Source organism: Thermotoga maritima MSB8 (assembly GCF_000008545.1).
Classification (GTDB): Bacteria; Thermotogota; Thermotogae; order Thermotogales; family Thermotogaceae; genus Thermotoga; species Thermotoga maritima.
Map to the genome: position 1 here is coordinate 922746 of NC_000853.1, position 57671 is coordinate 980416.

At 45.1% G+C, this 57671-nt stretch carries 60 protein-coding genes (2 of these 60 cut by a window edge); 24 read left to right on the top strand and 36 right to left on the bottom strand.

Annotation, left to right across the window (positions count from 1 at the left end; all coding sequences use genetic code 11):
• The 13 genes in view from cheC to TM_RS04685 are tightly spaced (at most 6 nt apart) and all read right to left on the bottom strand, a layout consistent with a single transcriptional unit that may run on beyond the window.
• Positions 1-429, bottom strand: the 5' portion of a protein-coding gene (cheC, locus tag TM_RS04625; protein ID WP_004080665.1) for a CheY-P phosphatase CheC. Its footprint begins 189 nt before the window's first position; the window shows 429 of its 618 coding nt (coding positions 1-429); its start codon is at positions 427-429; its stop codon lies off the left edge, out of view.
• Complete coding sequence (locus TM_RS04630; protein WP_004080664.1) at positions 426-1115, bottom strand: flagellar brake protein; 690 nt, start codon at positions 1113-1115, stop codon at positions 426-428. Before TM_RS04630 ends, cheC begins: the two co-directional genes overlap by 4 nt.
• A gap of 6 nt (positions 1116-1121) precedes the next feature.
• The gene (locus tag TM_RS04635; protein ID WP_004080662.1) at positions 1122-1949 is read right to left on the bottom strand and encodes a MinD/ParA family protein; all 828 of its coding nucleotides are present in this window, start codon (positions 1947-1949) and stop codon (positions 1122-1124) included.
• Positions 1915-3051, bottom strand: coding sequence for a flagellar biosynthesis protein FlhF (gene flhF, locus TM_RS04640; RefSeq protein ID WP_004080660.1), 1137 nt, complete (start codon positions 3049-3051; stop codon positions 1915-1917). The genes TM_RS04635 and flhF overlap by 35 nt, the downstream gene beginning before the upstream one ends.
• Positions 3048-5084, bottom strand: coding sequence for a flagellar biosynthesis protein FlhA (gene flhA, locus TM_RS04645; protein ID WP_004080658.1), 2037 nt, complete (start codon positions 5082-5084; stop codon positions 3048-3050). The genes flhF and flhA overlap by 4 nt, the downstream gene beginning before the upstream one ends.
• Complete coding sequence (gene flhB / locus TM_RS04650) at positions 5081-6205, bottom strand: flagellar biosynthesis protein FlhB (RefSeq protein ID WP_008193133.1); 1125 nt, start codon at positions 6203-6205, stop codon at positions 5081-5083. Before flhB ends, flhA begins: the two co-directional genes overlap by 4 nt.
• Positions 6136-6912: a flagellar biosynthetic protein FliR gene (fliR, locus tag TM_RS04655; protein ID WP_010865219.1), complete on the bottom strand. Its 777-nt coding sequence runs from the start codon at positions 6910-6912 to the stop codon at positions 6136-6138. The genes flhB and fliR overlap by 70 nt, the downstream gene beginning before the upstream one ends.
• Entirely contained in the window at positions 6909-7940 is a 1032-nt protein-coding gene (gene mtnA, locus TM_RS04660) for an S-methyl-5-thioribose-1-phosphate isomerase (protein ID WP_004080652.1), read from the bottom strand. The genes fliR and mtnA overlap by 4 nt, the downstream gene beginning before the upstream one ends.
• Entirely contained in the window at positions 7937-8926 is a 990-nt protein-coding gene (locus TM_RS04665; protein WP_004080650.1) for a peptidyl-prolyl cis-trans isomerase, read from the bottom strand. Before TM_RS04665 ends, mtnA begins: the two co-directional genes overlap by 4 nt.
• Positions 8923-9690 carry a nucleoside triphosphate pyrophosphohydrolase gene (gene mazG, locus TM_RS04670; RefSeq protein ID WP_004080649.1) on the bottom strand — a complete coding sequence of 256 codons (768 nt, stop codon included), beginning with the start codon at positions 9688-9690 and terminating at the stop codon, positions 8923-8925. Before mazG ends, TM_RS04665 begins: the two co-directional genes overlap by 4 nt.
• Position 9691: 1 nt before the next feature.
• Positions 9692-10333, bottom strand: a complete 642-nt coding sequence (locus tag TM_RS04675; RefSeq protein WP_004080648.1) for a TIGR00153 family protein — start codon at positions 10331-10333, stop codon at positions 9692-9694.
• The gene (locus TM_RS04680; protein WP_004080647.1) at positions 10284-11000 is read right to left on the bottom strand and encodes a ribonuclease HII; all 717 of its coding nucleotides are present in this window, start codon (positions 10998-11000) and stop codon (positions 10284-10286) included. Before TM_RS04680 ends, TM_RS04675 begins: the two co-directional genes overlap by 50 nt.
• On the bottom strand, positions 10987-11841 hold the full coding sequence (locus tag TM_RS04685) for an SDH family Clp fold serine proteinase (protein WP_004080646.1): 855 nt from the start codon (positions 11839-11841) through the stop codon (positions 10987-10989). The genes TM_RS04680 and TM_RS04685 overlap by 14 nt, the downstream gene beginning before the upstream one ends.
• Positions 11842-12181: 340 nt before the next feature.
• On the opposite strand from TM_RS04685, the gene TM_RS04690 reads away from it, so the two are divergent.
• Genes TM_RS04690 through trmB form a run of 9 tightly spaced genes read left to right on the top strand, consistent with a single transcriptional unit; the run spans position 12182 to position 21528 of the window.
• Positions 12182-13111, top strand: a complete 930-nt coding sequence (locus TM_RS04690) for an inorganic phosphate transporter (protein ID WP_004080645.1) — start codon at positions 12182-12184, stop codon at positions 13109-13111.
• 34 nt (positions 13112-13145) lie between these two features.
• Positions 13146-15131 carry a methyl-accepting chemotaxis protein gene (locus TM_RS04695; protein WP_004080644.1) on the top strand — a complete coding sequence of 662 codons (1986 nt, stop codon included), beginning with the start codon at positions 13146-13148 and terminating at the stop codon, positions 15129-15131.
• A 9-nt stretch (positions 15132-15140) separates the two neighbouring features.
• The gene (locus TM_RS04700) at positions 15141-15557 is read left to right on the top strand and encodes an OsmC family protein (RefSeq protein WP_004080643.1); all 417 of its coding nucleotides are present in this window, start codon (positions 15141-15143) and stop codon (positions 15555-15557) included.
• Positions 15558-15567: 10 nt separating this feature from the next.
• On the top strand, positions 15568-16647 hold the full coding sequence (locus tag TM_RS04705; protein ID WP_004080642.1) for an iron-containing alcohol dehydrogenase family protein: 1080 nt from the start codon (positions 15568-15570) through the stop codon (positions 16645-16647).
• Complete coding sequence (locus TM_RS04710; RefSeq protein ID WP_004080641.1) at positions 16644-17108, top strand: lytic transglycosylase domain-containing protein; 465 nt, start codon at positions 16644-16646, stop codon at positions 17106-17108. Before TM_RS04705 ends, TM_RS04710 begins: the two co-directional genes overlap by 4 nt.
• Positions 17109-17112: 4 nt before the next feature.
• Entirely contained in the window at positions 17113-18609 is a 1497-nt protein-coding gene (locus TM_RS04715; RefSeq protein ID WP_015646132.1) for an NAD(P)H-hydrate dehydratase, read from the top strand.
• Positions 18606-19739, top strand: a complete 1134-nt coding sequence (locus TM_RS04720; protein ID WP_004080639.1) for a tetratricopeptide repeat protein — start codon at positions 18606-18608, stop codon at positions 19737-19739. The genes TM_RS04715 and TM_RS04720 overlap by 4 nt, the downstream gene beginning before the upstream one ends.
• Positions 19736-20596 (top strand): radical SAM protein, encoded by an 861-nt coding sequence (locus TM_RS04725; RefSeq protein WP_004080638.1) that lies wholly within the window; start codon positions 19736-19738, stop codon positions 20594-20596. Before TM_RS04720 ends, TM_RS04725 begins: the two co-directional genes overlap by 4 nt.
• Entirely contained in the window at positions 20587-21528 is a 942-nt protein-coding gene (gene trmB / locus TM_RS04730) for a tRNA (guanosine(46)-N7)-methyltransferase TrmB (RefSeq protein WP_004080637.1), read from the top strand. The genes TM_RS04725 and trmB overlap by 10 nt, the downstream gene beginning before the upstream one ends.
• Here the strand turns inward: trmB and dnaA are convergent.
• From dnaA to TM_RS04755, 5 genes are all read right to left on the bottom strand, one after another.
• Complete coding sequence (gene dnaA / locus TM_RS04735; protein ID WP_004080636.1) at positions 21505-22827, bottom strand: chromosomal replication initiator protein DnaA; 1323 nt, start codon at positions 22825-22827, stop codon at positions 21505-21507. The genes trmB and dnaA overlap by 24 nt on opposite strands.
• 125 nt (positions 22828-22952) lie before the next feature.
• Positions 22953-23135, bottom strand: coding sequence for a ferredoxin (locus tag TM_RS04740; protein WP_004080635.1), 183 nt, complete (start codon positions 23133-23135; stop codon positions 22953-22955).
• 38 nt (positions 23136-23173) lie between these two features.
• Positions 23174-23914, bottom strand: a complete 741-nt coding sequence (locus TM_RS04745; RefSeq protein ID WP_004080634.1) for a DUF4895 domain-containing protein — start codon at positions 23912-23914, stop codon at positions 23174-23176.
• Positions 23911-25104: a vWA domain-containing protein gene (locus TM_RS04750; protein ID WP_004080633.1), complete on the bottom strand. Its 1194-nt coding sequence runs from the start codon at positions 25102-25104 to the stop codon at positions 23911-23913. Before TM_RS04750 ends, TM_RS04745 begins: the two co-directional genes overlap by 4 nt.
• Positions 25101-26156 carry an AAA family ATPase gene (locus TM_RS04755; protein WP_004080632.1) on the bottom strand — a complete coding sequence of 352 codons (1056 nt, stop codon included), beginning with the start codon at positions 26154-26156 and terminating at the stop codon, positions 25101-25103. Before TM_RS04755 ends, TM_RS04750 begins: the two co-directional genes overlap by 4 nt.
• 67 nt (positions 26157-26223) lie before the next feature.
• Here TM_RS04755 and TM_RS04760 point away from each other — a divergent pair, with 67 nt between their 5' ends.
• Complete coding sequence (locus TM_RS04760; protein ID WP_004080631.1) at positions 26224-26631, top strand: hypothetical protein; 408 nt, start codon at positions 26224-26226, stop codon at positions 26629-26631.
• Positions 26597-27055: a restriction endonuclease gene (locus TM_RS04765; RefSeq protein ID WP_004080630.1), complete on the top strand. Its 459-nt coding sequence runs from the start codon at positions 26597-26599 to the stop codon at positions 27053-27055. The genes TM_RS04760 and TM_RS04765 overlap by 35 nt, the downstream gene beginning before the upstream one ends.
• Here the strand turns inward: TM_RS04765 and TM_RS04770 are convergent.
• Complete coding sequence (locus TM_RS04770) at positions 27036-28205, bottom strand: TolB family protein (RefSeq protein ID WP_004080629.1); 1170 nt, start codon at positions 28203-28205, stop codon at positions 27036-27038. The genes TM_RS04765 and TM_RS04770 overlap by 20 nt on opposite strands.
• A gap of 27 nt (positions 28206-28232) precedes the next feature.
• On the opposite strand from TM_RS04770, the gene TM_RS04775 reads away from it, so the two are divergent.
• The 3 genes from TM_RS04775 to mtaD are packed head-to-tail and all read left to right on the top strand — an operon-like array spanning position 28233 to position 31174.
• Positions 28233-29510 (top strand): ArsB/NhaD family transporter, encoded by a 1278-nt coding sequence (locus tag TM_RS04775; protein WP_004080628.1) that lies wholly within the window; start codon positions 28233-28235, stop codon positions 29508-29510.
• Between the two features lie 9 nt (positions 29511-29519).
• Positions 29520-29957: a CBS domain-containing protein gene (locus tag TM_RS04780; protein WP_004080627.1), complete on the top strand. Its 438-nt coding sequence runs from the start codon at positions 29520-29522 to the stop codon at positions 29955-29957.
• Positions 29954-31174: a 5-methylthioadenosine/S-adenosylhomocysteine deaminase gene (mtaD, locus tag TM_RS04785; RefSeq protein ID WP_004080626.1), complete on the top strand. Its 1221-nt coding sequence runs from the start codon at positions 29954-29956 to the stop codon at positions 31172-31174. Before TM_RS04780 ends, mtaD begins: the two co-directional genes overlap by 4 nt.
• Here mtaD and TM_RS04790 read toward each other — a convergent pair.
• Positions 31162-31518, bottom strand: a complete 357-nt coding sequence (locus TM_RS04790; protein ID WP_004080625.1) for a PadR family transcriptional regulator — start codon at positions 31516-31518, stop codon at positions 31162-31164. The two genes, mtaD and TM_RS04790, sit on opposite strands and share 13 nt — an antisense overlap.
• Positions 31515-32279, bottom strand: coding sequence for a class I SAM-dependent methyltransferase (locus tag TM_RS04795; protein WP_010865221.1), 765 nt, complete (start codon positions 32277-32279; stop codon positions 31515-31517). The genes TM_RS04790 and TM_RS04795 overlap by 4 nt, the downstream gene beginning before the upstream one ends.
• A gap of 65 nt (positions 32280-32344) precedes the next feature.
• Between TM_RS04795 and panD the strand changes: the two genes are divergently transcribed.
• From panD to TM_RS04825, 6 genes are all read left to right on the top strand, one after another.
• Positions 32345-32689 carry an aspartate 1-decarboxylase gene (gene panD, locus TM_RS04800; protein WP_004080623.1) on the top strand — a complete coding sequence of 115 codons (345 nt, stop codon included), beginning with the start codon at positions 32345-32347 and terminating at the stop codon, positions 32687-32689.
• Between the two features lie 5 nt (positions 32690-32694).
• Positions 32695-33609 (top strand): RluA family pseudouridine synthase, encoded by a 915-nt coding sequence (locus TM_RS04805; RefSeq protein WP_004080622.1) that lies wholly within the window; start codon positions 32695-32697, stop codon positions 33607-33609.
• A complete protein-coding gene (locus TM_RS04810; protein ID WP_004080621.1) occupies positions 33585-34817 on the top strand; it encodes a hypothetical protein in 1233 nt (410 codons plus the stop codon). The genes TM_RS04805 and TM_RS04810 overlap by 25 nt, the downstream gene beginning before the upstream one ends.
• The gene (locus tag TM_RS04815) at positions 34789-36060 is read left to right on the top strand and encodes a DUF5693 family protein (RefSeq protein WP_004080620.1); all 1272 of its coding nucleotides are present in this window, start codon (positions 34789-34791) and stop codon (positions 36058-36060) included. Before TM_RS04810 ends, TM_RS04815 begins: the two co-directional genes overlap by 29 nt.
• A 183-nt stretch (positions 36061-36243) precedes the next feature.
• A complete protein-coding gene (glnA, locus tag TM_RS04820; protein ID WP_004080619.1) occupies positions 36244-37563 on the top strand; it encodes a type I glutamate--ammonia ligase in 1320 nt (439 codons plus the stop codon).
• Complete coding sequence (locus TM_RS04825; protein ID WP_004080618.1) at positions 37503-38531, top strand: hypothetical protein; 1029 nt, start codon at positions 37503-37505, stop codon at positions 38529-38531. Before glnA ends, TM_RS04825 begins: the two co-directional genes overlap by 61 nt.
• Before the next feature lie 55 nt (positions 38532-38586).
• Here the strand turns inward: TM_RS04825 and TM_RS04830 are convergent, their stop codons facing one another.
• Positions 38587-39855, bottom strand: coding sequence for a PhoPQ-activated pathogenicity-related family protein (locus tag TM_RS04830; RefSeq protein ID WP_004080617.1), 1269 nt, complete (start codon positions 39853-39855; stop codon positions 38587-38589).
• An 88-nt stretch (positions 39856-39943) separates the two neighbouring features.
• Here TM_RS04830 and TM_RS04835 point away from each other — a divergent pair, with 88 nt between their 5' ends.
• A complete protein-coding gene (locus tag TM_RS04835; protein WP_004080616.1) occupies positions 39944-40894 on the top strand; it encodes an LVIVD repeat-containing protein in 951 nt (316 codons plus the stop codon).
• On the opposite strand, the gene TM_RS04840 is transcribed toward TM_RS04835, so the two are convergent.
• Positions 40851-41504: a DUF429 domain-containing protein gene (locus TM_RS04840; protein WP_004080615.1), complete on the bottom strand. Its 654-nt coding sequence runs from the start codon at positions 41502-41504 to the stop codon at positions 40851-40853. The two genes, TM_RS04835 and TM_RS04840, sit on opposite strands and share 44 nt — an antisense overlap.
• 69 nt (positions 41505-41573) lie before the next feature.
• Here TM_RS04840 and TM_RS04845 point away from each other — a divergent pair, with 69 nt between their 5' ends.
• Positions 41574-42227, top strand: coding sequence for a radical SAM protein (locus tag TM_RS04845; RefSeq protein WP_004080614.1), 654 nt, complete (start codon positions 41574-41576; stop codon positions 42225-42227).
• A gap of 5 nt (positions 42228-42232) precedes the next feature.
• On the opposite strand, the gene TM_RS04850 is transcribed toward TM_RS04845, so the two are convergent.
• The 12 genes from TM_RS04850 to rbsK form a co-directional block, all read right to left on the bottom strand.
• A complete protein-coding gene (locus TM_RS04850) occupies positions 42233-43231 on the bottom strand; it encodes a LacI family DNA-binding transcriptional regulator (protein ID WP_004080613.1) in 999 nt (332 codons plus the stop codon).
• A 216-nt stretch (positions 43232-43447) separates the two neighbouring features.
• On the bottom strand, positions 43448-44968 hold the full coding sequence (locus TM_RS04855; protein WP_004080612.1) for a DUF5605 domain-containing protein: 1521 nt from the start codon (positions 44966-44968) through the stop codon (positions 43448-43450).
• 47 nt (positions 44969-45015) lie between these two features.
• Complete coding sequence (locus tag TM_RS04860; RefSeq protein WP_228378893.1) at positions 45016-46329, bottom strand: L-fucose/L-arabinose isomerase family protein; 1314 nt, start codon at positions 46327-46329, stop codon at positions 45016-45018.
• A gap of 117 nt (positions 46330-46446) precedes the next feature.
• Positions 46447-47925 (bottom strand): glycerol kinase GlpK, encoded by a 1479-nt coding sequence (gene glpK / locus TM_RS04865; RefSeq protein ID WP_004080610.1) that lies wholly within the window; start codon positions 47923-47925, stop codon positions 46447-46449.
• Position 47926: 1 nt separating this feature from the next.
• A complete protein-coding gene (locus TM_RS04870) occupies positions 47927-48862 on the bottom strand; it encodes a transketolase family protein (RefSeq protein WP_004080609.1) in 936 nt (311 codons plus the stop codon).
• On the bottom strand, positions 48859-49719 hold the full coding sequence (locus TM_RS04875) for a transketolase (protein ID WP_004080608.1): 861 nt from the start codon (positions 49717-49719) through the stop codon (positions 48859-48861). The genes TM_RS04870 and TM_RS04875 overlap by 4 nt, the downstream gene beginning before the upstream one ends.
• A 7-nt stretch (positions 49720-49726) precedes the next feature.
• Entirely contained in the window at positions 49727-50722 is a 996-nt protein-coding gene (locus TM_RS04880; RefSeq protein WP_004080607.1) for an ABC transporter permease, read from the bottom strand.
• 7 nt (positions 50723-50729) lie between these two features.
• Positions 50730-52301: a sugar ABC transporter ATP-binding protein gene (locus TM_RS04885; RefSeq protein WP_004080606.1), complete on the bottom strand. Its 1572-nt coding sequence runs from the start codon at positions 52299-52301 to the stop codon at positions 50730-50732.
• Between the two features lies 1 nt (position 52302).
• Positions 52303-52956, bottom strand: a complete 654-nt coding sequence (locus TM_RS04890; protein ID WP_004080605.1) for a DUF2291 domain-containing protein — start codon at positions 52954-52956, stop codon at positions 52303-52305.
• 73 nt (positions 52957-53029) lie between these two features.
• On the bottom strand, positions 53030-54001 hold the full coding sequence (locus TM_RS04895) for a D-ribose ABC transporter substrate-binding protein (RefSeq protein ID WP_004080604.1): 972 nt from the start codon (positions 53999-54001) through the stop codon (positions 53030-53032).
• A 57-nt stretch (positions 54002-54058) separates the two neighbouring features.
• Positions 54059-54466, bottom strand: a complete 408-nt coding sequence (rbsD, locus tag TM_RS04900) for a D-ribose pyranase (protein ID WP_004080603.1) — start codon at positions 54464-54466, stop codon at positions 54059-54061.
• A gap of 12 nt (positions 54467-54478) precedes the next feature.
• Entirely contained in the window at positions 54479-55369 is an 891-nt protein-coding gene (gene rbsK / locus TM_RS04905; protein WP_004080602.1) for a ribokinase, read from the bottom strand.
• 234 nt (positions 55370-55603) lie between these two features.
• Between rbsK and TM_RS04910 the strand changes: the two genes are divergently transcribed.
• Positions 55604-56167: a LemA family protein gene (locus tag TM_RS04910; RefSeq protein WP_004080601.1), complete on the top strand. Its 564-nt coding sequence runs from the start codon at positions 55604-55606 to the stop codon at positions 56165-56167.
• Positions 56167-56883, top strand: coding sequence for a TPM domain-containing protein (locus tag TM_RS04915; RefSeq protein WP_004080600.1), 717 nt, complete (start codon positions 56167-56169; stop codon positions 56881-56883). Before TM_RS04910 ends, TM_RS04915 begins: the two co-directional genes overlap by 1 nt.
• A 23-nt stretch (positions 56884-56906) precedes the next feature.
• On the opposite strand, the gene TM_RS04920 is transcribed toward TM_RS04915, so the two are convergent.
• Positions 56907-57671 carry the 3' end of a M3 family oligoendopeptidase gene (locus tag TM_RS04920; protein WP_004080599.1) on the bottom strand. It continues 879 nt past the right edge of the window, so only the last 765 of its 1644 coding nucleotides appear in the window; its start codon lies beyond the right edge, outside the window; the stop codon is at positions 56907-56909.

A 57671-nucleotide genomic window follows, 5' to 3' on the forward strand; every position in this document is an offset into this window, starting at 1 on the left:
GTCGATGACAAGCTGTGGGGGAAGTGTGTCGATCTTGAAACCAAGAAAATCCGCGAGAGCTGAAACGTAAGTACCGCACATTATGTTCCCTATCTCCCGAAGCGCCGAAGCGGAAAACTCATCGAGATTCAACAGATTGTCGGGAGCCCGACCTGTCAGAATTTCGAGTATTTTCTTCACAACAGTAGTTCCCATTATGAGAAGGACACTTCCTTCTATATCTCCCGTTACGGGCATTTTCACACCAACGACTATCTCTTCGGGATCCTTCGCTATGAATATGACTTTACTGATAGGTACGATTTCCACGTTTGGAACGGAGATTTCGACCTTTTTATTTATCATGTAAGAAATCGCCGTGGCAGCGTTTCCGGCTCCTATGTTTCCTATTTCTTTTAAAAGATCTTTTTGCCTTTCTGAGATCTTCATTCGCTTTCACTCCTTTCCTTGTTTCTCATTTCTATTTCTTTCTTGAAAACAAAGCTCACCAGTTTCCTTTCCAAAGCAGGGGGAACATTCAGAAATTCCACACCGTACATTCTCTCTCCCGTTTCGAGAGCGCCTGCTTCTCTCACGACTCTCGCCGGGTGATCCTTGAGCTTTAGATCTTCGTCCAGATCAAGCGTAACGTATATGATCTGTTCTGGTGTCAGGATATCTTCAACTACCATAAGCATACCCCCGGCACTGAAATCCCTTGTCACAAATCTTTTCGGTGGTTCATCTCTCGAAGCGACCCTGTACGTTCCTTCGAGGAATATCTTTATTCTCTTGAATCTTCTTCTCTGAATCTTCCTCAATCTTCCGGGAAACGGTACTTTTGTCACCGGAAAGCCGTCTTCGTCTCTACCACTTTCAAGCACACTCGTCCTGAAAACGTAGATCGCAGAGCTGTCCAGTATCATCACAGTACACCTGGTTCCGCGAGGAAGTGGGACCAATCTTCCTCGAAAACTCGGCATCGAAAGAGTGAGAACTCTCTTTTCAAAGTCCACGTCGTGCACACTGCTTTTGTACTGACCTTCCAGATCCTCCGGCGCAGAAACTTCTACGATCACATTTTGACCTGGTCTTATCACGTCCTTTGCATTTACGAGCTCCGTGTAGTACTCCATTATTTCTCACCCTATTCCCAGCATTTGTCTTATTTTGTTCAAAAAACCTTTCTTTTGAACAGGTTCTTTCAAAATCTTTTCCCTCAGGCCGTAAATGGCAAGGGATGGTTGAGATCGACTGTGAGATCGTACGAATGGTTCCTGCAAAAATACACTCCTCTGTACAACCTGATCCTCTTTTATCACAAAGTAGTTCTTTATCGTAAAGCCAACGAATCTTTCGACCACCCTTTTCAATCTGTCGGCTGCCAACCTTCCTTCTTTCATGTTTCTTACCATGTTCATCACCAGAAATATCTCTTCGGGTGTGATCCCTTTCACCGAAAGGAGTTTTATCAGAGTGTAGGTATTTATGATCGAAGTTGGTTCTGGACTGGTAACGAGAATGAGGAAGTCTGATTGGATGTAAAACTGATCCAGGTTTTCGTTGTACCCCGGTGGAAAATCTATCACGAGATAATCGTATTTCCTGAGAAGTCTGGCAAACTCGTCGAAGAAACGGCGACGGTCGCCCAGATTGAAAAGAATGAGATCCTCCATATCTATTCCCGAACTGAGAACGTCCACACCGTATTTTGTTTCAAAAACGATGTCTTCTATCCTCACATTTGACTTGAAGAAATCTTTCAGGGTCTTGGGTGCCATGAATCCAAGAAGGATCTCGACGCTTCCAAATCCCACGTCGGCATCGAGCAGAAGAACTCTCAGCCCTTTCTCTTTAAGAGCAAGGGAAAGATTGACAGCTATAACAGATTTTCCCACACCACCCTTACCGCTGAGAACACTTATTATATTCGGTTCATTCTTTCTCAGATGTTCCGCTTGATCTGGCATGATTCAACACCTCACCGGCAACAATCCTGGCAAGTTCCACGGGATTCGCTTCGAATATATCGTCAGGGACTCTCTGCCCGTTTGTCACGAATGCAATTGGAAGTCCCGTGATTTCCGATATGTTCACGAACGTTCCGTATACCGATGTTTCATCCATCTTGGTGAGAATGATGTGAGTTGGTTTCACAGCAGAGAACCTTTCAACGATTCTTTTCATGTCATCGAGTTTGTAGTTCATGGAAAGTACCAGAAAAGTGATGTTTGGTTTTACAGCTTCCGAAAGTGCTCTGAGTTCGCTCATCTGAAGATCGTTTTGATGGCTTCTCCCGGCTGTGTCCACAAGAACGATGTCGTAATCTTTCAGAGCCATCATTTCGTATTCCGCTTCTTTTGGAGTATAGGCGATCTTCATGGGAATATCCATGATATCCGCATATATCTTCAACTGCTCTGCCGCTGCTATCCGGTACGTGTCAAGCGTCAGTATAGCGACGCGTTTTTTCTCGTCTATCTTGAAACGGGCCGCGAGTTTGGCGAGTGAAGTTGTTTTTCCCACACCAGTTGTTCCCACAAAGAGTACTTTCGCGTTTTTGAAGTCTGGTGCATTTGTCTTCACAAGGTTTACGAATTGCTCCGACAGAATCTTGAAAGTCTCGTTCGAATTCGGGTCCAGATCTCCAAATTTCATCTTCAGAAAATCTATTAGTTTGTATCTAATTTCCGGGAGAATTTCCTGTTTCTCCATACCGTAAAGGATTTTTGAAAGCCCTTCTGGTAGAGTCTGTCTTTTTTCTGTCACGAGCATCTGCTTTATCTCGTTTATCGTTCGTTTTATCTCATCGAACTCTCCCTTGATATTATCGTTCGAACTCTGACGATTCTTTACAAGTATTTCTTGGAGTCTGTAGCTCGTGTTTTCCTCTTTTTTTCTTTCTTCCTCAACTGCAGCTGTCACTTCAAAGTACGTTTTTCCACCTATTCCAAAGAAACCCCCTTTTTTTATTCTTCGAGAACTCAAAATGACGGCGTTTTCTCCCAGTTCTCTTCTTATCATGATCATCGCTTCTCTGATGCTCTCAGCAACGTACTTTTTTATCTTCATAATTTCACCACGCCTTCAATTTGAAGGGTGTAGTCATCGGGTATTTCATCGTAGGAGATCACATAAACACCCGGGATCGTTCGCATTACGTATCTGGAGAAGTAAGGTCTGATCCTTGATGAACACACAATTACAGGTTGATAGCCTTTTTTCATCAGATTTCCCAGTTCGTTTGAAATCTTGTTCATCAGTTCTCTTGAGACTTCGGGGTTGAGAAGCAGTTCTCTTTCTTCTCCTATTTCTTTCAGCGACTCCAGGAGTTTCTGTTCGAGATCTCTCTCCAGAACGATTGCGTGTATCTTCCCGTCTTCAGAGCGGACCATCGAAGCTATTTGACGTTTCAGTGCCTTTCTCACACTTTCCACAAGGTAATCTATATCCTTACTTTTCTCAGCACTCTCAAGGAGAGTTTCAAAAATCGTTGGAAGGTTTCGAATGGATACCCCTTCCTTCAGAAGTCTCTGAAGCACTTTCTTGATTTCAGCGGGTTTCAAAACATCCGGTATGAGATCTTCCACCAGCTTCGGGAACTTCTCCTTCAGACCTTCTATGAGAAGTTCGAGCTCTTTGAAGCCGAGGAGCTCATCGGCGTGTCTTCTCAGTACTTCAGAGAGGTGTGTGGCAAACACAGTTGGTGGATCCACGACCGTGTAACCTTTTTGCTGGGCTTCTTCCTTTCTCCACTCTTCTATCCAGTATGCTTCCAGATTGAACGCTGGTTCTCTGGTTGGAATACCGGGAATCTTTTCCTTAGCAGTCCCTGGATTTATGGCGAGGAGCCTGTTGGGTACGAGCTCGTACCTCGCAACTTCACTTCCACGGATCTTTATGGAATATTCGTTTGGTTTCAAAAGAACACTATCCCTCACCCTGATGGGAGAGACGACAAGCCCCAGCTCGAACGCGAGCTGTTTTCTGATGGAGGTGATTCTATCGAGGAGGTCTCCTCCCTGTGATGGATCGGCAAGCGGTATCAGTCCGTAGCCGATCTCCACCTCAACGGTATCGCTCTGTATGATCTCAGAAACCTCTTCAGGTGTAGAAAGAACAGGCCCACCAGGTCTTTCCGCAGGAGCAGGCCCCGCCAGTTCTTCCTGAGGAACGGCTCTGGAGGTGTACACCGCAAGAAAGATCAGGGCTCCGCCAAGAATAGCGCTGAAGAACGGTATGGGAGTGAAGATTCCCAGAAAAATCAGCACTCCACCGGTGAGGAGAAGTACTTTCGTTTCTCTCGAAAGTTCCGTGACGAGATCTTTCCCGAGATTTTCCTTGGAAGCGGCTCTGGAGACAATTATGCCGGTGGCGGTTGAAACAAGAAGGGCCGGGATCTGTGCCGCAAGGCCATCTCCCACAGTGAGGATCACGTACTCCTGAGCAGCCTCTGCAAGGCTCATTCCATGTCGGAGCATGCCTATCAGAAGTCCGCCGATTATGTTTATAAAAACGATGATGATGCTTGCTATGGCATCTCCTCTTACGAATTTACTTGCACCATCCATAGCTCCATAGAAATCCGCTTCTCTTCTGATGTCTTCTCTCCTTTTCCTCGCTTCTTCTTCGGTTATCAATCCGCTGTTCAGATCGGCATCTACACTCATCTGTTTTCCGGGCATGGCGTCGAGAGTGAACCTTGCGGCCACTTCCGCTATTCTCTCCGCACCCCTGGTGATAACAATGAACTGGATGATGACGAGGATGAAAAAGACGATGAGACCAACGACGTAATCTCCTTTCACAACGAAATCTCCGAAGGTTCTTATAACCCGTCCCTGGAATTTTGGACCCTCGAGGAGTATGAGCCTTGTTGAGGCTACGTTGAGACCGAGTCTGAACAGGGTCACCACAAGAAGCAGTGTTGGAAATGAAGAGAGTTCAAGGGCGTTTCTTATGTACATGGTGGAAAACAGTATGATCATGGAAAGGGTTATATTCAGGATCTGGAAGAAATCCAGCATCCTGTCGGGTACGGGAAGAACCATCAAAAGAACGATAGCAACTATCATTAAAGAAACGATTATATCCACATTCTTCAAATTCTCACGCCCTTTTTCGCGTAAACGTAAACGAGTACCTCCGCCACTATCCTGTAAAATTCTACCGGAATTTCTTCACCTATCTCCGTCTTATAGTATAGAGCCCTCGCAAGAGACGGATTTCTCAAAACGGGTACATCGTTCTCTTTTGCGATTTCTATTATTTTAAATGCCAGATGATCCACACCTTTTGCTACCACAACCGGTGCGTTCATCGTATCTGGATCGTACTTCAAGGCAACAGCGAAGTGAGTGGGGTTGGTGATCACGACATCCGCCTTTGGGACCTCTTCCAGCATTCTTCTCCGTAGGATATCATACATCATCTGTCTCTGTCTTCGCTTTATCTCGGGATTTCCTTCCACTTCCTTCAGTTCGTCCTTCACTTCCTGCTTCGTCATGCGGATGCTCTTTTCGAATTCCCATCTCTGGTAGAAGTAGTCGAAAACAGCGAGAGCGAGAAGGATCATTCCGCTTTTCAACGTGATCTCAGATGTGATGTCCCAGAAATTAGCAAAGGCGTCGTTCACACTCATTTCTGTTAAGAGAATCATTTCGTCCCATCTGTTTTTCAAGACCTGGTAGACCACGATCCCCACAATGGCGACTTTAAGGACAGACTTCAAAAGTTCCACGAGTGATCTGAGTGAGAACAATCTCTTAAAACCTTCTATCGGGTTGATTCTGTTGAGGTCCGGTTTCAACGCTTTCGGAGCAAACAGAAATCTCGTTTGAAGGGCCCCAATCATAACACCTGCGACCATGGAGAAAACCACAAAGGCTCCTACGATCAAAAGCACATCTTTGAAAATGTTTACGGCATTCATGAGTAGATCTTCTGTTTCTTCAAACGAAAGAAAGACCTGAACGTCTTCTGTGATCCTCTCTACACCCTGATATCCAAAGATCTTCAGCGCTAAGGCGAACACGAGAAAGGTAACAGCCATGTTGAGCTCCCTGGATACGGGAGCTCTACCTTCTTCTCTTACTCTCCTTCTTTTTCTGGGAGTGGCGCGCTCTGTTCTCTCTGCTTCGGCAAAGAGCAGGAGCTCTATTTCCCAAGAAGTTCCTGAATAGCGTTCCAACTGAGTGCTGAGATTTTCTGAGCCATGTCCGCCCATATCGGTAACATCCCCAGAATCAATATAACCCCAATGATCACTTTCAGGGGCAATCCAACCATGAAAACGTTCATCTGTGGGATGAGCCTCGAAACGATACCGAGAACGATGCTTATGATGAGCATGAAAGCGATAACTGGAGCTCCTATCTTCAGGATCAACACGAAGAAGTCGCTCGATCTTCCCACGATGTAAGAGAAGAACCCGTCCGTAACACCTGTGAGATTCACGGGGAAGACATCGATTGAATCTTTCAAGCCTTCGAACAGGAGAACAGGTCCCTTTATCAGCACAAAAACAGTAAGGGCTATGAAATAAACCAGTTCTCCTGTGGGGTTTGTTTCTTCTTCACCGAAAGCCAGCACTTCTTCCATTCCGAACCCAATTTGAAAACCAAAGATGTATCCCGCCCCGTTGAACGCCTGAAGGAACAAATAGACAATAAAACCGATTCCGAACCCAACGAGAAAGTTGAAAAACAGATTCAAAGTGAAACTCAAAACAGGTGTGTTCAAGGGTATGGATACATCAACTGTGAAAAGCATCAACCAGCTCGTGAACAGTCCCAGAAGCACCCTCACCACAACAGGAAACGCTCTCTCGGAAAAGAAAGGAGCGATCAAAAAAAATCCCGTAAACCTCGTGAAAATACACATCCACGCAAGGAATTTTTCTTCGAGAAAACTGAATATGGTCTCCAAAATCACACCTCGAGGATCTTCTTTATGTTCTCTTCGAAAGGAGGTCTGATCACACCTTTTTCCGTGATTATTGCCGTTATGAGGGTATTTTCTGTGACATCGAAAGCGGGATTCAGAACTTTTACTCCCTCCGGAGCTATTCTGTTCCCACCACAGTGAGTTACCTCCTCCGGTCTTCTTTCCTCTATGGGTATTTCTTCCCCACTCCTTATGGTTGGGTCTATCGTCGAGACAGGAGCTGCAACATAGAACGGTATGTTGTTTCTCTTAGCAAGAACGGCCAGAGAATAAGTTCCTATCTTGTTCGCTGTGTCACCGTTCAGAGCGATTCTGTCCGCTCCAACCACAACGGCATCGATCAACCCTCTCTTCATCAGCCATCCGGCCATGTTGTCGGTGATGACATAGACTTCTATACCGTCCTTCATGAGTTCCCAAGCGGTGAGTCGTGCTCCCTGAAGGTACGGTCTTGTCTCATCTGCGAAAACTCTGATTCGTTTTCCTGATTCCACTGCTGCTCTTATCACTCCGAGGGCAGTACCGTAATCTACAGTTGCGAGAGCTCCCGCGTTGCAGTGAGTGAGGATGGTCGATCCATCTTTTATGAGCTGAGCGCCGTTCTTTCCGATCGCTTTGTTGACTTCTATATCTTCATACGCCATCTTCAACGCTTCGTTTTCTAAGATTTCGAAGAGATTCTCTCTATCAGCGTTCTCGAAAAACACCTTTTCCATTCTGTTCAGGGCCCAGAACAGGTTTACAGCCGTGGGTCTTGTTCTGGCCAGAGTCTCTTTCACCTGTTTCATCCAGTCTGTCAAACTTCCCGTTTTGTAATCTCTGAGTCCCAGAACGTATCCGAACGCTGCGGCGACTCCTATGGCAGGAGCTCCTCTGACGATCATCTCCTTTATGGCGTGTGCAACCTCTTCGTGTGTTTTGCACTCCACGTATTCTTCAATGAATGGAAGCTTTCTCTGATCGAGGAGTTTTAGAGAGTTTCCCGACCACTCCATCGTTTTCGTCTTGAGTTTCATCCCTGACTCCCTCCAAGTTTTATCTCTATGTGGCTGTTCTTCTTGAATTCCTCGAACACCTTGTTGAACCAGTCGTTCCACAGCTGATTCCTCTTATCCGCGAGCAGTTTGTCCATGATCTCCTGTTTAACCTCTTCGAACTTTTTGTAGGAAGAAGATCTCTTCTCTACGACTTTGTAGAGCACGAATTTGCCTTCAGACTCGAAGGGCCCAAGGATGGCTCCTTCTGGAGCGTCAAAGATCACACTCTCGATGTCTTTTTCCAACTTTCCTTCTTCAATCCAGCCGAGATCACCACCGGTTGCCACCTGCGTTGCAACTTCGAGGAAGTCTTCTCCTTTTCTGATCTTTGAAAGCACTTCATCCATTTTACTCTTGTCCTCAGTGGTAATTCTGTAGAGGTGAACAGCGGCAGGTATCCTGTAGGTCTCCTTGTTTTGGTTGTAATAGTTCTGAGCTTCTTCGAGTGTGACGGTTGCGTTCTGAGTAATTTTCTCCTGGAGTCGCTGGAGTGAAAGCTGTGTTTTCACATGCCAGTGCAATCTCTTTTTGAAGGTTTCGAGATCACCGTATCCGGCGCTCTGAAGGAACTTGTCAAGGTCTTCCAGAGTTATTCCCATGGATTCAACTGTTTCTTTAAGCCTTGCCTCGACTTCTTTCTTTACCTCCTCGTCACTTACTCCGACCCCTTCTTTTTCCGCGAGCTGCTGAATGAGAAGATCGTCTATTAGGGAGTTTAGAACTTCTTGCTTGTATTTCAACAGCAATTTCAGGCCTTCTTCGGTGCCTGTAAGAACGTTGAAAAATCTCATATCAATCTGTGCAATGCTTCTCAGAATTCCGTCTATATCCGCTTCGAGTTCGAGCAAGTCGGAGGTGATGGGTTCCCCGTTGACGATGGCTACAACTGTGCTGGATGTGGTTGTTGCCTGCCCGAAGAGGCTGATTCCCAGTACTGCCAGAATCACGAAGATCAACTTTCTCATGTTTCATCTCCTCCCTTCGCCTTTTCCCAGTACTCATCTAACTTTTCAATAGGAAGCTCTTCAAGAACCAGACCGTCCTTCTCTATTAATTCCTCCATCTTCTTGAATCTTTCAACAAATTTTCTTGTGGCCTTTCTCAGAGCCGATTCAGGGTCAACGTTCAAAAACCTCGAAAGGTTGACTATCGAAAACAGTAGATCACCGAATTCTTCTTCCAGTTCTCTGGGATCCTTTGCCTCTTTCAGCTCTTTCAACTCTTCCTCTATCTTCTCATAGACTCCTTCTGGATCTTTCCAGTCAAACCCCACCTGTGAGGCGTTCTCCTGGATTCTTCTTGCCATCGAGAGAGCAGGAACAAGCGGGTTTATCTCACCGATCCTCGAGGATTTCTTTTTCCCTTTTTCCTGAGCTTTTATATCTTCCCATTGTTTGTACGAGTACCCCGGACTGTCTCCGAAAACGTGTGGATGTCGTCTGATCAATTTTTCGTTGAGAGTTCGTATCACATCCTCAATGGTGAAAGCGCCTCTTTCGCGGGCTATCTGTGCGTGGAAAACCACCTGGAGCAGCACGTCACCGAGTTCTTCTTTCATCATATCGTCGTTTTTTTCGTCTATCGCTTCGATCAACTCGTAACATTCTTCGATAAGATATGGTTTCAAGCTCTCGTGAGTTTGCTTTCTGTCCCATTCACATCCTTCAGGAGACCGAAGTTTTTCCATTATAGATACGAGTTCTTCGAAGAGGATTCCTGCCTCTTTCACTTCAGAACCTCCTTTTCAGAAGAATGATTTCTGCTCTATCAGATACGTCCTCCGTTCTATCGGCTATGTCCCCTATGCTCCTTATCAACTCTTTCACCTCGAGTTTTACACTCCTTTCGATGTCCATCTCGAAAAGTTTCCTGAGAGCCGTTCGCTCCACAGCATCTTCGTCGTGTTCGTATTTCTCCACGGCAAGAACAAACTCTTCGACTCTTTCGAGATCCTCGAACAAAAATTTGAGAGCACTTTTCAGGGATTCGTAGGCCTTCAGAGAGTATTCCATCTGCGACAGAATGAGATCTTTCAGTTCGTGAGGAACTTCTGGTTTTTGAAGAACAATCAAGTCCGCCACGTACTCGGCTTTGTTCGCCACTTTGTCTACGGATTCAATCAACCCAAGAAGATCTCCTCTAAAATTCGGCAGGAACGCTCCACTGTACATTTCCATCTCTGTTTTTCGGCGTAATCGATCGGCTTCGCTTTCAAGCCTTTGTGTTCGGAGATAAAGAGACTCGATATCGTCAGTATCTTCGAGATACTTTTTTATTAGATCGAAGACACATTTCAGAGTTTCCTCAACTTTGTCGATGTGTTTAAAAAAGAGGGAGATTATGGTTTGTTCTTTCTTTCCGGAAAACCACACTTTTTCTCGCCCCCAGAAGATTCAATATTCGTTCGAATCGATTTTCGGAGATGAGGCCTTTTTCGAAGAACTCCCTCAACAAATCATCGGTCAGAAGTTCTAAAACAGGTTCAAAACTCAGCCGGTGGATTGGTAAAACTCCGTTCTTTCTGATTTCGTTCAGATGTTCTTTTGTGGCGTAACCTTTGTGTTTGTGGAAGGAAAACTGTGGATACATCCTGTGAAACTCGCTCATCAATCTATCTCTGAAGACCTTCGCAACAATGGAAGCTGCTCCTATCAATTTGCTTTTCTGGTCTCCCTTCACTAAGCATGTACCGGGAACGCTCAACTCGATTCCTTTCCCGTCAACGAGTACAAATGATGGTTTCACAGACAGGTTCTCCAGTGCTCGATTCATAGCAAGTTTTGTGGCATTGAATATGTTGTAGAGATCTATTTCCTCTGGAGACGCAATTCCTATCCCAACTGCTGCCTTCTCCATTATTTCATCTAAAAGTCTTTCCCTCTTCGCAGGGGAAAGCTGTTTTGAATCGTTTATTCCTTCTATTTCTTTTTCCAGAACGACAGCGGCCGCCACAACGGGACCTGCGAGGCACCCTCTTCCCGCTTCATCCACACCTGCTACGATTCCAAACTCTTTTTTGTAAAGCTCATCTATTCCCATTACCCGTCTCCTTTCTGTTGTAGTAGGGAGCAGGAATGTAGTTCACCGACGGCCTCTTGGGTTCAGCCTGTTTGTAAAGATCCATGAGATCGTATATTTCCTGAGGCATGTCCGTTTTCACCTGTATGCCCATCTCTCTCAATTTTTCGTAGTTCAGCGGATAATCGTGTGTCCAGTATCCACTGCAGAGTTTATCGGCAATTTTTTCAGCTTTTTCCTTTGACACTTTGTCTGAAAGAATTTCCACCACAAATTCTTTCACCTGTCTGATCGCTTTTTCCGCTATGTCTGCCAGTATAAGTGTCTGGTCGTCCACTTCGTTCACATCTTTCTTTTTCACGGCGGCGAGAATGGAGGGAGCGGGCATGTTTCCTATCTGGGGATCGAGGGGCCCCAGAACAGCATTCTCATCCATGATGATCTCGTCGGCGGCGAGGGCTATCAATGTTCCACCGGACATGGCATAGTGCGGAACAAAAACCGTTACCTTTCCCTTGTGCATTTTCAGAGCTCTGGCAATCTGCTCCGCCGCTAAAACGAGTCCGCCTGGTGTGTGTAGTATGAGATCTATGGGCATATCGGAAGGGGTTAGCTTAATCGCTCTCAGAATTTCCTCGGAATCTTCGATGTCTATGTATCTGCGCACTGGAAAGCCGAGGAAACTGATGGATTCCGTCCTGTGAATCAGTGTGATCACACGGCTGTTTCTCTTTTTTTCAATTTCTCTTATCAAAGCTTCTCTGGCTGATTTGAGGGCAGAATTCTTGAGAAAAGGCGTAATGAGTGAAAAAATGAAGATCATCCAGAAAATTTGAAAGATCAAGGTGCCAATATCTACCATGAGTATCCCTCCTTAATATGATATTTGCTGTGTAAATTCTATCACATCGGGCCACATTTGGCGGGGTTTTTATACAAAAAAATGCGGGCTCTTTCGAGCCCGCCAAGGCCGTGGGGGGTGTATCTCAAGGGGGATAGGGGGGTCAACTTTCATGCTCCATGGTACATTTTAAATGTAACAGGTTAAGAGAAGATTCTAATTTCTTTCCTAAATGGGTACCTTATTTTTAAGATTATATGAAGTTCTGTTGGGTTTTCCTAGTCTTCATTGTTTGAGACAGATGTATCATGAAAAGGGTTCAAAGTGATACAATAGAAAACACACCACAGGAGGGGTCGTAGTGTTTGTACTCCTTTTGCCTTCTCTCTTTCTGGGCTGGTCGCTGGGCGCCAACGATGCGGCGAACGTTTTCGGTCCTTTCGTGGGATCTGGGCTCATTCCTTACAGAAAAGCCACCATAGTGGCGAGCATTTTCGTGATTCTGGGTTCTGTTCTTGGAGGAGCGAGGGGACTTCAGAATATCAGTTCTCTGAGCACTTCCGATTTACTTCTCTCCAGTATCGCTGTTCTTTCGGGTGCCCTCACAGTCACGATCATGACAAAACTTGGAATACCCGTTTCCACATCTCAAGCTGTGGTCGGAGGTATAATAGGAGCCAATGTCACGGTAATGGGCATTGGTGGAATTGATTTTTCTGCACTCACGAAAATACTTACTGTGTGGTTTTTAACACCAGTTGGAGCGTTTTTCTTGAGCCTCATCTTCTATCCAGTTCTTTCGTTCCTCTTCAGGAAAATTCCCAGTATTCAAATTCAAGACAGAGTGATAAAAATTTCCGCGTGGATCATAGGTGCTTACGGTGCGTTTTCTTTGGGAGCGAACAACGTTGCGAACGTAACGGGAGTGTTCGCCGGAAAGATCCTGACGATCGAGCAAGCAGCCTTTCTGGGAGGAATCAGTATAGCCATTGGAATTCTCACCTACAGTAAAAACGTGATGTTGACGGTGGGGAAAAATCTAATAGAATTAGATCATTTTACTTCTCTTATAGCAGTTTTATCACAGGCAATGGTTGTGTGGATTTTCAGCTTGATAGGAATTCACGTCTCTTCATCTCAGGCCATTGTGGGAGCCGTTCTGGGAGCTGGTTACTCAAAGGGTATGAATCTGGGAAATAAGAAAGTTTTAATAAAGATTTTGAGTGGATGGTTTTTAACCCCCGCTGTTTCCGGTACCCTTTCTTTTTTGTTGACATCTCTGATAAAATAAAGGTTGATAACACCGAAACCGGGAGGGTGAAGCCATGACACTTCGTGCGAAGGTTTTCCTTGTTATACTGGTTGTTCTGGCAGGACTCCTTGTTAGTTTTTATCTCATTTATCAGAGCGTTTCCGGCGCGGTTGTTGAAACTGTCAAAAAGAACGCAACAGTTCAAATTCAGGTTCTTTCGAATTATTTCGCTGAAAAATTGAACAAGTATGTAGAAAGAGCAGTTGCTCTGACCCAGTCCATGGAAGCACAGCTCCTCGATACCTATTCCATGGCATCCAACATGGTCAAACTGGTGAAAGAAGCTTCCAATACACTCATTGCTGGAATTACGATAGAAGAAATGACGGGTTCTGGCTACATTGCTAAAGCTGATGGATTGGAGCAGATTGATTCTTCTTCGACCATCTATCAAAAATATATGGATCTTGTTAAGAATTCGCAAAATCCATATTTAGTTACCTCGGATGTCTTTGAAGGTAAACCCGCCCTCGTTGTTTTAGCTCCGCTAGGTGCGTTCGGTGCGGGTACGCTCGGCGCAGTAGGTTATGTGATAGATCTTTCTCAAAACAAGAATTTCTGGCGTACGGTGGCAGAAGGAGGAAAACTGGGAGAGAGCGGCTATGGGCTTCTTGTCACAAGCGACGGAAAGGTACTGATCCACAAAGACATGGGAAACTTCATGAAAGACGTGAAGGAGTTAGGCGGCTTTGAGAAAGCATTCGAGGAAGCAAAGAAAGGTGGAGAGAAATACGTAGAGTACGAATACAACGGAGAGAAGAAATACACCGTGTGGGAAAAAGTGCCCGGGTACGACTTCTACATCTTCTCAACAGGGTACCTGGATGAACTTCTTGCAGAAGGAAGAAAAGCGACCCTTGGGACGATAGTGACGTATGTAGTGTTCGGCGGAGTGATCTTTGCGGTGCTGTTTGTCTCGATGATGCCGGTAGTGAAGAGAATGAGGCAGCAGGTAGAGAAAGTGAAGAGATTCGGAGAAGGGGACCTGACAGTAGAGTTCGAAGCGAAAGGGGAAGATGAACTGACCCAGATAGAAGAGAGCCTGAAAGAAGCGGTACTATCACTCAAAGAGATGATAGTGAGCATCATAGAAGCTGCGAAAGAGCTTAGCGGAGCATCAGAAGAGATAAAAGTTCTCTCAGAAGAGAGCCACAAGATGTCAGAGAACCTGCACGAAGAAGCCAAAAAGATACTGGACGAGGCGAACAACATGAGCAGTGCGCTGACAGAAGTGACGAGCGGCGTAGAAGAAGTAGCAGCGAGCGCGCAGAACATCTCAAAGATCACCCAGGATCTGACAGAAAGGTCAGAAGCGGTGACGAAAGCGGCAAGAGAAGGGACAGAGAGAGTAGAAGCGGTGGGAGGAGTCATAAACAAACTCAAAGGGTCAGCAGAAAGACAGAGGGACTACCTGAGAGAACTAGTTGACTCGGCCAAGACGATAGGAGAGATAGTGGACACGATCAGCTCGATAGCAGAGCAGACGAACCTGCTCGCGTTGAACGCAGCGATAGAAGCGGCTCGAGCTGGAGAAGCGGGAAGAGGCTTTGCGGTGGTGGCAGACGAGATAAGGAAACTCGCAGAAGAGAGCCAGAGGGCGACAGAAGACATAGCGAAGATGCTGAGCAGTTTGAGGACAACGATAGAACACGTAGAAAACGGCTCGAAAGAGATGTTCGAAGGAGTGGACGAGATAGCGGTGATGGGAGAAGAAGTCACAAAGAGATTCAGAGAGATCCTTGGAAGGATAGAAGAGATCAACAGCATGATAGAGAACACAGCTGCCACTGCGCAGGAGCAGGGAGCGGCCGCAGAAGAAATGGCAAGCGCTATGGACAACGTCACAAAGATAGTCGAAGGAGTTGTGGAAAGTCTAAACAGAATGGAGTCTCTCATAGAAGATCAGACCACTTCTGCTGCAAAAGTCTCTCAGGCTGCTGAAAGACTGTCTGAGCTTTCTGAACAGCTCTCAACGCTCGTTCAAAAATTCAAGGTGTGAGGTGAAAAAATGCAGGCACGCTGGATAGGAAACATGATGTTTCATGTAAGAACTGACTCAAATCATGACGTTCTCATGGATACAAAAGAAGAGGTCGGGGGAAAAGACGCTGCTCCCCGACCTCTTGAGCTCGTCCTCACTGGGCTCATGGGATGTACAGGAATGGATGTGGTCTCAATTTTGAGAAAAATGAAAGTGATTGATCAGATGAAAGACTTCAGGATAGAGATCGAGTACGAACGCACGGAAGAACATCCCCGCATATTCACTAAAGTTCATCTGAAGTACATCTTCAAGTTCGATGGGGAGCCTCCGAAGGACAAGGTTGAAAAAGCCGTTCAGCTTTCTCAGGAAAAATATTGCAGTGTCTCTGCCATTTTGAAGTGCTCTTCGAAGGTGACTTACGAGATTGTTTACGAGAATTGAGGTGGAATTCGTGTGGGAATTCTACATGCCCACGGATGTCTTTTTTGGAGAAAAAATCCTCGAGAAGAGAGGAAACATAATAGATCTTCTTGGAAAAAGAGCTTTGGTAGTAACCGGCAAATCTTCTTCGAAAAAGAACGGATCTCTCGATGATCTGAAAAAGCTTCTCGACGAAACAGAAATATCCTACGAGATCTTCGATGAAGTCGAGGAGAATCCGTCTTTCGACAACGTTATGAAGGCTGTTGAGAGATACAGAAACGATTCTTTCGATTTCGTCGTGGGACTCGGTGGAGGAAGCCCTATGGATTTCGCCAAGGCGGTGGCCGTACTTTTGAAAGAGAAAGATCTTTCCGTCGAAGATCTTTACGATAGAGAAAAAGTGAAGCACTGGCTTCCAGTCGTGGAGATACCAACCACCGCTGGAACGGGTAGTGAAGTCACTCCGTATTCCATACTCACCGATCCAGAGGGAAACAAAAGAGGTTGTACACTCATGTTTCCGGTGTACGCGTTTCTCGATCCCAGATACACCTACTCCATGTCAGATGAACTGACCTTATCGACTGGAGTCGATGCGCTTTCTCATGCGGTCGAAGGATACCTTTCTAGAAAGAGTACGCCGCCTTCCGATGCCCTCGCGATCGAAGCCATGAAGATAATTCACAGGAATTTACCGAAGGCCATTGAAGGAAACAGAGAAGCCAGAAAGAAGATGTTCGTGGCCTCCTGCCTTGCCGGGATGGTGATTGCGCAAACTGGGACCACACTGGCGCACGCTCTGGGTTATCCTCTAACAACGGAGAAGGGAATAAAACACGGGAAAGCGACAGGTATGGTACTACCATTTGTAATGGAGGTAATGAAAGAAGAAATTCCAGAAAAGGTGGATACTGTGAATCACATATTCGGCGGCAGTCTTTTGAAATTTCTGAAAGAACTCGGACTTTACGAAAAAGTGGCAGTTTCCTCTGAAGAACTGGAGAAGTGGGTCGAAAAGGGTTCCAGAGCGAAACATCTCAAAAACACGCCGGGTACCTTCACTCCCGAAAAGATCAGAAACATATACAGGGAGGCACTCGGGGTGTGAGGAGTTTTTTTCTGTGTTTTCTGCTTGTTCTTGTGTTTATAGCGAATCTCTACAGATTGTTCCCAGATGATTATTACGATTTCATATCCAAAAATTCCGATGATCTCGATCCTCTTCTCATTCAAAGTATCATATGGGTGGAGAGCAGTTTTGACAGAAACGCGGTTTCTTCGCTGGGAGCCTTTGGTCTCATGCAGATCATGCCTTCAACGGCTGTCTGGTTGAAAAAGAAGTTTTCTCTGGAAGAGGATTTCAAGAATCCAGAAGGAAACATAATCTACGGGATCGTTTATCTGAAATTTTTGAAAGATCTGTACGGTGATCTCGACAAAGCCATCATGGCTTACAACGTAGGACCGGCTGCTTTGAGCGAAGGAAGAAATCTGGACAGTGCGAAAAGATACTTGAAAAAAGTGAAGAGGACCTATCTCATATACCGTTTCCTCTACAGTGAGAGGTGAGAAGGTGAGAGTGGCAACCGCCCAGGAGATGAAAGAGATCGATGAATTAACAATAAAAGAATACGGTGTGGACTCGAGAATCCTCATGGAGCGAGCCGGAATTTCCGTTGTTCTCGCAATGGAGGAGGAACTTGGAAATCTTTCTGATTACAGATTCTTGGTTCTCTGCGGGGGAGGAAACAACGGAGGAGACGGCTTTGTCGTGGCCAGAAATCTCCTCGGTGTGGTAAAAGATGTCTTGGTTGTCTTTCTTGGAAAGAAAAAAACTCCCGATTGTGAGTATAACTACGGTCTTTACAAAAAATTCGGAGGAAAAGTGGTGGAACAATTCGAACCCTCTATTCTGAACGAATTCGATGTGGTGGTTGACGCCATTTTTGGAACGGGCCTGAGAGGAGAAATCACGGGAGAGTACGCTGAGATAATAAATCTTGTGAATAAATCGGGGAAAGTAGTTGTTTCCGTTGACGTTCCATCGGGAATAGATTCGAACACGGGGAAGGTTCTTAGAACAGCGGTGAAAGCGGATCTCACGGTTACCTTTGGAGTTCCCAAGATAGGTCACATCCTCTTTCCAGGAAGAGATCTCACAGGAAAGCTCAAAGTGGCCAACATAGGCCATCCTGTTCATCTGATCAATTCGATCAATCGATACGTGATAACACGGGAAATGGTTCGTTCCCTTCTGCCGGAAAGACCCAGAGATTCCCACAAGGGAACCTACGGAAAAGTGCTGATAATAGCGGGGTCCAGACTGTACTCCGGAGCTCCCGTTCTCTCTGGAATGGGATCCTTGAAAGTGGGAACGGGTCTTGTGAAGCTCGCAGTTCCTTTTCCACAGAATCTGATCGCTACTTCGAGATTTCCGGAACTCATTTCCGTTCCCATAGATACAGAAAAAGGCTTCTTCAGCCTGCAGAATCTTCAGGAATGTCTGGAGCTATCAAAAGACGTGGATGTGGTAGCCATCGGGCCGGGTCTTGGAAACAATGAACACGTGAGGGAGTTTGTCAACGAGTTTTTGAAAACACTCGAAAAACCGGCTGTCATAGACGCCGATGCCATTAACGTTCTGGATACCTCAGTTCTGAAGGAGAGAAAATCCCCTGCGGTACTAACCCCACATCCTGGGGAGATGGCAAGACTCGTGAAAAAAACTGTTGGGGACGTCAAGTACAACTACGAACTGGCAGAGGAGTTTGCAAAAGAAAACGACTGCGTGCTGGTTTTGAAATCTGCCACCACCATTGTAACAGATGGCGAGAAAACCCTGTTCAATATAACGGGAAACACAGGACTTTCAAAGGGAGGAAGTGGAGACGTTCTGACAGGAATGATAGCCGGCTTTATAGCACAGGGACTTTCCCCTCTCGAAGCTTCCACGGTTTCTGTGTATCTACACGGTTTTGCCGCGGAGCTTTTCGAACAGGATGAGAGAGGGCTCACCGCTTCCGAGTTACTGCGCCTCATACCTGAGGCTATAAGGAGGTTGAAAGAATGAATATTCTGGAAAAAATCGTGAGGGATCTCATCAGCGAGAAAAGAATCACCGAGGCGAGAAATCTGCTCTCTCTCTTTCCAGAAGAGTTTCCTCATCTTGAACTGGAAGTGGAATACGCCGCCAGGAACTGGAAGGCTGTGAAAAGGCTCTATGAAAACTTGCCGGATGAACTCAAGGAGAAATACAGAGAATACTACGAATACGCGGCAAACCAGCTGAATATAGACTACTCGAAAGAAACGGAAGAAGCCCTCAAAGAGATAGAACGAAAGAATTTTCAGGGAGCTGCCTCCATACTCGAATCGATTGTCAAGGATTACCCCGAACTCGTGGAAGTAGTAGCTCTGAGATATAAACTCGCCCTTCAGAGAAACGAGAAGAGAGCGATTGAAAAGTATCGAAAGCTTCTTTTAAGCCTTGACAGAACCCACCCTGCTCTGATCGAAACCAGAGCTTCCTCTCGTAGGATAGGTGTTTTCGAAGTGTTCACACTTTCTCTTTTGGTTGCACTTCTTGTCACAACAATACTCGCTTTTTACACCCTTCCCTCCCGCATCGAGGTAAACGTGCCATCTTCTGAAAACACGATAAATATTAAACCAGTCGAACAGCGTGTTGAAGATGTTTTGGCGAACATCGTTATCCTCACAGAAAATCTGGGAAAGATAAACGATTCCCTTGAGAAGAATTTCAGTGCCTTGCAGGAGAATATGAGCCCCATTTCTGAGAATATTGAATCTCTTAAAGAGGCTCTAACGAACCTGGAATCCAGACTCTCCAAGATCGAATCCGCTATAGCAAGAACATCGAACAAAGAACCTTCAGTATCTGTTGTTTACGTTCCCGCACGGGAAGATCGAATAGAGAGGGCAAAGAGCCTGTGGTTTCTGGGTTACATGTTCTACCTGAGAAGGGACTACGATGAAGCCATAAACAGGTTTGAAATCGCTATAAAGGAAATTGGAGAAGACAACGTCTATTTCAAAGATGACGTTTACTATTACAGGGCTTTGTGTTACTACTACAAAGGCGATACATCGACTGCTCGTTCGCTTTTCGAGGAGTTCATAAAGCTCTTCCCAGATAGTGAGTATGCGGACGACGCCGAGTACTTTTTGAAGAGGCTGTGAAGAGTGAACTTTTCTACAGAAAGCTTGAAAAGTGTGATCTCTGCCCCAGAAATTGTGGAGTGAACAGACTCATGGGAGAGAAAGGTGCTTGCGGGGTAGCAAACTCTCCCGTTGTTTCTTCCTGGGGGCCTCACTTTGGAGAGGAAAGAATACTCGTTGGCCGCGGTGGAAGCGGAACCGTCTTTTTCACCTATTGCAATCTCAAATGTGTCTACTGTCAGAACTATGAAATCAGTCAGCTTGGTATAGGAAAAGAAATCACTGTTGAAGATCTTCTGAGGATATTCACGGAACTTCAGGACATGGGTGTGGAAAATCTCAACCTGGTGACTCCCACTCACCAGATACCTTTCATTGTCGATGCCTTCGAGAGAATGGAGAAAGAAATTCCTGTTGTTTACAACTGTGGAGGATACGAATCTGTCGATACCATAATTTCTCTTGAAGGGTTTGTCGATATCTATATGCCAGACTTCAAGTACAGCGATCCCGAACTTGGAGAAAAGCTCTCTGGTGTGAAAGATTATCCAAGATTCGCCCTGGAAGCTCTGAAGGTTATGATCGATCAGATGGGAGAACCGGTGATAAGAAATGGTGTTATGAAAAAAGGAGTTCTTGTGAGACACCTCGTTCTTCCCGGTTTCCTTGAAGACAGTTTCGGTGTGATCGATCTGCTTTCAACGCTGGAGCCGAAACCACTTGTGAACATCATGGCGCAGTTCTACCCAGCGTACAGAGCGAAAGAATATGGACTCGATAGATTCATCACCAGAGACGAATATCTAAAAGTTGTGGAATACGCGAAGAAGAAAAAACTGAATCTCATAGAAGTGGAGAGGTGGCTGAGGTGGTTGTAACAGAATACGAACTGAAGCCTCAAAACTTTCCCAGATTTCCTCTCGACTGGTCTGAGATATTCGGCAGAAAGGCAAAGATAGTGGTTGAGATTGGTTTTGGAAACGGGGAATTTCTGGCAGAACTTGCAAGAAGACATCCGGAGAAAGACTTCGTTGGTTTTGAGGTGTCCATCACGTCCTTCGTGAAAGCACAGAAAAAGTTCAAAAGGTACAACTTGAAAAATGTTCGACTCGTGAAGGTAGATGCCAGATTCGGTCTGAGGGAGTTGTTCCCCGACAACAGCGTAGAAAAGGTTTACATCAACTTTCCATGTCCATGGCCGAAAAAGAGACACGAAAGCAGAAGAATCACCAGCTACGACTTTCTCCAAACGCTCTCCGCCGTCCTGGAGATGGATGGTACGGTGGAGTTTGCAACCGATGAAGAGTGGTACGCACGGGAAGTTTTGGATACTTTCGAAAGCTCAGAGTATTTTGTCGTAGATGTGTTCGAAGAGAACTTCAAAAGAGATGTAGAAACTCGCTACGAAAGAAAGTGGAAATCTCAAGGAAAAAAGACCTTTTTGATCGTTGCAAGAAAAGTAAAAAATGGAACTGTAAAAAGATTGATGGAGGGTGAAAACACCATGGCTCACAGTGTGTTCGAAGGCAATGTCACCTGGGAAAAACTTAAAGAGCTGGAAGGAAAGGTGTTCAAAGATAAAAACAAGATTTTCGTCGTGAAGAAGGTGTACAGGGATGGTGATTATCTTCTGAAGGTGATCTCCACGGACGAAGGCGGTTTCCAGCAAGTATACTATCTCAACCTTTCCGGAAGAGACGGCAAGTGGGTTTTGAAGCTGGACGAGGGTTCTGATCCCTACAGAACACCCGCTCTGAAATGGTCCCTCAGGAGAATTCCCGAGGAGTTAACCGCTCAGGGCTCTCCTTGAGATTTCTCCTATCACTTCATCGATCAAGGCCTTCAGTTGTTTGTTCCCTTTGAGGAGGGAATCTTTGACTTTTTTGACACTGTCCACAACGACGGGGTGCGACCTGTTGAATTTCTCCGCTATCGTTCTCAGAGAACTCTTCAGATAGTTCTTGGCCACGTACATGCCGATTCGTCTGGCAGTGAGGGCTTTAACGTTTCTACTGTTGGAAAGGATCTCTTCACGTGGAACACCTGTTACCTTCGCGACGATCTCTATGAGTTCATCTATTGGATCCATGGCCTTTACCCTGTTTGGCTTTATGAAATCCTTCAGAAGCAGGATGGCTTCCTTCAGATCGACCTCTTTTCCCGTTGTCTCTTTGTAAACCAGAAGTTTTATGATGGCTCCTCTGAGTCTTCGCAGGTTGTCGTCCACATTCTCTGCGACAAAATTCAGAACTTCCTCAGGAAGTTCACCGTGTTCAATTTCAAGCATCTTTCTTGCTATGCTTTTCCTCGTTTCTTCATCGGGGGGTTCTAACTTTGCCACGAGTCCCATTTGAAATCTGGAAACCAGCCTATCCTGGAATTCACTCAATTTTTGCGGTTCTCTGTCCGAACAGATAACGATCTGTTTTCCAGAGTCATGCAGTTCGTTGAATGTGTGAAACAGTTCCGTCTGAACACCTGTCTTTCCTATGAGAAACTGAACATCGTCTATGAGAAGAATATCAACCTTTTTTCTGTATTTCTCCCTGAACTCGTTCAATTTTCCTTCTTTCATGCTGTCAACAAGATCGTTCAGGAATTTCTCGCTGGTGATGTACATCACCCTCAGGTCCGGTTCGTTCTGAACGACGTAGTTTCCTATCGATTGAAGAAGATGCGTCTTTCCAAGTCCCACACCGCCGTATATGAAGAGCGGATTGTACCTGCCCGGGTGTTTTGCCACCTCGAGAGCGGCATGATAAGCGAACGAATTTCCCGGACCAACGACGAAGTTTTCGAAGGTGTAATCGGGATTCAGCGGTGTGAGAAGCACCGCTCTTTTCTTCACGAGCGGTTCACTGTAGGAGGAGTGAGGTTCGAAGGCTTCGTAGGTGATTTCAAAAGTGGCATCGTTCCCGAGCACAACCTTCACAGCTTTTGATAGTACAGAATAATACTTCTTCTCCAGCCATTCTTTTATGAAAAGATTACCGACCGAGAAGACGACTTTGTTACCCTCTATCGACTTCACATCAAAAGAACTGAACCAGAGCTCCCAGCTTTTTCTATTTACTCTGGTCTTTATCTCCTGGAGTATTCTCTCTTTCATAATGGAGGACCCCCAAACGAGGAGTGACTGGATTAATTATCCAACAGATACACTCAAAAAATCAACGGAGAAAAAGAAACAGATCTGAAAAATTTCTAAAGGGGTGGAAAACCCCACCCCTTACCTCACTCTTCTACGCTGATAGCTCCGGTTGGACAGCTGTCAGCGGCGTCCTTCGCACAGGGAAGATCCGTTTCGGGCTGGAGGACCTTTGCCTTTCCATCGTCACCGAGCTGGAAAACGTCAGGACAGAGATTCTCACAAACTCCACATCCAATGCAGGCATCTGCGTCAACTCTTACCTTCATGTTTCGTCCCTCCTTGAAAGGTTTTTGCACGGTATTTATTATAACATTGAAACGAGTACCTCATACATTCTTTTCAATTTTTCCATAAAATCTTTCGCAAAATATTCCATGTCAAAGTCTTCTTCGAAGAACTGATCGTATCCTACTCTGAGTGTGAGAAAGGCCTGTTCCATAGGATTCTGCGCAGGTTGAATGCCCTTTTTCTTTCTCAAAACAACACCCATTTCGTGGAGCAGCGAGATGTGTTCTTTATCTACCCACTCTGGAGTTTCAAGGAACACATCGATTCCCTCGTTTCTCAGAACGATCTTCAGTCGCGATTTTAAAAGTTTCATCATCTTTTCCAGATTCTCATCAGATACCCTGTTTTGGAAGAGAAAGAACTCCATGTTTTTCACTTTTTCTTGAAGGAATATTTTTTGAAGCCAGCTTTCATTTCCGGCGGACCTTAAAACCTTCACCTTCAACGGCATCCTGAATATTCCCGCGGAGACCGAATCCACCTTTTCGAACAGCTTCGTGTAGAAGGAGACCATGGATTCCGGAACATCTGCTTCTACCCTGTATATACACGGTTCCCTATCGAAGGGATCTTCAACGGAGAGATTCAGCAGTCTTCTGTCGGATGTGTCAATCATGAGAAACAGGGATGGGAAACGATGTCTCTTTATTCTGAGTACAAACGTGTGAAGATGCACGTTATCAAGCTTACTCTCGTAGTCTTTAAGAGGATTGTGTACCGATGTTTCCTTCAGAAGAAGTTCCAATTCCCTCTTCATGAAAGGACCACCACCGCATCTCTTCCATACATCTTTCTCGCTTCCTTGAGAAATTCTTCGTTGTGATACCTTGAGAGCACGAAAAGGATTCTTCTCCTTGCGATCGGAACGTCGGTGTGACCATCCGTGAAGACAACTGTTCCCTCTGACCTGAGGACCCTTTCTGAGTAATCGATCGCTGGCTGAAGATCTGTGCTTCCTCCTCCCACAATCTCCAGATCCTTCCACTTTCCAGATCTGTACTTCATAGCCGATGTAACACTCTTGTCAACCTGAACGAGCCAGAGTTCTTCCCCTGCTATGTTCGAGATCTTCTCGAGTTCGGAAATAAACTGGTTCAGCTCCTTCTCCACAATACTTCCGCTGGTGTCCACCACAGCGGCTATTCTGGGAAGGTACTCGTTCCTCCAGCCAGGGAGGTGATCGTACCTTCTGTTTGGCCTCAACGGAGTTGTGTAGCGATCCGCTTTTATCGAAACACCGAAAAACCTCCTGAGGAGTGTTTTCCAGTCCAGTTCGGGATTTTCGAGCGAGAGCGAAACTTCCCTTCTTACTCCAGAGGGAAGAGTATTTCCAAAGAGGTTGAAAGCTTTCTTGGTCCTGTCTTTTGTGAGGTCGAGGATCATCTCAACTGGGACGTCTTCCTCGAACAGTCCCGAGTGGTCGTCGACGTTATCCCGAAACTCTGCCACCACTTCCACATCGTACCTTCCGAGTCTTTCCATCTCCTCTAAAATCCATTTATGATACATTTCAGCGTTTTCGAACATCATCCACTCAGGTGGCAGTACGAAGAGCGTGTCGTTGTCCGTTGTGTGACCTTCCTTCACGAGTACGTCGAGCGGTACCCCAAAGGCTGCAAGTTCCGGGATGTACTGGTTTATAGCGGCATCCATGGCAAGATCCCATATTTTTCTGTCTCTTTCATCCTTAGGCTTTATTCGAAAGTGCTGGAGAACGATGTGCATGACCTCGTGTATCAGAAGAGCCTGAACCATTCTCAGAGGCTTTTTTCCTATCGCTTCTGGATTGTACAACAACATCACATCTCCGGTTGTGGAGAAAGAGAGTTTCAGATTCCTCGTATTCTTCGATGGTACCAGCTTGACACCGAGAAGAACGTAATAATAGAACGGTGATTCCTTTCCTATGTTCAGCAAAGCCTTTTTGAGAGTTTCCTCACCTTTCATAGCTCGTTCACCATTTTCCTCATGTCTTCTCTTTCCAGCATCTTCTCGAGTATTTTATCGAAGATCCAGGACTTTTCTCCTTCCTTTTGAGCTTCATCGACCAGAAACCTTAAAACACCGTAGAAAGATTCCTTAGGCATGATTTCGGAAAGTCGGACCAGGTTCTTCGATACGTCGTCCAGGTGTCTTTCAAGTGTTCTCACGTCCACTTTACTCAGAAAATCTACTATCCTGAGAACAAGAGTGTTCGCAGCGTGTATGTCTTCCAAATTTTCTATCTTTCCATCAAAGAGCACACTTTCCACAGAAGGGATCTTTACTCTCTGAAAGAACGAATCATAAAAGGCCTTTGCAGCCTCTGGCCCCACGATTCCTGCCGCGATGACGTAGCCGTACTTTTCTTTTTCATCATCCGTCAGAGTTTTCAGCACATTTGAGAGCTTGTACCAGCTTCTCGGGGAAGGTTTCAGGGATGTTCTCAGAGAGAGACTTCTTTCGGAGAAAAGGAACTCAGGGTAGTCCCTTATGAAGTCTCTCACTTCTTTCGATACATTGTTCTTCTCAGCCCACTCCAGCCACTCGGAAACGTCTGGGTTCACTTCCAGAATGAAGAATCGAGATATGAACGCAGGATCTGTAATGAGATCGGCCTGATCGTACTCTTCCTCCGGGGGGTTCATGGCTGCCATGATCCACGTTCCTTCCGGCAAGATATGGTTGTGAATTCTTCTATCCACAAGGAGCTGCATGATCGCGTTTCTGACGGAACGATGGGCTCTGTTTATCTCATCGAGAAAAAGAATCGTATCGCCGCTTTCGGGCCACCAGTCCGGTTTTAAAAAGACGGTTTTCTCTTCTGTGCGGGCGGGAAGTCCTATCAAATCACCCGGTTCCATCTGAGAAAGAACCAGGATGATCAGTTTTCTTTCGGTTTCTCTGGCTATGTCCCTGGCGATATCCGTTTTTCCCACACCGAAATGCCCTACCAGAAGCGGTATCTCACCGGCCATCATGATCTTTTTTGCGAGGTACTTTGCCTCTTCTACGCGCACCTTTTCACCTTCCCTTCTCCATCTTCAAATGATATCATGTATTTCTGGGTGGGGTGGTAAGGTGAAAATGCTCGGGATCGTTCTCACAGCAGTCGTTATTTTCATCGTTTTCATCCTGAGCCTGATCGAGAAAAGGAAAAAAGTCGATGTTGAAACTGTTTGCCGAACTGTAAAAAGGTACTACGAAGGCAGAAGATACCAGATCTCTCATAAAACAGTGAGCGGTTGTGAAGTGTTTCTGATCAAAAAAGGTCTCAGAAAGATCATCATCTGTGTGGGCAGCGTGAACTTCGATGTGGTGAAAGAAATCCTCTACATGGCATACACGAACAGAACACGTGACATCAGGGTAGCTTATTCTTCCATCACGAAGGAATCTCTGGAAGCGTTTGAAAGAATGAGAAGAAATTCGAAAATACACAAAACGAAGGTGAAAGTGCATGATTTATATCATTTTGAGTCTGTTGTCTTTTAGCCTTCTTGTTCTCTTTCTGCAATGGGGGAAGAAAAGGAGAAAACAAGACCTCAGAAACCTTCTCGAGGCGGGTCTCAAGAATCCATATCGGTTCGAGGAATTCGCCAGAGAATATCTGAAAGAACACGGTTTTAGATCGGTGAGAACAACGCGAAAGAGTAAGGATTTTGGGGCAGATATCGTTGCGAAAAGACGAGGAAGCACAGTGGTTTTCCAGGTGAAGAGAAGAAACTCTACGGTGGAGAAAGAGGTCGTGAAGGAACTCGTTGCGGCGGCCTATATTTATGGTGCCACGGAAGTTGGAATTTTCACGAACGGCGAGCTTTCCACCGGCTTGAAAAAAGAGCTCGAGGAACTGAAAAGATCGGGTGGTTTCATAAAGAGGGTCCATGTCGTAAAGAACATCAATCCTGAGGAACTCTGAAGCGCACGATCCAGATGTCTGGCTCACTACCCTTTTCGTACACAGAGAAAGCCACCAACTTTCCGTCCTCAGAGAACGCAGGATAGAACGCATCGTAAGGGATCTTTTCCGTCAGGCACCAGACTTTCCCACTTTCCAAATCCTTTGCGTATATCCTGAAAACACCGTCCCTGTTCGAGGAGAAAATCAGGTAATTTCCAAACACATCCGGATCGAACTCGTTGTAAGGACTGTTTTCCAGAACCGTCACCGTTCCATCCGGAAGGAGTTCGTATATCCCAAAGTTTGACTCTTTGAGTCCCACGAACACGATACCCTGATTTCCCTTGGCCGGTGTGAAAACCCAGTCGAACGGAAGATCGTACGTCTTTTCCCTCATCGTTACGAGATCTTTCACAACGAGATGATTCGAGGTGGCATCTTCCTGAACGTACACCATCGTGTTTTCGTCGAGCCAATTGGGATTGTACGCCGCAAATCTACCCCGTGAGATGAGTTTTATCTTCGAGGAATAATCTTTTGAGATCGGCATGTAGTATATGCCCCAGTTTCCATGGAGTGAACCCTGAAAGAGCAGGTACTTTTGATCCAGGGATATCCTCGGAAAGTACTCGCTGCTACCGTACACAGGCAGGGAAAGAAGATCTCCATTTTTTCTGTCGATCAGAAACAGATTCCTGTTTCCAGAAAGCCTTTCTGAGGAGAAAACGAAATACTCACTGGAGAAATCGCTGTACTCATCGAGTGCGGGATGATAGGTGAGCCGGAATGCATCTGGAAACTCATTTTTGGAAAAGAGATAGAAAGAGACCTTCTCCAGGGGAAAAGAGGCACACTCCATCACGAAGTCTCTGTAATATTTGTAGCCCCTGGGATTGTACTCGTACCTTGCAACTTCATTTCCGTGTTTCCATTCTCCCACATAGAGGTTGTCCGTTGCGTTGTAGGAGAGGAAAAACGTCATCGAAAACGTCGCCGTCGAAGAGTTTGTGATCGTCGCTTCTTTCGGTAGAAATTCCAGAATTTTCTCCTGAACATCCGCAAGAACAGAAGAAGCCTCTTCGGTACTGAACATACTTAAATCGAGGGTTACAACAGAGAAAGAAACCAGGGGTATAATAGCAAAGATAAACAGAAACATCTTCTTCATCGATCTCTTACCTCCGGGGGAGATATTTTGTTCGAAGATGCCGTTGTTTCACTTCTGATCTTTATAATAGTATACCTCTTCATCATTCTGGAAAAACACCACAGAGCGGTCATCACCATGCTCGGAGGGAGCGCCGCCCTCTTTCTTGTGTTCAAAGATCCCATCGAAGCACTGGTAAGGTATGTGGATTTCAACACGATATTTCTCTTGATAGGAATGATGATCTTCGTGTCCGTTACAAAAAGAAGCGGTTTATTTCACTTCCTTGGGCTTTACTCGGTGAAACTTTCAGGTGGAAATGTATTTCTCTTTTTCATCGCAATTAACACTCTTGTGGCTCTTTTATCCTCTTTTTTGGACAACGTAACAACGATACTGGTGTTCGTTCCTGTAACTCTGGTAGTTTGCGACACGGTTGATCTGGATCCCGTTCCCTTTGTGATATCGGAGATCATATCTTCGAACATAGGTGGTACCGCAACGATGATAGGAGATCCTCCAAACATCATGATTGCTTCCGCGGCGAAACTTCATTTCCTCGATTTTGTGGTCAACGTTGCACCCGCTGCCGTTCTGACCCTCATCGTTACCCTGATCTTTCTCTCCGCTGTTTACAGAAGGGTCATATTCAGAAAAATACCGGTGGAAGTGGTCAAAGACTTCGATCCCCGTAGGGCCATCGTTGACAAAAAGCTGTTTTATCTTTCCATAATACTGACTCTGGTCGTTCTTGTTCTCTTTTCTCTTCAGAAACCACTTGGACTTGAAAGTTTCGAGGTTGCCCTTCTTGCTGGCTTCCTCTCGCTTGCTTTCTTAAAGAAAAAAGATATAGAGGATGTGTTCAAAGAGATCGAATGGGGCGTCATCTTTTTCTTCATAGGTCTTTTCCTTGTTGTTGGTGCCCTTGAAGAGGCCGGAGTTCTCGAAAGAATATCAGAACTCGTCATCAGGCTTTCAAAGGGAAAAATGGAAAGCACTCTGATATCTGTTCTGGGAATATCTGGATTGAGTTCCGCTTTCGTTGACAACATACCGTTCACTGCCACCATGATTCCAGTGATAAAGAAACTCGCGGTTCTGGCTCCGGAGACGTTTTCTGATCTGAGACCCCTCTGGTGGGCTCTTTCTCTGGGAGCGTGCTTTGGAGGAAATGGAACTCTAATCGGTGCATCCGCGAACGTGGTAGGAACCTCTCTCATAGCAGACAGAAAGCATATAACCTTCTGGGAGTATTTCAAGATAGGTTTTCCCGTGCTCATACTCAGTCTTCTGGTGTCAGGAGTCTATTTGTTGATCAGATATTGAGGTGAGATCATGAAAGTGAAAGACGTCTGCAAATTGATTTCTCTGAAGCCCACAGTTGTAGAGGAAGACACTCCTATAGAAGAAATCGTCGACAGGATACTGGAGGATCCCGTCACAAGAACCGTTTATGTTGCGAGAGACAACAAACTCGTTGGAATGATCCCTGTCATGCACCTTTTGAAGGTTTCTGGTTTTCACTTTTTCGGGTTCATTCCAAAGGAAGAGCTCATTCGCTCCTCGATGAAAAGATTGATAGCAAAGAACGCATCTGAGATAATGTTGGATCCTGTATACGTTCACATGGATACACCATTGGAAGAAGCCTTGAAGCTGATGATCGACAACAATATACAGGAGATGCCGGTTGTCGATGAAAAGGGAGAGATAGTGGGAGATCTCAACTCTCTCGAAATTCTTCTCGCTTTGTGGAAAGGGCGGGAGAAATGATCATAGGAAATTGCCTGATACTGAAAGATTTCTCTTCTGAACCTTTCTGGGGAGCCGTAGAGATCGAAAACGGCACGATAAAACGAGTGTTACAGGGAGAAGTGAAGGTCGATCTGGATCTCTCCGGCAAACTCGTCATGCCGGCTCTTTTCAACACGCACACTCACGCGCCGATGACTCTTCTGAGAGGAGTCGCGGAAGATCTCAGTTTCGAAGAGTGGCTCTTCTCTAAGGTGCTTCCCATAGAAGACAGATTGACAGAGAAGATGGCCTACTACGGTACGATCCTTGCCCAGATGGAAATGGCAAGACATGGTATCGCCGGCTTTGTCGATATGTACTTTCATGAGGAGTGGATTGCAAAGGCAGTCAGAGATTTTGGAATGAGAGCCCTCTTGACACGGGGACTTGTGGACAGTAATGGGGACGATGGAGGACGACTCGAGGAGAATTTGAAACTCTACAACGAGTGGAACGGTTTTGAGGGGAGGATTTTCGTTGGATTCGGTCCTCACTCACCTTACCTTTGTTCTGAAGAATACCTGAAGAGAGTCTTCGACACTGCGAAGTCTCTGAACGCTCCAGTGACGATTCATCTCTATGAAACCTCCAAAGAAGAGTATGATCTGGAGGACATTTTGAACATCGGGTTGAAAGAAGTGAAGACCATCGCAGCTCATTGTGTTCATCTTCCCGAGAGATATTTCGGTGTTCTGAAAGATATTCCGTTTTTCGTTTCTCACAATCCTGCGAGCAATTTGAAACTCGGAAACGGAATAGCACCTGTTCAGAGAATGATAGAGCATGGGATGAAGGTCACCCTCGGCACGGATGGAGCGGCGAGCAACAACTCTCTGAATCTGTTCTTCGAAATGAGGCTCGCGAGTCTTCTTCAGAAAGCACAGAATCCGCGCAATCTGGATGTGAACACATGCTTGAAAATGGTGACGTACGATGGAGCCCAAGCGATGGGGTTCAAAAGCGGAAAGATTGAAGAAGGCTGGAACGCCGATCTTGTGGTAATAGACCTCGATCTCCCTGAAATGTTTCCAGTCCAGAACATAAAGAACCACCTCGTTCACGCTTTCAGCGGTGAAGTTTTCGCCACGATGGTTGCTGGAAAGTGGATCTACTTCGATGGAGAGTACCCGACCATAGATTCAGAAGAAGTGAAAAGAGAGCTGGCCCGTATAGAAAAAGAACTCTACTCTTCCTGAAGCACTCTCTTTATTCTTTCTTCGAGTGTCTCTATTCTTCTCTTCATGTCCTCCAGAGACCTCAATATCTCTCTGAGATAGAGTTTTCCCTGTGGGGTGATCCTGTAAATCTTTCTTGGGGGGCTGACCGTTGTATCCCATTCGGTGCTGAGAAACCCGCTCTCTTCGAGATCGGCGAGTACACGGTAAATGTTGCCCATGTGACCGATTCCAGGTATCTCAATACCAAACTCTGCGAGCCTCTCTGCGAGCTCGTATCCATGAGAAGGTTTCTCCGCTACGAGTAAAAGGATGGTACTGGCAAGCCACCAACCTCGGAATCCTCTCCCGCCTCTGTGTCTCATCCTGCGCTCACCTTCCTCGCAGCGCACCACAGTCTTCTACTGTAGCTGGTCAGAGGTGACTTGCTGAGGAGATCTTCATAAAAAGAAAACACAAAGCCCGTTTCACTCAGTGCAGACGCGATTTCTTTCACTCTGTAGCCTCTTTCTCTGTGTATCTCATCGAATCTCTCCCACAGCTCCTCTTCTTTTCTTTCGAAAACGGTCACATAGAAGGTGGCGACGGATTCCTCCAGATCGAACTCTATAGTTTGAACTTCGAAGATATCCTTTCCATCCTGCTGAATGTACACGGGGCCTTCCTGATTGGCCATCAGAAGTCCATAAACGGTGTTCATATCGAAAAGAAACGCTCCACCTGTTTTCAAAGCTTCATGAACTTTCTCAAAAGTTTTCTTCAAATCTTTGTAATCCAGCAGATAGTTGAGACTGTCAAACCAGCAGGTGACGATATCAAATTCTTCGTGAAAATCGAGTTCTCTCATGTCTTTTTTCAAAAAAACCACAGAGATGCTTTCTTCCTTTGCTCTTTTTCTGGCAAACTTCAGCATCTCGGATGAAAGATCAACTCCCACCACTTTGAAGCCCTGCTTGGCGATTTCCACAGCGAATGTTCCTTCTCCACAGGCCACATCCAGCACTTTTTTTCCTCGAATATGAAAGTTTTCCAGAATCTTGGCGAAATTTTTCGCTATTCTTCTCGAGAACGATGTGTACGGCCCCTCGTGAAAAACTCGTGCGAATCGCTTGTAAATATTTCCCACCTCCAGTGTTTCTGTAAAATCATAACATATCTTTGCATGATAAAATCTTTCGGGAGGGTGAAACGATGCTGAACATATATCTGAAGTCCAAAATTCACATGGCTACGATCACGAGAAAAGAAGTTTACTACGAAGGAAGCATAGAAATAGACGAAGAGCTGATGGGAAAAGCGGGCATCAGCGAGGGAGAACTCGTACTGGTGGTGAACGTCAACAACGCCGAAAGATTCGTAACGTATGTCATAAAGGGAAAGAGGGGAAGCCGTGAGATAAACCTCTACGGTGCAGCCGCAAGACTCGGTGAAGAAGGTGACAGAGTGATCATCATGGCTTTCACCTTCAGTGACAAACCTGTGAAAGCGAAAACGATCGTTCTCAACGAGAAAAACGAAATCGTTCAGGAGAAATAAAAGTCATGAGAATGGAAGTCACCAGGGAGAATTTCTACAGAAGGCTGGACAAATTTCTGAGGAACCAGCTGAAAGACGTACCCCTTTCGGTGATATACAAACTCATCAGAAAGGGAAAGGTGTATGTCAACAGAAAACGCGTGAAGGATCCTTCTTTCGATCTGGAAGAAGGAGACGTGGTAGAGCTCCGGTATGTGAATCTGGAAAATCTTCCGAAGAGATCTGAGAAGAAAGACCTCACACCAGTTCCCATGAAACTCGACGTGCTCTACGAAGACGATCACTACCTTGTGCTGAACAAGCCACCGAACATAGCCATACATCCAGGAAAAGGTGTTCATGTTGCGACGTTGATAGAAGGACTCCTTTATTACGGTCAGGAAAAGGGGTTTTCACCGTTTCTCGTTCACAGACTCGACAAAGAAACCTCTGGGCTTCTCGTTGTTGCCAAAAACAGAGAGGCCGCGAGAATTCTCACGGAACTGTTCAAGGGCAGAAACATAGAGAAAGAATACGTCACGCTCGTAAGAGGAGTTCCAGAGAACAACATGAAAATCACCATTCCTCTCGATGGGCAGGAAGCGGTTTCTGAGATCGTTTCGGTGAAACCTCTGAAAGATGTTTCGCTTCTCCGCGTGAAGATACACACGGGTAGAAAGCATCAGATAAGAAGACACCTTTCGCAGATAGGTTTTCCCGTTGTGGGAGACGACACCTACGGTGACAGACATTTCAACAGAGAGTTTCGAAAGAGATACGGTTTAAAAAGACAGTTCCTCCACAGCTATAGAATGAAGTTCATCGATCCGTGGACTGAGGAGGAAAAGGACTTCAGGGCACCCCTTCCAGATGATCTTCTCAGCGTTCTGAACCTTTTAGAAGAGAGGAGTGATGAATGGTTAGAAGAATTTCTTTCCTGATTCTCATTCTCTCGTCTCTTCTTTTGTTTTCTAAGGAAGTGCTCTTCAACACTTACAACAACACCGGCATCGTTTCGTTAACGAACAGAACTTTCCCTTTTGAAACTTCACGCGACCTGGAACCCTTCAAAGCCTCTCTTGAGACAATTTACACTCCTCCGAAGGTTCGGGGTATCACCATTGATCTTCCAGACAGCACGACCCTTGTCCTGAGCAACGGTGTGACGATCGGAGTCGATGTGGGGGATATCCGAATTCCCGAGGATGTTTTCGCCGAGCTTCTTGAAAGCACAGATCTCACGTTCGTTTACGACGCATTTCCCGTTGAAGTCTTTTCACGCGACAGGGTCGTTGTAAAGGGATCTATTACAAAAGAGAAGCTCGAGTACTATCTTTCCTTCTTCTTCAAAAAAATTGAGGTTCCAAGGAGAATAGAAGGCACCATAGACGTCACTCCAAAGCCTCCTGAGGTGAGATATTCAAAGGTGTGGCATCCTCTTATCGGAACGGTGGTCTTTCTGAATGTGACTGACGATTCTACCTTCGTCACACTCTGGAATGGAAGGGAAGGCAAATTGTGGTACCAAACCACGGAAGCCACAAAGCTCGAAGTAGAAGTGGTGGATTCTCTGGGACAATCCACCAGTCTCTCATTCGAAGCTCTTCCTGTTTCTTTCGCGGAAAGATCGTACCAATCTTCTGTTGAGTTCGGCCAGAGCCTCATTCTACCACCTCTTGTGAACTGGTTTCTTCCATCAACTGGAGAAAAGATCACTGTGTTTTCTCCAGAATTTCCTGGTGTCTATCACCTTATCGGTTGCGATGAATCCGGAAACTTTTTGAGAATGGAGATCGATGTGAGAGACACCACTCCTCCACTCGTTCTCTCTCCGGAGAAGATAGAAGACGCTTCTTCTTTTCGAGTTGAATACATCTGCGATGGAAGAGAAGCCCAGAAGATACCAGATGGGCATCATGTTGTCTTTGTGAAGGCTACGGATACTTTCGGTAACACGAGTACCGCTTTCTTTGTGGTGAACAGACCACACAGAGTGATTGTGAGAGAAAGGCCCGTTCCCGTGTATCTGGGACCAAAAAGGAAAATCCAGATCGGCGGACTCTCCCTGAAAGGGAGTTTGATCTACGGCTGGACTAGGGAAGAAGTCGAGGTGATGGTGGGTGAAGAAGTTTACAAACTTGAGAAATAGTCTTTTTCTCATTTTTCTGGTGAGTTCTGTTGTTCTCATCGTGTTCTTTCTTCCAGAAAGGGTGGCTTATGACAGGAAAGGGATGGAATTTTCCTTTCTGTTCGACGACATGATCGATGGAAAGCGAGTGGTTCTCTTTGACCTTTCGAGCAGAAAAGATTTGCCACCGGAAGCCGAGATCGTGATTCTCAAAGGTGAACCTCTCTTCTGGGAGCCTCAAGAATTGGCAGAGAAATTGAAAGGAAAATGGCTTGGGATCGTTGAGTTCGATCCATCTTACGATTTCGCAAGAAAAGTCGCACTTTTGAAGAAAGACGGCCTCTTCTTTCGTGTTCACACGGTGAAACCCGAAGAGATAGAAAAGCTGAATCTGGACGAAGAAGCGCTGTTTCACAGGTACAAAAGAGCCGTTCTTGAACGAAGTGTGGAGGTTCTCTGGATAAGGGACATAGACGAAAAAGAGCTCCTCGTTCAGAGGCTTTCCAGTTATTTCAAAGGAAAAGTTGTACCGTTTCCGGCTCCTCCAGAATCTGAACCGCCTTTCCCGAAGTGGATCTTCTTGATACCTCCCATTCTTATGATAACCTCTCTGAATCCTCTGCTTCTCTCTGTAGTCTTCGTTTTGCCTTTTTCAAGGGAATGGTTCGTGTCTCTCCTTTTTGTTTCCGGTACACTGGCGGCGTATTTTGTGCCGAAAAAGAAATGGTTGAAAGTGTTGAGTTTTCTCCTTCTGTCGATCTCTCTGTCTCTGAGTCTCAGCGATCTGTACCACCTCAACGGTATCCTGGACTTCCGCGGAGTGAAACTTTCACTCGTACTTCTTCCCGGGCTTCTCTTTCTTTCAGGACTTTGGAAGAACAGAAGAAACTGGAAAAAGTACCTGCCGCTCCTTTTCCTTGCCATTCCTGTGGGTTTCTATTATCTTATGCGTTCGGGAAATTCGGGATGGGTGCTGGAAGTTGAAAGAAAGTTCAGAGACTGGCTGGAGAGTGTTTTGATGGTTCGGCCCCGTTTCAAGGAAATTGTGTGCTACCCGTTTTTCTGGTTGGAAGGATTCAGAGAATACGATTTTCTCAGAGAGAGTTTTGGCAGCGTTGCGCTCGTTTCGATGTTCAACACGTTCTGTCATGTTAAAACGCCTCTGGTGGTTTCTATCTACAGAAGCGCTCTTGGCCTTGCTATAGGATATGCTGTGTTCTTATTTCTGAAGGTATTTCTAAACCGCTTTTTAACTTCCAAATAATTTGCAATTCACAAACGGCTGTTATATTCTACGCATAAAGATGCAAAAAGAAAAAACCCCTCTGTCCCCGGGGACAGAAAAGGTTGTTGTTTTTGATTTTTACTGGCCCAAACAACTTCATTTCATGTCTTGGGATATTGATTATACCACAATGATTTTTTATGTTCAAGAGGAGGTGTTGTTATGACAATTGAGACCATCAAAAGAATCATCGAAGAGGAGAATGTTCGATTCATCAGGCTGCAATTCACCGACATCAACGGGACCTTGAAGAATTTAGAGATAACGCCGGATGTTTTTCTCGAATCCTGGGAGGACGGAATCATGTTCGACGGTTCATCCATCGAGGGTTTTGTGAGAATCGAAGAGTCTGATATGTACCTCAAGCCCGTCCTCGACACCTTCGCCGTTCTTCCGTGGACGGTCGATGGTGCAAAGAGTGCAAGAGTCATCTGTGACGTTTACACTCCAGATGGTAAACCCTTTGAGGGAGATCCCCGTTACAGACTAAGAAGAATGATGGAAAAAGCAGAACAGCTGGGTTACACACCGTATGCGGGTCCCGAGATGGAATTTTTCATCCTTCCCATCAACGAAAAAGGAGAACCTGTTCCTGAGTTTCTTGACCATGGAGGATATTTCGATCTTCTGCCGCTCAGTAAAGTCGAGGAGATCAGAAGGGACATCGCGATAGCTCTCGAAAAGATGGGGATCACTGTTGAAGCAACGCACCACGAAGTTGCTCCCTCACAGCACGAGGTGGACTTCAGGTACGACACTTTCCTGAGAACCGCCGACAATGCCCAGACCGTGAAACTCGTCATCAAAACCATGGCAATCTTCCACGGATATCATGCAACCTTCATGCCCAAACCCTTCTACGGTGTGAACGGATCGGGAATGCATGTCCACATGAGTCTTTTCAGGGGTGACAAAAATGCCTTCTACGATCCCGACGATCCTCTTGGGCTTTCTAAAGAACTCAGATACTTCGTTGGTGGTATATTGAAGCACGCCAAAGCTCTCGCAGCCGTCACAAATCCCACGATAAACAGCTACAAGAGACTCGTTCCCGGTTACGAAGCGCCCGTTTACATCTCCTGGTCAGTTGGAAACAGAAGCGCCCTCATCAGAATTCCAAAGGCAAGAGGAAAAGCGACAAGATTGGAGTACAGATCACCCGATCCATCCTGTAACATCTATCTTGCCTTCGCGGCTATCCTCGCGGCAGGTCTGGACGGTATCATCAACAAAATCGAGCCTCCCGCGCCGGTTGAAGAAAACATTTACCACATGACGTCTGAGAGAAGGGAAGAACTCAACATAGAATCGCTTCCAGGATCACTGAAAGAGGCTGTCGAAGAACTCAAGAAAGACGATGTTATAATAGATGCACTGGGAGAACATATATTCGAAAAATTTGTGGAGGCTGCCGAAAAGGATTGGAAGGAATTCAGCACCTACGTTACAAACTGGGAACTGCAGCGCTACTTGTATCTCTGATCGTAAGTGTTTTCGCGGGAATCCTCGAAACAGAGAGGATAGATCTCAATGTGAATCCTTTGAGAGGAACGATCAACGAGGGTGTCATCACCCTCGTTGATTCTTTGAAAAGAGAAGTCGTCGCGGTGAATGCGCTTTCAAAGAGAGTAACAGCGCGTTTCACAGGTTTTTCCTACCCTGTCTGGGGTATGTACCTCAAAGGAAACTTCTACGTTACTGATATGTTCGAGGGAAAATTCGTTGAACTCACTCCTTCGGGAAAGAGAAAGAGAGAAATTCTTCTTGGTGGGGATCCCACGGTCTTTCTTTACCACAACGGTGTTTTTTACATTTCGTTGTTTTCCCAGGGAACGCTCGTTGGAGTGGATCTACGTTCCTTCAAAGTTGTGGAAAGGTACAGAACAGGAGTTTCAAGCACCTATTTCGTTCCAACTTCGAAAGGAATCGCCTACCTTTGTTATTGGAGAGATGAAGACGATCCCGATGTGATTTACCTCAGGTACGGTAGCATGACCTCTGTTCGTCTGGGACTCTCTCGACCTCTGCGCTACGTGGAAGGTTCAAGCGGTGATTACGTCCTTGACTACCGAAACGGCTGGCTCGTGAAATTGGTGAACGGAAAGGTGGTGTGGAAGAAAAACCTTCCCGATTTTGCTTACGGTATTTCCTTCTATGGACCCGACATTGCAGTTGCCAGTCTTGTTTCTCCCGTTATCTCTGTGGTTGACAGAAACGGAAGCGTAAAACAAATCAACGTGCCGCACCCTGTGCTCTACCTCGAGGAGATAGAAAACTATCTGGTGGCACTTTCTGTGGAAGCAGAAGAGATATATCTGATAAAAAACGATAGAGTCGTTCAAACGGTTAAAACGGGAAAGTATCCTCTGAAGATTTTCAAGATCTCCGAAAAAGAATTCGCTGTTCTCTGCACCGATTCTGGAGAACTCATCTTCTACACAGTCTATTGAGTCTTCACCTGGACTATTAGATTCACCAACTACATTTTCCCAAGATTTCACCCCGTTATTCCACCATCATCTTACTGCAAAGCTTCATCCTCAACCCATTGATTTCGAGAGTGACCCTCAAGAAGTACGCCTGATGAAAACCTTCAGGCTTTTCAGGAGGTACCCCGATCAGCGAATCATCGGTTTCTTCCACGCCACGTCTGAGCCACACCGCCTTTCTGAAATCTCTGCTCTTCGATCTTGCAAACCACAGTTCCGCGTCTACAATTTCCGGAATCCTTTCAACGAATATTTTCCCGTCCCTGTAAAAGAATTCCACCTTCGGCAGTTTGGGGTACATCTTGAAGAACGAAGAGAGAGTCTCTATTATTTCTTTCACATTCTTCAGGTTGTGGGGATCGTTTGGAGAATAGAATAGAAAGGTTTCGCCCGGAAGATCATCCACGTAGAGGTTCGCCGAATCCACGGTCCAGTATTCGTCGTTGGTGCCGAGCACAAGGATCTTTGGAAGAGAGAGTCTCAATCTCATAGCGTAAGGATCGACAATTTCAAGAAGCCTTTTTCCCAGATCGTTTTCGAGAATCTCGAAGAGCCCTCTTTCCTGATAATCTCTCAACTTCTCGCTGTAGGTACCATAGTACTCTTTCTGATGCAAAAGCTGGGCTTCTATGTTCAGATTGTCGTACACCATCGGAGCGATGGCGAAAACGCGTGGGTCGAAGATCGCCGTAAGATACGTGGTCCACCCTCTTTTGGAGGCCCCCGATACCATGAAGCCTTTGATTTCCACGCCTTTTTTCTCAAGGAAATCTTGTGCCGTGTCCATGGCCTTTATCACACCGTACGTCATGGGAACAAGGAGGGGAAGAAACGGATCTGGGTTCTCGAGGAACATTTTGAACGTTTCTGCGATCAGGGCATCTTCTCTGAGCCCGAAAATCGGCTGATTTGGAACGTCCCCCACAACTATGAAAGGTGCTTCGAATTCCTTCGCCACCCACAGATTCTCTTTTACGTCTTCCAGAAACGAATCGTAATAGCGTTCGTTTTCTTCCTTTCTGCTTCCTCCCGTTATGAAGAAAAACGCCCTGTCTTTGTAATTCAAGTTCGACGGAAGGATTATGCCCACTCTGTGGAACCACTGGATGTTCTGCCAGTTCATGCCGTAGGATTTCAATATGTATATCTCGTCGCCGTCCTGGGTTGTGGTTGCAATGATCGTCTCGTAGACAGGATTTCCCCTTGCACGAACAAGAAGATCCAGAGGATGTATCGCAAGCACCATGACCGGAAGAATCAAAAGAATTGCCAGAAATCTTTTCATGTTATCTCCCCCCTCCAGTTATAAATCTTACACTGTTTTTTCATTTTTCTTTTACTACTGGACGTAGAATGCACAGGGAGGTGATAGAATGAAGGCGATCTTTCCTGTTATTCTCGCTCTTCTATTCCTTTCTGGATGCTTCCAGATGATACCGGCTCTGCCTCAAGAAAAGGTCTATGCCCTGGTGGCAACCGGGGAAGGTCTGGAAGTGTTCGACGTCACAGCTACCCCCGTTAGTATTTCTTTTGTTTCTCTCGCAAACAGCGCTCTCGATGTTGAAGTTTCGGGACAGTATGCGTTCCTCGCAGATGGTCAGAGCGGAATCCACGTTCTCGATGTGAGCGATCCCGAAAATCCCGTTCAGTTGAATCAGCTGAACACCCACTACGCCTACGGGGTAGACCTATCCGGTGATTATCTCTACGTGGCGGACTGGACGAACGGTCTTCTGGTTTACAACGTAACCGATCCTTCTTCCCCTGTGCTGGTTGCAAGACTCGAAGAAGCGGACTGGGCGGAAAAGGTACACATTTCAGGAAACCGCGCTTACGTGGCCTGTTACAATGAAGGTTTGAAGGTGGTGGACGTTTCAAATCCGGCAAATCCTGTATTTCTCGAAAGAGTGAATTTTGGAACGGTGAGAAGTGTCTTCGTGTCAGATGAGAGGATCTACGCCGTTGTCTACGGTGAAGGGGTATCGATCATCGATGCGAACGATCTCTCTCAAATTCTGGGGACCTACGAATCGCAGACACCCTACGATGTGATCGTTTCAGATAGTGTGCTGTATCTTGCAGACTACGCGTTCGGTGTTCAAACGATTGACGTTTCAGATCCTGGAAACCCGTTCGTTCTCGATCACATACCAACGAGTGGAGGAAAGGCTCAGAGTCTGTGGCTTTATGAAGGATTTCTTTACATTGCAGACTTCAACGGATACCTGACTGTGGTGGATGTGAGTGATCCTTCTCACATGAATGAGGTTTTCAACGTCCTCACTCAGGGTTCGGCGAACGCTGTGTCCTTGCTGGTGCAATGATCTGCATGGGAAGGCCGTGTTCATCCAGTGGGGGATCTTCCGGTATCCTCTCAAGAGGAAATTGCTGAGCCAGTGCAAGAACGAGTGAATCGAGCACATCGTGGATATGTATTCTGTACTCTCTGCAAATTCTCTGCAGATTTTCCACATCGAAGACCAGATGTTCTCTCAAGATCTCGATTCTCTGGTTCAAACCCTCTCTGGTGTGTTTCGATTTCATCATTTTGCTTGATATCCTCAGAAAACACAGCTCGGGATGGGATTCTCTGATCTGATCGGAAAGATCTGGATAGCTTCTGAGAAAAACGTCAACCTCTCTCACTTTCTCCACTATGTGCCAGAACTGAACAGGAAATCCTTTCCCCTGGCACTCTCTGTTGACTCTCAGTGCATCCTCGTAGCTTTCTCGATAAACGGCCACTCTGCACGGGACCGTAAAGACACTTGCAGCTCTCTTTGAAAGGATCCTTCTGGTGAGTCTGTCGCACTCTCTCTCGCCTTTTTTCGGGAGACCGATGGGAATATCAACGAGTGTGGGAAAGTCCAGGAACATGAAGTGTTCCATGAATCCTATCTCGAGAACCCTGTCTCCCTCCACTATCGAATACACCCATCCTCTCCTCGTACCATCCACACCGGCTGTGATCATCGTGTACATTATACACAAGGAGGGGGTAATATGGCCTTCAATCCGGTACAAAGAGCCATGGAGATGGAATCGCTTGTCATGAAGGGTGAAAGGCGAAAATACTATAGATTCAGATACTCTCTTTACTACGGGGGAATCGTTACAGCGGATACTGTAGGATGTAAGTTTCTCTGTGCCTACTGCTGGAACTACTTCAGAAACCTCAGGCCCAAGCGTGCAGGGGATTTTCTCTCACCAGAGGAAGTAGCAGAAAGGCTTCTTGAGATCTCAAAGAAAAGAAAGTGTGATCTTTTCAGGATCAGCGGGGCAGAACCGATCCTTGGGAGAAGATCCGCCGAACACGTGAGAAAAGTTATAGAACTTGTGAACAACACCTTCATTCTGGAGACGAATGGTCTGATGTTTGGGTTCGATCCTTCTCTTGTGGATCTTTTTGTGAATCTCAACGTTTTAATCAGAGTGAGTGTGAAAGGCTGGGATGAAGAAAGTTTTGAGAAAATCACAGGAGCAAGCGGTGAGTACTTCCGCTACCAGCTGAAAGCACTGGAGCATCTCCACGGAAAGGTCCATTTCTGGGTCGCTGTTGTCTACGATCTTTTCAGAGAAAAAGGACTGAAAGAGCTTGAAAAAAGACTCCCCATTCCGTGCAGGATAGAGAAGGAGTATCTGGAAATGTATCCGTAGAAATATTATGCTCTTCTTTCTTTCACAGAATCTCTTATAACGATTTCCGTTGGAAGTATGTACTCTTTTTTTCTTATCTTCTTTCCAGAAATAAGTGCAAACAGAACTTTCCCGGCTTGTTTTCCCATTTCATAAAGATCCTGACGAACAGTAGTTAGAGAAGGTTTATAGTATTTGCTGAAAAACATATCGTCGAAGCCTGTTACACTGACGTCCTCTGGAACTACCAATCCTCTCTCTTTCAGAGCTTCTATCACACCAAAGGCCATAAGATCGTTTCCAGCTATTATTGCGTCCGGTATTTTTGACAATCTTTTGGTGAGTTTATAACCACTCTCAAACGTGAATTCTCCGTACAGAACCTGGTAATCCTTTATCTTGTACTTTTTCATACGATCGAGAAAACCTTCCAGACGTTCTTTCGCAGTTGAGGTCATATCTCCACAAAGGTAGGCAAATGACCTATGACCTGTTTCGACCAAATAATCAACCATCCTGGCAACTCCTCCAAAATTATCAACACCAATATAGGGAGCATCGATGCCGGGATACCTTCTATCCACGAAAACCAACTTGAGGTGATATCTCTCTATAAGTTCTTTTAGAGCTTTGTTTTCGTAGCCTGTACATGTTACTATAACACCGTCTACGTTGTGGAATATGAAAGATTCGAGAATCACTACTTCATCTTTCGATTTATGATCGGTTCCTCCTATGATAAATGAATAACCTTTTTTTCTCAGAAAATCCTCTGCTCCCTTAACTATAGTAAGAAAAGCGGGATTCGTTATATCAGGTACGATGAAGCCTATCATTTTGGAATCACCAGTTCTCAACCCCTGGGCTATCTTGTTGGGTTTGTATCCCAGTTTCTTTATGGCTTCTCTTATTCTCTCTCCTAACTTTTCACTGACCTGCGAGGGATCTTTCAAATATCTGGAAACAGTTGAAATCGAAACACCAGCTAATTTCGCCACATCATTTATTGTAGGGCGCCTTTTCATGCTAATTTCTCCTTCCTGTCGAGTATCTTCAATGAAATTTTATCACTGATGAGAAGCCTTATTCTTTTAACCTCCCATTGCTGCTACTCCTTCAATGATTTTCTTGCTGAAAAACGTAAATATAAAGAGTCAACAGCAACACTCGTCAATGGTGGTACGCTCATACCCTGTTTTATCTATTCAAAACAAAAACTTAGCTATTAATAATGATTTCATTTATAATTTAGCATCTTCTCGGAGAATTATCCAATCGTCGTTATTCTCCATTTTTTGAATTCTTAAAGCGACATACGATTTCCCCGGCAACCTTATCACAACTTGTCCCTGGAAGATCCCCAGACTATGTATCTCTGTTTCCCAGCAGTCAACTAAATCTACTCTGTACTTACCTTCTGGAAGCTTTAAGGTTCTTTTCACTGGTCTGTTGATATCAAAGTAGATCAGGTAATATTCTCCTTCTTTACCAATGCAATGAACGTCCCAGTCCATCATAGGATCAAGCTTGATAGGTTTAAGAAACGGTGGAGCTTCTTCTATAATCGTTCTCAGGAATGCGATTCTTTTTGGACTTTCACCTTTCAATCTTCCGCCTTTTGACCACCAGAGGACTTCGTCTTCAGAGTAATAAGTTTCTCCATGTGTCACATAACCTCCAGAGGTAACACCTTCCCAAAAGCGATTCATCATCTCCTGTGGTGGCAGATTACCCCATCCGTACTCAATGTTCCCTTCGTAGCCACATTCATCGATGATAACTGGTTTTTTGTACATCTCGCGCCATTTTGGTATTAAATTTATGCCTATATCTATCTCAGGTTCTCCGCTCCACGATCTCAGTGACCCCTGCCACTGAATGCTGGCGTGTGTTATCCAGGGTTTTGTGTGATCATAAAACTTGAAACACTGATGCACTGATCTTAGATGGTTATAAGGGTCTTTCTCCACTATGAAATGAAAGTATCCATCCCAGTCTTTTTGTGGTTTGATAAGGTCGTATTCGTTCGCCATTGACCACCACACATTTCTGTAAGAAGAAATTCTCGCTATCAGATACCTCAAGTACGCTTTGTCCACTTCTTCCGGCATGCTGCAAAATCCCCATTTGTCATACGGATGGAACAGTATCACGTCCGCTTCTATCCCCATGTCCATAAGTTCCTTCACTAACCTCTCAAAGTGCTGGAAAAACTTCACATTGAACTCTACCTGATATCTCCCGTCTTCCTCTCTCCAGCTCATAGGAAGCATAGGAGGTTCTTCTCTATTGTAAGCGTAGTACTTCGGAAACACACACATCCTGACTTTGTTGAATGGAGAGTTCCTGAGTGATTCGAGTGTCTGCTGAATGAGTTCTTCTCTCTGGTGTACCCACGCATAGAGTGTTGTCCCAAACGGATGGTAAGGTGTCCCATCTTCATAGCAGAAATGATAAGTGTTGCACACTCGAACAGGTCCATGATTCCCTTCAGAAGGGTCAACACACAGAAACTCTCCTTTCATACCGTCAAGATCTTTGATGTCGCTTCTTACCTCGTACTTCCACAAACCAGTCCTGTTCGGCATGAACCTGATCTTGAAGGTATCTTCCCCATCATAAAAGCCTTCCACTTCAAAACTGTCACCAGCTTCGCTTGTAAACACTGCTTTGATTTCTACGTCTGTAAAAGGATTCCCCTCCGCTTTCCCTTTGAGTGTTATTTCGTATGTTCCCCATTTTTCAACATTGTTTTGAGTCATCGAGATCACCCTTCTTATTCATAGAGCATCCAGAACTGGTTTAATCTCTAAACTTCAGCGTTATGTTTATGAACTACTATCCCAAGATATTTTTCCAAAGCTTCTTTCACAGCATCTGCCACTCTCGAGAGATTTATCGCTACATGGTGTTCAAATCCGTTTTCACAGATGTATTTCATGAGTTCCTGGAGCTTCTCAATTCTTGCCACGCCCCTGCTTCCAAAGGTCTTTGGATTTTCATCCAGTATCTGCCCTTCTCCCACATATGCTTTCACTTTTCCTTCGTTATCATCTGTAGTGAGCCTCAGAAAAGTGAACGGTGAGGTCTTTATCTTCCCTGCACAAGCTCCATAGGCCCTTTCTTTACCCACAGTTGTTCCTATTACATCTGCATATTTGATTTCAGGTTTTTCTTCATAGATAGAAGCCGGGAAATTTCCACAGTGGAAGAGAATTGTTTCGTTTTCATCTCTGTAGTTATTGTTCCAGTCAACTATTGCAGATGGCTGTCCAGAAGCTAACTGGAGTACATACATAGAGAGAGCACCGGTGATATCAACCTCGCAGGCGGCAGGTTTTCCTTTTTCGTTGAGAAGGCTCATGATGGTACACGGAGTTATTCCCAAATTCCATTCAAGAGAGGTCCAACATTGAATTGCAAGAGCTTTTATATCGTTTTCCTCAATCCATTCGTCAATGACGGATCCAAACTTTGCCATCAAGAGAATTTTCTCTTCCGGTACAATCTGTAACCTGTAATTTTTCTTTATCTCCTCAAGTTTTCTCCTTACTCTCTCGTCGTCATCTTTGAGATTAGAAACTCTGTGAAGAATCTCCGAGAGGTCTACCGTTTCAACAGAAATGCTCATTCTTTCAAGGATCTTCTCAGAGAATCTCACCGTGTTGAAGGCACTGGGTCTCGCTCCTATTGCTCCAACTTTTATGTTTCTCATTCCCTTAACGATTCTGCACACGGCAGCAAACTTCTCTATGTCCCGTTTAAATACTTCACTTTCTGGATCCTCTGTATGAAGTGTCGTCAAGGAGAACTCTATCCCATATTGCTTCAGGTTGTTGCTTACAGATATTTTTCCACAGAAAGAATCCCTTCTATTCTGAAGGTCGAGCTTCTCCGGATCATCTGGAAACGCATGGACCAGCACAGGAACATTCAAACCACTCAATCTGATTGCCTGAGCTACTCCTTTCTCATCACCAAAATTTGGAAGAGTAACAATAATCCCGTCTATTTCCCCGGCTTTTTCCTTAAAAAGTTCCGCACACTTTTTAGCGTCTTTAGCTGTTTCCACAGCTCCGAGTTTCGTATCAGAGGGTGAAAGGGTTACCACCCTGTATCCCATGCCTTCTAAAACTTTTATTACCCTTTCTCTTCCTTCTTCTACCAGTCTGTCGGGGAAAAATTCCCTGTTTCCGACGATCAAACCAAAGGTCATCTTTTCCATTTCATTTTCCCTCCTTCACTCGGTGAGTAGTTTTCTGATAGCAGTTTTCCACCCTTCATAGTACATTTCCCGTAATTCATCACCCATCCGGGGTTCGTATTTTTCCCTGTAAGTTATCTTTTGCCTTATCTCTTCAAGATCGCTGAACGCTCCGAGATGAAGCAAAGCAACAAAAGCTACTCCTCTCGCTGATACTTCCTCTATGTTGCTTACTAAAACTGGTATGTTCAGAATATCCGCCTGAAACTGCATAAGAAATCTGTTTCTTGTGATTCCTCCATCTGCCCTGACCTCGGTGGGTTCCTTACTGGATATTCTGACCATCTCCTCGAAGATATCTCTCACTTGATAGGCTATGGACTCCAAAGCCGCTCGAACAACATGTTCTTTTCCATGATTCCTTTGAAGCCCCAGAATAGCCGCTTTCACATCACTTCGCCAGTACGGGGCCCCAAGCCCAACGAAGGCAGGAACCAAATAAACCCCTCCGTTGTTTTCAAGAGAGAGTGCTATTTTTTCTGTTTCAGAGGGATCGCTTATGATTCCGAGTTTTTCCTTTAACCAAACAATTGTGTCACCTGCTGAATGAATGTTACCCTCGAGTACATAACTGGAAGTCTCTTTTACGACCCATCCAACAGAGCACACAATGGGCGAATCTGATACATTTGGTTTTTCCCCTATGTTCAACATGGTGGAACTCCCTGTACCGTAGGTAACCTTTATATCCCCTGAATAGAATCCTCCCTGTCCAAAGAGAGCGGCAGAAGAATCTCCCATGACACCGACTATGGGAATTTTTTTCGGTAAAAATCCCAAATCGGTGTAACCGAAGACAGAATCTGAACTTTTCAGTTCAGGGAGGATTTCAGGTGGAATTTCAAAGATCTCCAGTACTTCTTCATCCCATCTCAGTTCATGAATGTTGAGAAGAAGTGTGCGGCTCGCATTTGAAAAGTCTGTTGCATGAACTTCCCCTTTAGTCAATTTCCAGATCAGCCAGCTGTCCACTGTTCCAAAAGCAATTTCTCCTTGCTTTGCCTTGTTTTTTACGCCTTCCACATTGTCCAGAATCCACCTGATTTTACTGGCAGAGAAATAAGGATCAACTACGAGTCCTGTTTTTTCTTTTATCTTCCCTTCCAATCCCCTTTTCTTTATCTCTTCACAGAGAGAAGCCCCTCTCTGACACTGCCAGACCACAGCGTTGTAGACTGGTTTCCCTGATTTCTTCTCCCACAAGATGGTTGTTTCTCTTTGGTTCGTAATAGCTAGAGCTTCTATCTCGAGCGGTTTTATACCCGATTCTTCAATGACTTTTCTGCATGCATCTAAGGTGTTTCGAAAGATCTCCTCAGGATCGTGTTCTACCCAGCCTGGTTTTGGATAGTACTGTTTGTGGTACACCGTTACCCTGTGAACAATTCCTCCTTTCTCATCGAATATAATAGCTTTCGTACCAGAGGTACTCTGATCTATTGCGAGAACGTACATTCTAATTTCCCTCCTTGAACCACTCTAAGACAGTTTTTGCAATCCCCTCTGGCGCAAGGCCGTAGTGTTTTAAAACTTCATCCTGCGTTCCTGTAACCGGATACTCATCGGGTATCCCAAGGATTTTCATAGGAGTAGGTAAATTTTGAGAAAGGAATTCTGCAACCGCTCCACCGAGACCTCCAAAAATGCTATGTTCCTCAACGGTTACTATTCTTCCTGTTTCTCGAGCAGCTCTGAAAACTGCTTCTTCATCCAGGGGTTTAACGGTAAACATATCAATCACCCTTGCACTTATTCCTTCCTTTTCAAGAATCTTTGCCGCTTCCAAAGCTCTCCACACGACTTCTCCTGTTGCTATTATTGTGATATCATTGCCCTCTTTCAATGTTATTGCTCTTCCTACCTCGAATTTTTCGTCTCGTGAATAGATCACAGGTACCGGATTCCTTCCCGTTCTCATGTATACGGGTTTCTCATCTTTCAGTAACTGTTCCAAGATGGCAGCTGCAAGAACAGCATCACTGGGAAGCAATACTTTCAGGTTGGGAATGGCTCTCATAACAGCTACGTCGTGGAGAGCATGGTGTGTACTTCCCAGAGGGCCATAGCTGACCCCTCCACTGACTGCCACGATTTTCACATTGGCATCCGAGTAGGCAATGTCGTTTTTTATCTGCTCTAAATTTCTTGCGGAATAGAAGCATGCAGGTCCAAAGACCCAGGCCTTCTTTCCGCAGAGGGCAAGACCGGCGGCTACTCCAGCTGCTGTCTGCTCAGCTATTCCGACTTCTATTGATCTTTCTGGAAATACTTTGAAAAAGTCCGCAATGGCCGCGGATCCCCGTGCATCAGAGGTTACAACCACGATCTTTTCATCCTGCTTCGCAAGTTCTAGCAATCTTTCACCTATTGTCTTTCTGAGAGCAACTTTCATACCATATCACCTTCTTCTAGCGTTTTCAGCTGTTCTTCTAACTCTTCGATGGCTTTCCTGTATTCTTCATCACTTGGAACCTTGTGGTGCCATTCTACTCTTCCTTCAATGAAGGAGATTCCTTTTCCTTTTATCGTGTTTGCGATTATCAAATGTGGTTTCCCAGTTTCTCTAGGTATGGAGACAAACGTTTTGTAAAGTGACTCAAAATCGTGACCATCAACTTCCAGCACGTTCCAGCCAAATGCTTCCCATCTTTTTGAGAGTGGTTCCAGTTTCAAGACTTCTTCTGTGTGGCCAGATATCTGAAGACGATTCCTATCAACTATGCCTATCAAATTATCAAGACTATAGTGGGACGCCACCTGTGCTGCTTCCCAGACGCTTCCTTCATCCAGCTCCCCGTCTCCCATCAAAACGTAAACCTTGTAGTCTTTACCATCCATTTTTCCTGCTAAAGCCATACCAACCCCGATGGCAAGACCATGACCAAGCGCACCGGTGTTCACCTCAACCCCTGGGACTTTTCTGGTGGGATGTCCTGTGAGCCTAGAACCGTACTTGCAGTACGTCTCGAGTTCTTCTTTCGGGAAAAATCCTTTATCAGCTAAGACTGCGTAATATGCTTCAACGCTGTGACCCTTGCTCAGAATAAACCTGTCTCTGTCTTCCCAGTTCGGATCTTCCGGTTTCACTCTGAGAATTTTGTAAAAGAGTGTTACCAGGATTTCCACGCTCGATAAGGAACCGCCGGTATGCCCTGACTTTGCCTTGTAGATCATATCGAGAATCATCTTTCTTATTTCGATAGCTTTTCTTTTCAGTTCAAGAACCTCGTGTCTGGTCAATGCACCCACTCTTTGATCACTCCTTTTCCCCTCTACCGAGTTTTTCTGCTATCACAGCAGCTATTATTATGAATCCCTTTGCAACCTGTTGCCAGAAAGGAGAAACACCAACGAGTACCAACCCATCGTTCAAAACACCAATTATCAATGCACCTACAACAGTTCCTATGAGAGTTCCTTTTCCACCTGAAAGAGAGGCTCCTCCAATAACTGTTGCGGCTATTGCATCTAGCTCGTACATCAAACCAGCATTTGGCTGGGCTGAATCTAAACGGGCGGTAACTATTAGACCTGCAACAGCCGAGAGGATACCCGATATCGCGTACACCCAGAGTTTCGTCAGTTTTGAATTCACACCAGAGAGAACTGCTGCTTTTTCATTACCTCCAACAGCATATACATATCTTCCAAACTGAGTTTTTCTGAGAATAAAAATGCCTACTCCTGTGGCTATAGCGGCTATCCAGACTGGCATTGGAATCCCTAAAAACCACCCAGAACCTATGAAGTCAAAACTATCACCCAATCGCGTTATAGGATGTCCTTTAGTCAGAAGCATGATGAATCCTCTAACTGCTGTCATTGTTCCCAGTGTGGCCACAAATGGGGGAATATTGAATCTTGTGATAATAAACCCATTGAACAATCCTATTGCAAAACCAGCCAAGACTCCAATTATTGATGCACCAAGAGGATTGAACTTGAGCACGACACCAAACGCACTTAGTATCAGACCATACTTCAAAAGTTTTGCGGTTACAGCCCCCGAGAATCCAAGGATAGAACCAACAGATAGATCTATTCCTCCCGTGAGAATGACAAACGTCATACCCACAGCTATACAGAGGTTAACAGCTGTTTGTCTGAGAATGATCCAGAAATTTTCAAGAGTGAGAAATCGATTGGACAGAAAACTGAACAAGACGATAAGACCAAGAAGTATGAAAATCGACTGATAGCGAGATATCCTTTGATACCACGAAATCTTCGCTCTGGATCTCTCGACCTGCATCTTTTACTCACTCCTCCCTTTGTGTTGTTTCTACCTTCACACTTCTGGGGATTGCTGCTTTCAGAAGATCTTCCTCGGTGACTTCTTCTCTGAGAAACTCAGCTGTTTTCCGCCCCTCAGACATAACAAGAATTCTGTCGGACATGGCAAGTATCTCTGGAAGTTCAGAGGAAACCATAACTACACCCATTCCTGAAACAGCCATTTCACTTATGAGTTTGTAAATCTCACTCTTTGCGTTTACATCAATTCCTCTGGTAGGTTCATCTAAGAGAAGTACCTTTGGTTTTATTGCAAGCCATTTTGCCAGAACTACTTTTTGCTGGTTTCCTCCACTGAGGTTCTCCACGATTTGATAGGGTGAAGGAGTTTTAATGTTTAATTTTTCTATAAACGAACGAACGATTTCTTTTTCGAGTTGACTATCTATTAATCCAAATTTTCTAACGATAAGTTTCATTACCACTGAAGGGAGGGTTATATTATGCAAAACAGACATTTGAAGAATCAGTCCTGCAGTTTTTCTATCCTCTGGGACTAATCCTATCCCATTCTTTACAGCGTCCCTAGGAGAGTGAATTTTTATTTCTTTTCCTCCAATGAATACCTTTCCTTCTGTACGACCTGGATGGGCGCCGAATATAGCCTCCAAAAGTTCTGTTCTTCCAGCGCCGACTAATCCATATATTCCCAATACTTCTCCCTTCCTGACGTAAAAACTCACATCATCAACTAAAAGTTTCTTTCTGTCCAAACTCCACAGTTTAATACCTTCCACTCTGAAAATTTCGTCTGTTATTGTCGCACGTTCTTTTATAAAAAACTGATCTATACTTCTTCCTACCATTAATCTAACAAGTTTATCATGATCAAATTCTTCTATGGGACCCTCTCCTACCTTTCTACCATCTCTCATCACAACAACCCTGTCAGCTATTTCGAATATTTCCTCTAATCGATGAGAAATGTAAATCACAGATTTTCCTTCATTTTTTAAAGATCTTATAATATTGAACAGTTGTTCAGTTTCACGTTTACCTATGGCAGAGGTTGGTTCGTCCATGATGATTATTTTGGCGTCAAGTGAAAGTGCTTTAGCAATAGCTACCATTTGTTGTTGACTAGTGCTCAGATCTTCCACTTTTGTTTTTGGATCGATATTAACTCCTAGCTTTGAAAATAATTTTGAAGCTTGTTCAAACATTTTCTGGTATTCAATCACACCAAACTCGTTGACCGGTTCTCTGGAGAGAAAGATATTTTCAGCTGAACTAAGATTAGGTACAAGATCTAGTTCTTGAGGAATTAAGGCGATTCCATTCTCCTGGGCTTCTCTTGGATTCCTGAATCGAACCTCTTTTCCTTCCAGAAAGATCTGTCCCTCGTAATCCGGATATACCCCGGCCAAAATCTTCATGAGAGTGGATTTGCCAGCTCCGTTTTCTCCAACCAGAGCGCAAACTTCCCCTTTATATATTTGAAGAGTTACATTATTGACAGCGATTACTCCCGGAAAAGTTTTGGTAATATTTCTGGCTTCCAGCAATACTTCCCTTTCTTTTTCTGTGTTGAGCATCATATCAAAAACCTCCCTGAATTTCCAGATAAAGCGGAATCGCTTCTATTGGATACTTAATTTCTTCATCTTTGAGTAGAGTAAAAACGGCTATGAATCTAACAAGAGAACCCACGCTGCCTGCTCCTTTCGAGAGTTGTTTTAAGAAAGAATTGACCACCTCTTCTTTCACTATTTTGTTCAGCTCCGTGGCAGTGAGGTTGAAATCAATGATTCTATCAAAATCTTCCATTTTTGCAATACCAGTAGCGTTGACTATTCCATTGCCAAAAATGTGATTACTTAGAAACAAATCTGGAACTTTGCGGTTTTCTCTGACTTTAACGAGTATTCCATCGTCTTTTATTTCAACAATTTCTCCTACACCCTGTATGATGTAATATCTGTAATTTGAAACGCCAACTACCTTAGCAAACTTTTGATGAGCAAGTTCAGGATTTTCGTCCAATGTATTTAAAACTTCCACCGCATCATAACCAAGTCCCTCGTTCATCATGTCTTGGAGCTTGAACCATAATTCTCTGGCGTATCTTTTGGGATCGAAGCCTTTCTCCATTTCTTCTATAGGAATGACATCACACGAAAGATAGATCAGAAGTAAGATAAAGAAGACAACAATCATGGAAATAACTTTTCTTTTAGTTAACTTCGATTTCAAATTCCATCCTCCTTTCTAAAAGGGGGCACCCGCTCATAGGTCGCGGGTCCCCCTGTCTAGATTAGCTCAGTGATTATTCTTCTTTTCTGCCGTAAGCAGTGTACTTATCGATGTTTTCTCTTGTCACCAGCTCAACAGTGACAGGTACAATCTCCGGGAAGCTTCTTTCACCTCTGAGGTACTGGTCAGCCCATTCAACTGCCAATCTTGCCATAAGTTTCGGGAATTGCATGATAGTTGCTACGATCTGCTTTCCTTCTTTGATGGCATTTATCACGTCTTCTGCTCCATCGAATCCAAAAATGTAGATATCGGTTCTTCCTGCAGCTTCACATGCTTTCATAGCACCGAGTGCCATAGCATCGTTTCCGCACCATATGGCTTTAATTTCAGGATGTGCCTGGAGAATCTGTTCTGTGACTTTGTAAGCTGTGTCTCTGTCAAATTCTGCGGATTGCTGTGCCACCATCTTGAACTCGGGATATTGATCTACAACGCTGTGGAATCCATTTGATCTATCCCAGGTGGGTTGTGCACTGAGTATTCCGAGAAGCTCCGCATATGGGATTTCTTTTGCATCTGGATATTTCTCTTTGAGGAACTTTACAAAGTATTCACCCATAAGCACACCACCATAGTAGTTATCTGAATAAATTTGTGCTACCGCCAGTCCTCTTGCGTTAATTCCCCTGTCTACACAGAAGACAGGTATGCCTGCTTCTTTCGCTCTCTTCACGTTTGCTATCGATCCATCCGCATCGGTGGGATTGAAGATGATGGCATCATATCCGGCAGCTATGATCGCATCGAAGTGAGCCGACTCCTTAGCTGTGTCATTCTGAGAATCAAAGATAGTAGCTTCATAGCCGAGTTGTTCTGCTCTTTGCTTCGCTGTTTCAGCGAGGACAACAAACCATGGATTGTTAAGTGTGGAGATCACAATAGCCATCTTTCCTTTTGGTTTCTGCTGTTCCTGTGCCAAACCTGTGAAGGAAACCAGTAACAATCCAACCAATACCAACACCACAAACAAGCTCTTCTTCATAAAACCCACCTCCCTAAGGAAATTTGAGGTAAAAACAGTATTTTCTTCTTTTCAAATTTAGAAGATAACCCCTCCCACAAGTATTACATTGGAATAAGGAATGTCCGCTCCTGTTCTGATAATCCCCTTCACGTTTTTCGACATTTCCTTAAACTCCTTATGAGGAACTGTAACGACTTCAACTGGTCCATTCATTTTCTCTATAAGTTTCAGAAGTTCCTGTTTAGTTTGTATACTCTTCTCATCCATCTCCTTTGCAAGGATTATTCTCTCCACCTTTAACTCCCGAAGAAGAATTTCTATAACTTCCATCAAGCCAGGCTTTCCTCTATCAACCACCAGATCTACTTTTTTTACTCCCTGCGGGATAGGAAATCCTAAGTCCACAACGGCTAATGTATCCATGTGTCCCATATCCGCTACAATCTTAGAAATTTCCGAATTCAAAATACCAACCTTTTTCATGATTCTGCCCCCTCATAAATTCTTCAAAAACGCCTCTACTTCTTCTCTCGCTGGAATAGAACTTTGAGCTCCCAACCTTGTTACCGATATGGCCGCTGCTGCCGTTCCAAAGATTACCGCCTCTTCGGGATTTTTTCCCTCAGACAGAGCAACGGCAAAAGCTCCATTGAACACGTCCCCCGCCGCTGTTGTGTCCACAGCCTTTACTTTGAAGGTCGGAAAGTGTTTCTTTTCATTTTTGTTCACAAGAAGTACTCCTTTGTCACCGAGCTTCACTATCACATTCTTGACGCCGAGTTCCAGAAACTTCTCAGCGGCTTTCTCAACCGTCAAAAACTCACCGAAGAAATCTTTCGACAGGGCTTCGATCTCTTTTTCATTCGGTGTGAGATAGTCCAGGTACTGAAAGATTTCTTCGTTTATTCCCTGCGCGGGTGCGGGGTCAAAGATCACAATTCCATTGAATCTTTTCGCACATTCCAAGGTGGTTTCAAAAGGAATTTCGTTTTGAAGGAGAAGGATATCACTTTCAGAGAGCGTATTCCAATCAATCAATTCTTTTTTCAGTTCGGCGTTCGCTCCAGGAAAGATGATGATCCTGTTTTGTCCTGTTTTATCGACTTCTATGAACGCTCTTCCTGTAGGAAGACTAACTCTTATATATCCAGTTATTCCGAGTTTTTCGTAATTCTCTATGAGCAGATCAGAGTAATCATCGTTTCCAATGCACGTTACAAAACGGCATCCTTTCTCTCCAATTTTTGCGACTGTTACAGCCTGATTCGCCCCTTTTCCACCCGGAAAAACGTTCATCTCTATCGCTTTCTGGGTTTCACCAGGTTTTGTGAAGTGATCAACCTTCAGAACGATATCTATGTTTGAACTCCCCACGACGGAAATCACTAGAAACATCCTCCCTTGTGTCTTGATGAAATCGTTTTCGAAATCGTTTTCACAAGAATGGTAACACGAAGGAAAATGAAAAGTCAACGAGAGAAAAACAAAGAATCTCGATCATAAAACCCAATAATTCTTATTAATCGATGATAAATGAATTTTTTGGATAATATCCATGAACGAGAATTTTCATAATATAGAATTTCATGGTAACATGAGTAAATGGAAGGAGGGATCCGAGTGAAAAGAGGTCTGATCGTACTGATAGTGATACTCGTACTGGTAGTTGTCATCATTGGAACAACTGTGGGATACTACAACTACCTTGTTTCCCTTGAGCAGGAAGTTCAGGAAAAGTACAGCCAGATCCAGAATCAACTTCAAAGAAGGGCAGATCTCATTCCAAATCTCGTTGAAACTGTAAAGGGCTACGCCGCGCATGAAAAAGAGATACTCGAAGAAATAGCGAACGCCAGAGCGAAGTTGATAGGTGCGAAAACTCCTCAGGAAAGTGCTCAGGCCGATGCAGAGCTTTCTTCGGCCCTTTCGAGACTACTTGCCATAGCCGAGAACTATCCAAATCTGAAGGCAGACGCAAACTTCCGACAGCTCATGGATGAGCTCGCCGGAACAGAGAACAGAATCGCCGTTGCAAGAAGAGACTACAACGAAGCGGTGAAGAAATACAACACCGCTATAAAAAAATTCCCCGGTGTGATCTTCGCGAAGATGTTCGGATTCGAAGAAAAGCAGTACTTTGAAGCGAAACCGGGAGCCGAGGAAGTTCCCGAGGTGAAGTTCTGATGAGAAAGATCTTTCTGTTGATTTTCATTGTTTCATCGGTTCTTTTGCTTTCAGTTGAATTTCCAAAGCCGACCCCGTACAAGTACGTGAACGACTACGTAGGTGTTCTCGATAAAACTACCGTGGAAAAGATCATCTCCGTTGGAAAAGAATTGGAAAACAAAACGACAGCCCAGGTGGTGGTTGTCGTTGTACCTTCCCTCTCCGGCCTCACGGTCGAAGAGTATGCGAATCGGCTTTTCAGAGAGTGGGGAATAGGACAAAAAGAGAAGAACAACGGTGTGCTGCTCCTCGTTGCCATGAACGACAGAAAGGTGAGAATAGAAGTTGGTTACGGTCTGGAAGGTGCCATTCCAGATGGAAAAGCGGGAAGGATCCTCGATGAATACGTGATTCCCTATTTCAAAAACGGAGAGTACTCGAAAGGGATCTATTACGGCTACCTTGCCATCGCGAACGAGGTGGCGAAAGAGTACGGAGTGGAACTCACCGGGACTTCTGATCTTCCTGAAAGAGGAACGGACATCAGCGGTATTTCGATCATTGTAATTGTCATCGCGTTCATCATCTTCTCTTCCATCATGGGAAGAGGAAGGCGCTGGTACAGAGGCCCAAGGTTTCCTGGTGGGTTCGGTGGTTCCAGAGGTGGATCAGGAGGTTTTGGGGGATTCGGTGAAGGATCTTCCGGTGGTGGAGGTGCTTCGAGGGGATGGTGAAAAGCCCTGGCATTGCCAGGGCTTCATTTTTCTATTTCTTCGATCTGTTTTGCCACAAAATCCACGATCTCTCTTATGTAATCCCTCGAGAATTTGAGCTCTATTCCCGCGGTTTTATAAACTTCGTCCACCGGCATCGAACATCCCACGGATAAAAATCTCTGATAGTCTTTCAGTGTTTTTTCTGGATCTTCTATGTAGTTCCTGTAAATTGCCAGGGCTCCTATCTGTGCTATGCCGTACTCGATGTAGTAGAAAGGTACTTCGAAGATGTGAAGCTGAAAGAGCCACCTCGTTTTCTTTTCTTCGTCCAGATCGCTCCAGTCCACTCCCGGGTTGAATCTGTCCATCAAATAAGCGAAGTACTCGTCCCTTTCTTTTGGTGTGTGATCTGGGTTGGTGTAGATCCAGTGCTGGAAGGCGTCCACGATCATGCACCACGGCAGAAAGTAGAGTGCACCTTCGAGTTCTTCGATCTTTGCCTTTTTCAGATCCTCGGGGTCGGTGTAGAACTCGTCCCAGTATTCCATGGAGATGAGTTCCAACGACATGGAGGCGAGCTCCGCAACTTCCATTCTATGCGGTCTGTAAAAGACCGGAAGGCTCAGCGTTTCAAACGAGTGCATCGAGTGTCCCAGTTCGTGAAAGATCGTCCTCACATCCCCCGGTTGTCCCACCGCGTTCATGAAGATGAAGGGAGCTCCCGTCTTTGGAAGCGTGTGGTTGTATCCACCAGGAGCTTTTCCTTTTCTGTTTTCAAGGTCAAGGAGATTCTTTTCCCTCATGAG

What these genes read in the sequence shown, in the direction of transcription:
- TM_RS04630 (WP_004080664.1), bottom strand. Translation starts at nt 1,115, where the DNA reads ATGGAGTACTACACGGAGCTCGTAAATGCAAAGGACGTGATAAGACCA.
- TM_RS04635 (WP_004080662.1), bottom strand. Translation starts at nt 1,949, where the DNA reads ATGCCAGATCAAGCGGAACATCTGAGAAAGAATGAACCGAATATAATA.
- flhF (WP_004080660.1), bottom strand. Translation starts at nt 3,051, where the DNA reads ATGAAGATAAAAAAGTACGTTGCTGAGAGCATCAGAGAAGCGATGATC.
- flhB (WP_008193133.1), bottom strand. Translation starts at nt 6,205, where the DNA reads ATGGGCGGACATGGCTCAGAAAATCTCAGCACTCAGTTGGAACGCTAT.
- mtnA (WP_004080652.1), bottom strand. Translation starts at nt 7,940, where the DNA reads ATGAAACTCAAGACGAAAACGATGGAGTGGTCGGGAAACTCTCTAAAA.
- TM_RS04665 (WP_004080650.1), bottom strand. Translation starts at nt 8,926, where the DNA reads ATGAGAAAGTTGATCTTCGTGATTCTGGCAGTACTGGGAATCAGCCTC.
- TM_RS04680 (WP_004080647.1), bottom strand. Translation starts at nt 11,000, where the DNA reads ATGGGAATAGATGAGCTTTACAAAAAAGAGTTTGGAATCGTAGCAGGT.
- TM_RS04685 (WP_004080646.1), bottom strand. Translation starts at nt 11,841, where the DNA reads ATGGTAGATATTGGCACCTTGATCTTTCAAATTTTCTGGATGATCTTC.
- TM_RS04695 (WP_004080644.1), top strand. Translation starts at nt 13,146, where the DNA reads ATGACACTTCGTGCGAAGGTTTTCCTTGTTATACTGGTTGTTCTGGCA.
- TM_RS04700 (WP_004080643.1), top strand. Translation starts at nt 15,141, where the DNA reads ATGCAGGCACGCTGGATAGGAAACATGATGTTTCATGTAAGAACTGAC.
- TM_RS04720 (WP_004080639.1), top strand. Translation starts at nt 18,606, where the DNA reads ATGAATATTCTGGAAAAAATCGTGAGGGATCTCATCAGCGAGAAAAGA.
- dnaA (WP_004080636.1), bottom strand. Translation starts at nt 22,827, where the DNA reads ATGAAAGAGAGAATACTCCAGGAGATAAAGACCAGAGTAAATAGAAAA.
- TM_RS04740 (WP_004080635.1), bottom strand. Translation starts at nt 23,135, where the DNA reads ATGAAGGTAAGAGTTGACGCAGATGCCTGCATTGGATGTGGAGTTTGT.
- TM_RS04745 (WP_004080634.1), bottom strand. Translation starts at nt 23,914, where the DNA reads ATGAAGAGGGAATTGGAACTTCTTCTGAAGGAAACATCGGTACACAAT.
- TM_RS04750 (WP_004080633.1), bottom strand. Translation starts at nt 25,104, where the DNA reads ATGAAAGGTGAGGAAACTCTCAAAAAGGCTTTGCTGAACATAGGAAAG.
- TM_RS04760 (WP_004080631.1), top strand. Translation starts at nt 26,224, where the DNA reads ATGCTCGGGATCGTTCTCACAGCAGTCGTTATTTTCATCGTTTTCATC.
- TM_RS04765 (WP_004080630.1), top strand. Translation starts at nt 26,597, where the DNA reads ATGATTTATATCATTTTGAGTCTGTTGTCTTTTAGCCTTCTTGTTCTC.
- TM_RS04770 (WP_004080629.1), bottom strand. Translation starts at nt 28,205, where the DNA reads ATGAAGAAGATGTTTCTGTTTATCTTTGCTATTATACCCCTGGTTTCT.
- TM_RS04780 (WP_004080627.1), top strand. Translation starts at nt 29,520, where the DNA reads ATGAAAGTGAAAGACGTCTGCAAATTGATTTCTCTGAAGCCCACAGTT.
- mtaD (WP_004080626.1), top strand. Translation starts at nt 29,954, where the DNA reads ATGATCATAGGAAATTGCCTGATACTGAAAGATTTCTCTTCTGAACCT.
- TM_RS04790 (WP_004080625.1), bottom strand. Translation starts at nt 31,518, where the DNA reads ATGAGACACAGAGGCGGGAGAGGATTCCGAGGTTGGTGGCTTGCCAGT.
- panD (WP_004080623.1), top strand. Translation starts at nt 32,345, where the DNA reads ATGCTGAACATATATCTGAAGTCCAAAATTCACATGGCTACGATCACG.
- TM_RS04805 (WP_004080622.1), top strand. Translation starts at nt 32,695, where the DNA reads ATGAGAATGGAAGTCACCAGGGAGAATTTCTACAGAAGGCTGGACAAA.
- TM_RS04810 (WP_004080621.1), top strand. Translation starts at nt 33,585, where the DNA reads ATGGTTAGAAGAATTTCTTTCCTGATTCTCATTCTCTCGTCTCTTCTT.
- glnA (WP_004080619.1), top strand. Translation starts at nt 36,244, where the DNA reads ATGACAATTGAGACCATCAAAAGAATCATCGAAGAGGAGAATGTTCGA.
- TM_RS04830 (WP_004080617.1), bottom strand. Translation starts at nt 39,855, where the DNA reads ATGAAAAGATTTCTGGCAATTCTTTTGATTCTTCCGGTCATGGTGCTT.
- TM_RS04835 (WP_004080616.1), top strand. Translation starts at nt 39,944, where the DNA reads ATGAAGGCGATCTTTCCTGTTATTCTCGCTCTTCTATTCCTTTCTGGA.
- TM_RS04845 (WP_004080614.1), top strand. Translation starts at nt 41,574, where the DNA reads ATGGCCTTCAATCCGGTACAAAGAGCCATGGAGATGGAATCGCTTGTC.
- TM_RS04850 (WP_004080613.1), bottom strand. Translation starts at nt 43,231, where the DNA reads ATGAAAAGGCGCCCTACAATAAATGATGTGGCGAAATTAGCTGGTGTT.
- TM_RS04855 (WP_004080612.1), bottom strand. Translation starts at nt 44,968, where the DNA reads ATGACTCAAAACAATGTTGAAAAATGGGGAACATACGAAATAACACTC.
- TM_RS04860 (WP_228378893.1), bottom strand. Translation starts at nt 46,329, where the DNA reads ATGGGATACAGGGTGGTAACCCTTTCACCCTCTGATACGAAACTCGGA.
- glpK (WP_004080610.1), bottom strand. Translation starts at nt 47,925, where the DNA reads ATGTACGTTCTCGCAATAGATCAGAGTACCTCTGGTACGAAAGCTATT.
- TM_RS04870 (WP_004080609.1), bottom strand. Translation starts at nt 48,862, where the DNA reads ATGAAAGTTGCTCTCAGAAAGACAATAGGTGAAAGATTGCTAGAACTT.
- TM_RS04880 (WP_004080607.1), bottom strand. Translation starts at nt 50,722, where the DNA reads ATGCAGGTCGAGAGATCCAGAGCGAAGATTTCGTGGTATCAAAGGATA.
- TM_RS04885 (WP_004080606.1), bottom strand. Translation starts at nt 52,301, where the DNA reads ATGATGCTCAACACAGAAAAAGAAAGGGAAGTATTGCTGGAAGCCAGA.
- TM_RS04895 (WP_004080604.1), bottom strand. Translation starts at nt 54,001, where the DNA reads ATGAAGAAGAGCTTGTTTGTGGTGTTGGTATTGGTTGGATTGTTACTG.
- rbsD (WP_004080603.1), bottom strand. Translation starts at nt 54,466, where the DNA reads ATGAAAAAGGTTGGTATTTTGAATTCGGAAATTTCTAAGATTGTAGCG.
- TM_RS04915 (WP_004080600.1), top strand. Translation starts at nt 56,167, where the DNA reads ATGAGAAAGATCTTTCTGTTGATTTTCATTGTTTCATCGGTTCTTTTG.